The sequence below is a fragment of the Aliivibrio thorii genome (assembly GCF_057368585.1).
In genome coordinates this window covers 807,400-865,070 of record NZ_CM170655.1, presented here as the reverse complement: position 1 = coordinate 865,070, position 57,671 = coordinate 807,400, and the positions used below count along the sequence as shown (strand labels likewise).

Annotated in this window: 44 protein-coding genes (2 of these 44 only partly in view); 22 read left to right on the top strand and 22 right to left on the bottom strand. The window is 37.8% G+C overall.

Annotated features, from left to right (window positions below):
* Positions 1–1,889: the 5' portion of a bifunctional proline dehydrogenase/L-glutamate gamma-semialdehyde dehydrogenase PutA gene (gene putA / locus AC2IP4_RS17925; RefSeq protein ID WP_486310793.1), read on the bottom strand. The gene continues 1,270 nt to the left of window position 1, outside the view; 1,889 of the gene's 3,159 nt are visible here — the first part of the coding sequence; its start codon is at positions 1,887–1,889; its stop codon lies beyond the left edge, outside the window.
* Between the two features lie 145 nt (positions 1,890–2,034).
* Positions 2,035–2,814, bottom strand: a complete 780-nt coding sequence (locus AC2IP4_RS17920; protein ID WP_105055748.1) for a helix-turn-helix transcriptional regulator — start codon at positions 2,812–2,814, stop codon at positions 2,035–2,037.
* A gap of 516 nt (positions 2,815–3,330) precedes the next feature.
* On the opposite strand from AC2IP4_RS17920, the gene AC2IP4_RS17915 reads away from it, so the two are divergent.
* From AC2IP4_RS17915 to AC2IP4_RS17900, 4 genes are all read left to right on the top strand, one after another.
* Positions 3,331–5,205 (top strand): SUMF1/EgtB/PvdO family nonheme iron enzyme, encoded by a 1,875-nt coding sequence (locus AC2IP4_RS17915; RefSeq protein WP_486307367.1) that lies wholly within the window; start codon positions 3,331–3,333, stop codon positions 5,203–5,205.
* Between the two features lie 159 nt (positions 5,206–5,364).
* Entirely contained in the window at positions 5,365–5,907 is a 543-nt protein-coding gene (locus AC2IP4_RS17910) for a chorismate mutase (RefSeq protein ID WP_486307366.1), read from the top strand.
* Positions 5,908–6,368: 461 nt separating this feature from the next.
* Complete coding sequence (locus AC2IP4_RS17905) at positions 6,369–7,157, top strand: ABC transporter permease (protein ID WP_486307365.1); 789 nt, start codon at positions 6,369–6,371, stop codon at positions 7,155–7,157.
* A 25-nt stretch (positions 7,158–7,182) separates the two neighbouring features.
* Complete coding sequence (locus tag AC2IP4_RS17900; RefSeq protein WP_486307364.1) at positions 7,183–8,235, top strand: aldo/keto reductase; 1,053 nt, start codon at positions 7,183–7,185, stop codon at positions 8,233–8,235.
* Between the two features lie 70 nt (positions 8,236–8,305).
* Here AC2IP4_RS17900 and AC2IP4_RS17895 read toward each other — a convergent pair whose 3' ends face one another.
* Positions 8,306–11,353 carry a DUF748 domain-containing protein gene (locus AC2IP4_RS17895; protein WP_375319835.1) on the bottom strand — a complete coding sequence of 1,016 codons (3,048 nt, stop codon included), beginning with the start codon at positions 11,351–11,353 and terminating at the stop codon, positions 8,306–8,308.
* Positions 11,354–11,640: 287 nt separating this feature from the next.
* Here AC2IP4_RS17895 and AC2IP4_RS17890 point away from each other — a divergent pair, with 287 nt between their 5' ends.
* The gene (locus AC2IP4_RS17890) at positions 11,641–12,546 is read left to right on the top strand and encodes a M15 family metallopeptidase (protein WP_486310791.1); all 906 of its coding nucleotides are present in this window, start codon (positions 11,641–11,643) and stop codon (positions 12,544–12,546) included.
* Between the two features lie 89 nt (positions 12,547–12,635).
* Here the strand turns inward: AC2IP4_RS17890 and speB are convergent, their stop codons facing one another.
* On the bottom strand, positions 12,636–13,562 hold the full coding sequence (gene speB / locus AC2IP4_RS17885; RefSeq protein WP_486307362.1) for an agmatinase: 927 nt from the start codon (positions 13,560–13,562) through the stop codon (positions 12,636–12,638).
* Positions 13,562–15,454 (bottom strand): arginine decarboxylase, encoded by a 1,893-nt coding sequence (speA, locus tag AC2IP4_RS17880; protein ID WP_375320835.1) that lies wholly within the window; start codon positions 15,452–15,454, stop codon positions 13,562–13,564. Before speA ends, speB begins: the two co-directional genes overlap by 1 nt.
* Positions 15,455–15,796: 342 nt before the next feature.
* Here speA and AC2IP4_RS17875 point away from each other — a divergent pair, with 342 nt between their 5' ends.
* Positions 15,797–17,056 carry a hydroxymethylglutaryl-CoA reductase gene (locus AC2IP4_RS17875; RefSeq protein WP_375319838.1) on the top strand — a complete coding sequence of 420 codons (1,260 nt, stop codon included), beginning with the start codon at positions 15,797–15,799 and terminating at the stop codon, positions 17,054–17,056.
* Positions 17,057–17,116: 60 nt separating this feature from the next.
* Here the strand turns inward: AC2IP4_RS17875 and AC2IP4_RS17870 are convergent, their stop codons facing one another.
* Positions 17,117–17,644: a lipocalin family protein gene (locus AC2IP4_RS17870; protein ID WP_375319839.1), complete on the bottom strand. Its 528-nt coding sequence runs from the start codon at positions 17,642–17,644 to the stop codon at positions 17,117–17,119.
* Positions 17,645–17,787: 143 nt separating this feature from the next.
* Here AC2IP4_RS17870 and AC2IP4_RS17865 point away from each other — a divergent pair, with 143 nt between their 5' ends.
* The 3 genes from AC2IP4_RS17865 to AC2IP4_RS17855 all read left to right on the top strand — a co-directional run bounded on the left by AC2IP4_RS17865 (position 17,788) and on the right by AC2IP4_RS17855 (position 19,684).
* Positions 17,788–17,937 carry a hypothetical protein gene (locus AC2IP4_RS17865; RefSeq protein WP_375319840.1) on the top strand — a complete coding sequence of 50 codons (150 nt, stop codon included), beginning with the start codon at positions 17,788–17,790 and terminating at the stop codon, positions 17,935–17,937.
* Between the two features lie 245 nt (positions 17,938–18,182).
* Entirely contained in the window at positions 18,183–19,337 is a 1,155-nt protein-coding gene (locus AC2IP4_RS17860) for an OmpP1/FadL family transporter (RefSeq protein ID WP_375319841.1), read from the top strand.
* Between the two features lie 62 nt (positions 19,338–19,399).
* Positions 19,400–19,684 carry an IS30 family transposase gene (locus tag AC2IP4_RS17855; RefSeq protein ID WP_486307825.1) on the top strand — a complete coding sequence of 95 codons (285 nt, stop codon included), beginning with the start codon at positions 19,400–19,402 and terminating at the stop codon, positions 19,682–19,684.
* A 406-nt stretch (positions 19,685–20,090) separates the two neighbouring features.
* On the opposite strand, the gene AC2IP4_RS17850 is transcribed toward AC2IP4_RS17855, so the two are convergent.
* Positions 20,091–21,233, bottom strand: a complete 1,143-nt coding sequence (locus AC2IP4_RS17850) for an ABC transporter substrate-binding protein (protein ID WP_486310790.1) — start codon at positions 21,231–21,233, stop codon at positions 20,091–20,093.
* A 130-nt stretch (positions 21,234–21,363) separates the two neighbouring features.
* On the opposite strand from AC2IP4_RS17850, the gene AC2IP4_RS17845 reads away from it, so the two are divergent.
* The 3 genes from AC2IP4_RS17845 to AC2IP4_RS17835 all read left to right on the top strand — a co-directional run bounded on the left by AC2IP4_RS17845 (position 21,364) and on the right by AC2IP4_RS17835 (position 25,411).
* Entirely contained in the window at positions 21,364–22,269 is a 906-nt protein-coding gene (locus tag AC2IP4_RS17845) for a LysR family transcriptional regulator (protein WP_486310789.1), read from the top strand.
* Between the two features lie 115 nt (positions 22,270–22,384).
* Entirely contained in the window at positions 22,385–23,824 is a 1,440-nt protein-coding gene (locus tag AC2IP4_RS17840; RefSeq protein WP_486310788.1) for a DUF1254 domain-containing protein, read from the top strand.
* 48 nt (positions 23,825–23,872) lie between these two features.
* Complete coding sequence (locus AC2IP4_RS17835; protein WP_486310787.1) at positions 23,873–25,411, top strand: sulfatase-like hydrolase/transferase; 1,539 nt, start codon at positions 23,873–23,875, stop codon at positions 25,409–25,411.
* A gap of 85 nt (positions 25,412–25,496) precedes the next feature.
* On the opposite strand, the gene AC2IP4_RS17830 is transcribed toward AC2IP4_RS17835, so the two are convergent.
* Genes AC2IP4_RS17830 through AC2IP4_RS17815 form a run of 4 tightly spaced genes read right to left on the bottom strand, consistent with a single transcriptional unit; the run spans position 25,497 to position 30,000 of the window.
* Entirely contained in the window at positions 25,497–26,123 is a 627-nt protein-coding gene (locus AC2IP4_RS17830) for a bifunctional 4-hydroxy-2-oxoglutarate aldolase/2-dehydro-3-deoxy-phosphogluconate aldolase (protein WP_130045219.1), read from the bottom strand.
* Between the two features lie 25 nt (positions 26,124–26,148).
* Positions 26,149–27,084 (bottom strand): sugar kinase, encoded by a 936-nt coding sequence (locus AC2IP4_RS17825; RefSeq protein ID WP_486310786.1) that lies wholly within the window; start codon positions 27,082–27,084, stop codon positions 26,149–26,151.
* A 9-nt stretch (positions 27,085–27,093) separates the two neighbouring features.
* Positions 27,094–28,521 carry a glucuronate isomerase gene (uxaC, locus tag AC2IP4_RS17820; protein WP_486310785.1) on the bottom strand — a complete coding sequence of 476 codons (1,428 nt, stop codon included), beginning with the start codon at positions 28,519–28,521 and terminating at the stop codon, positions 27,094–27,096.
* Positions 28,522–28,530: 9 nt separating this feature from the next.
* Positions 28,531–30,000 carry a mannitol dehydrogenase family protein gene (locus AC2IP4_RS17815; RefSeq protein ID WP_486307354.1) on the bottom strand — a complete coding sequence of 490 codons (1,470 nt, stop codon included), beginning with the start codon at positions 29,998–30,000 and terminating at the stop codon, positions 28,531–28,533.
* A 256-nt stretch (positions 30,001–30,256) separates the two neighbouring features.
* Here AC2IP4_RS17815 and uxuA point away from each other — a divergent pair, with 256 nt between their 5' ends.
* The 5 genes from uxuA (at position 30,257) to AC2IP4_RS17790 (ending at position 37,459) form a co-directional block, all read left to right on the top strand.
* A complete protein-coding gene (gene uxuA / locus AC2IP4_RS17810; protein WP_375319848.1) occupies positions 30,257–31,441 on the top strand; it encodes a mannonate dehydratase in 1,185 nt (394 codons plus the stop codon).
* 55 nt (positions 31,442–31,496) lie between these two features.
* The gene (locus AC2IP4_RS17805; protein ID WP_375319849.1) at positions 31,497–32,921 is read left to right on the top strand and encodes a glycoside-pentoside-hexuronide (GPH):cation symporter; all 1,425 of its coding nucleotides are present in this window, start codon (positions 31,497–31,499) and stop codon (positions 32,919–32,921) included.
* Between the two features lie 75 nt (positions 32,922–32,996).
* Positions 32,997–34,445: an OprD family porin gene (locus AC2IP4_RS17800; protein ID WP_375319850.1), complete on the top strand. Its 1,449-nt coding sequence runs from the start codon at positions 32,997–32,999 to the stop codon at positions 34,443–34,445.
* Between the two features lie 246 nt (positions 34,446–34,691).
* Positions 34,692–36,536, top strand: coding sequence for a beta-glucuronidase (gene uidA / locus AC2IP4_RS17795; protein ID WP_486310784.1), 1,845 nt, complete (start codon positions 34,692–34,694; stop codon positions 36,534–36,536).
* 155 nt (positions 36,537–36,691) lie between these two features.
* On the top strand, positions 36,692–37,459 hold the full coding sequence (locus AC2IP4_RS17790; protein ID WP_375319852.1) for an FCD domain-containing protein: 768 nt from the start codon (positions 36,692–36,694) through the stop codon (positions 37,457–37,459).
* Between the two features lie 93 nt (positions 37,460–37,552).
* On the opposite strand, the gene AC2IP4_RS17785 is transcribed toward AC2IP4_RS17790, so the two are convergent.
* From AC2IP4_RS17785 to AC2IP4_RS17765, 5 genes are all read right to left on the bottom strand, one after another.
* Entirely contained in the window at positions 37,553–38,974 is a 1,422-nt protein-coding gene (locus AC2IP4_RS17785; RefSeq protein WP_486310783.1) for a sensor histidine kinase, read from the bottom strand.
* Positions 38,962–39,648, bottom strand: a complete 687-nt coding sequence (locus AC2IP4_RS17780) for a response regulator transcription factor (RefSeq protein WP_375319854.1) — start codon at positions 39,646–39,648, stop codon at positions 38,962–38,964. Before AC2IP4_RS17780 ends, AC2IP4_RS17785 begins: the two co-directional genes overlap by 13 nt.
* A 101-nt stretch (positions 39,649–39,749) precedes the next feature.
* Positions 39,750–41,378, bottom strand: coding sequence for a phosphoethanolamine transferase (locus tag AC2IP4_RS17775; protein ID WP_375319855.1), 1,629 nt, complete (start codon positions 41,376–41,378; stop codon positions 39,750–39,752).
* Positions 41,379–41,496: 118 nt separating this feature from the next.
* A complete protein-coding gene (locus tag AC2IP4_RS17770) occupies positions 41,497–42,732 on the bottom strand; it encodes an OmpP1/FadL family transporter (RefSeq protein WP_486307351.1) in 1,236 nt (411 codons plus the stop codon).
* A gap of 74 nt (positions 42,733–42,806) precedes the next feature.
* Entirely contained in the window at positions 42,807–44,201 is a 1,395-nt protein-coding gene (locus AC2IP4_RS17765; protein ID WP_486310782.1) for a DUF1254 domain-containing protein, read from the bottom strand.
* A 165-nt stretch (positions 44,202–44,366) separates the two neighbouring features.
* Between AC2IP4_RS17765 and AC2IP4_RS17760 the strand changes: the two genes are divergently transcribed.
* Both AC2IP4_RS17760 and AC2IP4_RS17755 read left to right on the top strand, forming a co-directional pair.
* Positions 44,367–45,533 carry an anaerobic sulfatase maturase gene (locus tag AC2IP4_RS17760; RefSeq protein WP_375319857.1) on the top strand — a complete coding sequence of 389 codons (1,167 nt, stop codon included), beginning with the start codon at positions 44,367–44,369 and terminating at the stop codon, positions 45,531–45,533.
* A gap of 89 nt (positions 45,534–45,622) precedes the next feature.
* Positions 45,623–46,567 (top strand): endonuclease/exonuclease/phosphatase family protein, encoded by a 945-nt coding sequence (locus AC2IP4_RS17755; protein ID WP_375319858.1) that lies wholly within the window; start codon positions 45,623–45,625, stop codon positions 46,565–46,567.
* Positions 46,568–46,577: 10 nt separating this feature from the next.
* Here AC2IP4_RS17755 and AC2IP4_RS17750 read toward each other — a convergent pair whose 3' ends face one another.
* Positions 46,578–47,438, bottom strand: a complete 861-nt coding sequence (locus tag AC2IP4_RS17750; protein WP_486310781.1) for a 5'-methylthioadenosine/S-adenosylhomocysteine nucleosidase — start codon at positions 47,436–47,438, stop codon at positions 46,578–46,580.
* A 217-nt stretch (positions 47,439–47,655) separates the two neighbouring features.
* Here AC2IP4_RS17750 and AC2IP4_RS17745 point away from each other — a divergent pair, with 217 nt between their 5' ends.
* Together AC2IP4_RS17745 and AC2IP4_RS17740 are read left to right on the top strand one after the other, a co-directional pair.
* Positions 47,656–48,597, top strand: coding sequence for a YeiH family protein (locus AC2IP4_RS17745; protein ID WP_375319860.1), 942 nt, complete (start codon positions 47,656–47,658; stop codon positions 48,595–48,597).
* 117 nt (positions 48,598–48,714) lie between these two features.
* On the top strand, positions 48,715–49,353 hold the full coding sequence (locus AC2IP4_RS17740) for a hypothetical protein (RefSeq protein ID WP_375319861.1): 639 nt from the start codon (positions 48,715–48,717) through the stop codon (positions 49,351–49,353).
* A gap of 34 nt (positions 49,354–49,387) precedes the next feature.
* On the opposite strand, the gene AC2IP4_RS17735 is transcribed toward AC2IP4_RS17740, so the two are convergent.
* Together AC2IP4_RS17735 and AC2IP4_RS17730 are read right to left on the bottom strand one after the other, a co-directional pair.
* Positions 49,388–49,537, bottom strand: coding sequence for a hypothetical protein (locus tag AC2IP4_RS17735; protein ID WP_181044638.1), 150 nt, complete (start codon positions 49,535–49,537; stop codon positions 49,388–49,390).
* Between the two features lie 160 nt (positions 49,538–49,697).
* The gene (locus AC2IP4_RS17730; protein WP_486307349.1) at positions 49,698–50,369 is read right to left on the bottom strand and encodes a tRNA (adenine(22)-N(1))-methyltransferase; all 672 of its coding nucleotides are present in this window, start codon (positions 50,367–50,369) and stop codon (positions 49,698–49,700) included.
* Between the two features lie 101 nt (positions 50,370–50,470).
* Here AC2IP4_RS17730 and yidA point away from each other — a divergent pair, with 101 nt between their 5' ends.
* Positions 50,471–51,280: a sugar-phosphatase gene (gene yidA, locus AC2IP4_RS17725; RefSeq protein ID WP_375320836.1), complete on the top strand. Its 810-nt coding sequence runs from the start codon at positions 50,471–50,473 to the stop codon at positions 51,278–51,280.
* 97 nt (positions 51,281–51,377) lie between these two features.
* Here yidA and AC2IP4_RS17720 read toward each other — a convergent pair whose 3' ends face one another.
* The 3 genes from AC2IP4_RS17720 to AC2IP4_RS17710 all read right to left on the bottom strand — a co-directional run.
* Positions 51,378–52,676: an MFS transporter gene (locus AC2IP4_RS17720; protein WP_375319864.1), complete on the bottom strand. Its 1,299-nt coding sequence runs from the start codon at positions 52,674–52,676 to the stop codon at positions 51,378–51,380.
* A gap of 38 nt (positions 52,677–52,714) precedes the next feature.
* On the bottom strand, positions 52,715–53,452 hold the full coding sequence (locus AC2IP4_RS17715) for a glycerophosphodiester phosphodiesterase family protein (RefSeq protein WP_486307348.1): 738 nt from the start codon (positions 53,450–53,452) through the stop codon (positions 52,715–52,717).
* A 249-nt stretch (positions 53,453–53,701) separates the two neighbouring features.
* Positions 53,702–57,671, bottom strand: the 3' portion of a protein-coding gene (locus AC2IP4_RS17710) for an ATP-binding protein (protein ID WP_486310780.1). 479 nt of this gene lie beyond the right edge of the window; 3,970 of the gene's 4,449 nt are visible here — the last part of the coding sequence; its start codon lies beyond the right edge, outside the window; it ends in the stop codon at positions 53,702–53,704.

The following is a 57,671-nucleotide window of genomic DNA, read 5'->3' as shown; positions in this document are numbered from 1 at the left end:
TAGTCCGCTCGCTCTGTTACTGGTGTTTGTTGCCAAATAGGAAAGTAGTCATGCGCAATGTCTAACGCATTAGAGACTTGCTCTTGTGAACTCCAAACTAATGATCCGACATCATTTCCACGATCATACGGAGACGTAATAACATGAAGTCGAGAATCATCCACCTTGATCATGCTTTCATAATCTCGAGCATTATTAACAATAGACCCACCCTGCCAATATGTACCCATTTTCGCTTCTACTGCGGCTTCAAATGGATGAGCTTCACTCTCTACATCAAAATTAATACTGTATGAATTTTTACGATCAGAGAAAATATGTGGCGGTAATGGAATTAATTGATTATCTAACGATGGACAAGCTAAAAGTGTATCTACAGGATGCTCTGTCAAACTTTCAATTGGGCAGTTTGCATCCACTAAGCGATGAACAAACGAACTGTTCGCTCCATTTTCAAGTAATCGACGAACTAAGTACGGCAATAAATCTTTATGGCTCCCCACTGGTGCATAAATTCGAACACTACGATTAAACATATCCATTGCGTGATCATATAACGCATCCCCCATACCATGTAGACGTTGGAATTCGAACTCATCATGCGTTGCCATAGATGCGATTGCAGCTATGGTATGCGCATTATGGCTGGCAAACTGAGGAAAAATATTTCCTTTAACGTGAGCGCTTAATAGATAACGAGCACAAGCAAGATAAGAAACATCCGTCGCCTCTTTTCTTGTGAATACAGGATAACGAGCAAAACCAAATTGCTGAGATATTTTCAGCTCTGTATCCCAATACGCTCCTTTTACTAAACGAAGTGGAATTGTATCACCTTGTTCTTTTGCTAAAGCTGTTAGCCAAACGAGTACTGGTAGTGCACGTTTTGAATACGCTTGAACCACAATACCAAATTTACTCCAACCTTTAACAATATCGCTGCGGTACAATTTTTCAAATAATTCTAACGACAATTCTAAGCGGTCAGCTTCTTCTGCATCAATCGTGATACCCACATCTAATTCACGAGCTCGTTCAAGAAGCTGTAAGACTGAATCACACATTTCGCTCATCACACGGGCTTTATTCGCCATCTCATAGCGAGGATGCAATGCTGATAATTTAATCGATACCGTTGGATCTGGAGAATCTACGATACGAGTAGCACGACCCACACTTTCAATTGCCATAATGTAATCTTTAAAATACTTATGCGCATCTGATTGCGTTAAGGCCGCTTCACCTAACATATCAAATGAATAAGTATAGCCCTTCTCGCGCATTGGCTTACCTTTCTTTTGCGCTTCTTCAATCGTTCTGCCTAATACAAATTGATGACCCATAATCTTCATTGCTTGGTTCATCGCTTGGCGGATCACGGGTTCTGAAAACTTGTTAACTAAGCGACTAATGGCATTAGAAGGAGAGCCATCAGATTTAACATCCATACTCACCACTTTACCAGTCAGTAATAGACCCCAAGTCGACGCATTAACAAACGTAGAATCTGAGTTTTTAAGATGGGACTTCCAATCAGCAATACTCAACTTATCACGAATAAGCGCATCTGCCGTTGCCGTATCAGGGATCCTCATTAGGGCTTCGGCAAGGCACATTAATAAGATACCTTCTTTAGTATCTAAGCTATATTCCAATAATAGAGCATCTATCATCTGTACTGCTTGTTTATCGTTACGCACTCTTTGAATAAGTTCAGCGGCTTGTTCTCGCATCACCTTAGCTTCATGTTCACTAGGTTGAGCTAATGGGACCAGCTCTTTTAACCATTTGGCTTCATCTACCATATAAAGAGGAGAAATGGTTGACCACAACGCAGCTAATGGTTGATCAACAATGGACGACAACAATACATCTTTCGCTTGAAACATACCTGTTCCTCTTATTAATCGGATCGTTATTAAGGCTAATTGCGAAAGAGTCTATTTTCTATTTGAATAAAATACTTGTCAAAACCTATTATTAAATTGCTAAATCGTCCATACGGTTACAAAATGAGAACAAAATCAGTATTTTTCAGTTACGAATAAAGTGGGCGTAACGATATTTACTTGGTGAACAACCTTTATGCTTTACAAAGGCATGACTAAAAGCGCTTTGATTAGAGAAGCCTGTTTGCTGTGCAATATCACCAATACTTAAATTACTTTTTATAAGTAATAGCTTGGCATAATCAATACGCTTTTCAATAATGTACTGATGAGGGCTTTGTCCAAATTCTTGCTTAAAAATGGCATAAAATTGACTCTCACCGAGAAAAACAGTGCTTGCCAACTGAGCAACTGTGATCTTAGTTCCGATATGCTGCGTTATAAAATTGTCGATCACATCTGCATTTAGGCGATTTTGTTTTCGTTTAGCATTTTCATCAATTAAATGACGGTGTAATAAGGCAATAATGGTGTCGCTACACGCCCTACTCAAAAGATGATCATCAAGATTAGCTTGTATTTCACAAACTAGTAGCTGGATTAAGTTTTGAATTTGCGCATCAAGTTGATAATAACCAGAATTAACAAATAAGGAATTAACGCGGGAAGCAAGCTCTTCATCTTGAAAATATTGAGGAAAATTAAGTACTAAGATTTCTGATTGATACAAACTTGAAAAAGAATGGTGCTGATGAGAAGGAATAACACCAACTCTACCGGAGGAAATTACGCTGCTTTCGCCATTAATCTCAAATTCAGATTGTCCCTTTAATCCAATTACTAATTGATGATGCTCGTGTGCATGTAACTCTCTTTCTTCCGGCAGCATGATAATTTGTGCTGGTGAAATCCAATCCAAAACCATGAGAAATCCATTTATATACTGTTTATTTTCGTATTAAGAGTGTAACGAAGATCATAATAACAATCTATTCTGAATTCACTATCGAAAGCATGATCAGGTTTATCTATAATACAGCTTATGTAAACTCAATTAATCACTTTAATAAAAAATGACATTAAAAATATAAAAATCATTACTTTTCATGCAATTAACGACCAACCTCACCTTTAAGAAAATGATATCCCATTTTTAACCTTGATCATGCTTCTAATATTCCAAAACGATGATCAAGAAAAATCTCACCTATCTCTTTTTATGATACGAACATCTGGTATAAAAATTGCTTTAATAATTAGTGTTAAAATTATGAATAACTGATACTCATCTGCTTAGATTTTTATTATTAATGGTCTAAGCAGATCAGTATCGATATACGATTAACCGTCATGGATGTGCTCTGAGCTAAGTAACCATATGCTCAGCCTGTTAGCTATGCAGATACCGTTAATTCACTAATTTCCGAATGAAAATTTATTTATGTCTAATATTAAAAGCAGAAAAATTATGAACCGTAAAGGACTACCCGCTCTAGCACTACTGTTATCGCCGGCACTTTTTACCTCTGTTGCGCTTGCTAATACTGACACTCAATCTACTGCTCCTGCGGTTGATTCTGTTGCTTCAATTGATGCCAAGCTAACAAATAAACGCAGTGAAGTTAAGCAACTAGAAAACACAGTAGCCAACAACCAGAATCAATTGCGTGATTTACGTAACCAAAGCGACGCTTTAGATAAAAAAGCAGATCAATTAGATGCTAAACGTAAACTTGCTCAACGTAACTTGGATGAGCAATACAACCGCATGATTGATGATCCTGATCTTGATATCACACCTTTTCAAAAACAGTATCAAGACTCTTGGAAAGAAGTAAAAGAAAACCAAGTTGCTAAACTAGCGATTCAACAAGATATTCAAGAACAAAGTCGCGTACTTAAAGAAAGCAGCACAAAAAAACAACGCTCTCTAGATGAACTGGAAATTCTAGGTGAATCTCGTCAAGAAGCTCGTGTTCTTCGCCTACAAGAAGAATTAGCAGCACAAGATACTCTGGATGTTGTTCACACTATTACTTGTAAGATGTCCATGACATTAAACGCTTGTGCAAGCCAAGGCAAAACGCTAAGCATGCAAAAAGCGGTTAATAACTTCCAACAACAGTTGATCAACGGTTTCACTGAAATGGATACTGTAAAACAACATGTTGATAATGTGTCATTAAATATTCACGTATTAGATAGCGCTATCATTGACAGCGGCTTTAATGGCAGCAACCGCTACACCACTAAACTTCAGGCGTCTCTACGTGCTCGACCAAATTCAACGGCAGCATGTCAACTGCTTGGTTTAGAAAATCGCTATTGTATCGAGCAAGGCACAACTCAAGCCTCTAATGATAAAATCAAAAAAGAGAAAAAATGGGTTGCTATCACTATTCGCTCCAATCGTCATGGCGACAATGTAACGGTTAACGGCGTTAACTACGGCAGCACACCTGTTGATGTAATGCTTCCTGCTGGTCAGCACCAAGTAACTGTTGAAAAATCAGGATTCGAACCATATAGCCGCCAAATGACTTTATCTAAAGACATGACCGTTTGGGCTGAACTTAAAACTCAAGAGAACCGCCCAAAGCCTGGAAAGAAATTTGCAGATCTTCTAACTAATAGTCAACAAGCACCACAAATGGTTGTTATTGGTTCTGGTAATTATCATATCGGTGAAAATGCCAAGCAAGACATTAACATTTCAAAAGCATACTCAATTGCAGCGACTCCTGTTACCGTAAATCAATTTAATGCATTTGTTGCGAGCACTGGCTACATCACTGAAGCCGAGAAAGGCGCAGGCTGTAATGCTATCAATGACGGTGAAACGAAACGTCATCAAAACCAAAACTGGCGTAAACCGGGCTTTGAGCAATCAAAAAATGCACCTGCGGTATGTATATCTAAAGTAGATGCAGAAACTTATGCGCATTGGTTAACAAAGCAAACTGGTTTTACTTATGCATTACCCTCTGAAGCACAATGGGAGGTAGCTGCTCGCGCAGGTAGTAAAGATGCTTACTGGTGGGGCTCAGACATTGGCTCTGGTAACGCAAATACTGGCTGGGGCGGTTCTTCTTGGGCAAACAAATCTACCTCTCCTGTAGCTAGTTTTGGTGCTAACCCTTATGGTATTTATGATACAGCGGGAAACGTTTGGGAATGGACAAGCACAAAATCTGGCGTTGTTCGCGGTGGAGCATGGAACTTTGCACCAACCAAAGCAAAAGTGTATGAATCACTGGAACTATCACCATCAACAAGTGCTAACTACACAGGTTTCCGTGTAGTTCGTTCTTTGTAGATAACTTAAAATAAGAATATAAAGCTGCTGATTAACAGTAATGCCACTCGCTTAAGGGCGAGTGGCATTACATAATGAACACCGTTTTTTTAACCTCCATACTTTAAATTTTTATTCCGTCATTGCAAAATGAGCATTTATTTTATCTTGGAGATTTAAATGAAAAAAATAATTTTGAGCTTTTTACTGATCGCTTTTGTTTTACCTTCCCACGCTGATGAATTATCTAAGGATATTTTTAATAAAATCAATGAGCGTATGAGTTTTATGTCTGACGTGGCTATATACAAAGCTAACCACCATCTTCCCATTGAAGATCTGGAAAGGGAGGAGTTAGTGTTAAAAAAATCAGCATCTACAAGTCAGAAGTTTGGCCTGGAAGTTAAAAGCTCTCAAATGTTTCTAAGCTCCCTGATTTCATCAGCAAAAGCAATTCAATATCGAGTTAGAGCGGACTTACTAAGCGGATCTAACAATCAAAAGACGCTCATTGCTAGAGACCTAAAGGCGGTAGTTCGTCCTGAGTTATTAAGACTTGGATATGAAATTAATGAAAGTATTTATGAATATTTAAGTTCTGGTCAAACTTTTTCTGATAGCCAATACGAATATTTTCAACAGTCAGTAACAAACCCACACCTAAAAGAAAGTGATAAACTGATGATCTTTGAAGCATTAAAACAGGTTAAGTTAAAGGTCTAGGGAATTTAACGTAACTACACTTTATGCGAAGTTGTACGCGTCTAGTCGCCAGCAAAGAGGTTCCATTAATTCTTTTTTCGGTTCTATACAGTTTTTTCTTTTTGGTACTGTAGTTTAAGTTTGTATATTTTATTATATTATTACGGAGTAATCTATATTTTTAAGTGACACTTTCGTTGCCACTAAAGGATAAATACGCCATAATTGTGACACTTTCATCCGGAAAAGTGACAATTTTAAAAAATCATCAACTCAGCGTCCATGGAAAACATTGCTGAGGTAATACTAAAATAAGCCTTCAATAAAGAGAAAGCCGATAATTAGAATAAAGCATGATATAGGACATTTTAGTAAAGCGGCTTTTTGTTTTAATAATAGGACACTACAAATTTAATAATTCTATTTAGAATCCTCTCTATTCTTGCGATAATCAATTTATCAATCATCCACTAAGATCACTAATGCAAGAATCTTTAGATATCAGTTGGACATTAATGGGGCTCTTCAGTCTTACGTTACTTATCCCATTTACGATTAATCGCCTCTACCAGCTAGATCTTGCTAAAGAGGTGGCAGTAAGTGTGATCCGGATGATCGTACAATTGGCATTTATTGGTTTATACCTAGAATTTGTATTTCAATTAAACAGCCCATTATTAAACACACTATGGATTGTATTAATGATAACTATTGGCTCTAGCTCTATTATCGCAAAATCCAAACTACCAAAGAAACGATTATTTATTCCCGTTGCAACTGGCTTATTGGTCGGGTTATTGCCCTTGGTTATATTATTAAGTGCGGTGATCATTCAACCAACACCACTATACAGCGCTCAATATGTAATTCCTTTAGCTGGAATGCTGTTGGGCAATAGCTTAAACGGTAATATCGTCGCACTACAAAATCTATTTACTGCATTTAAAGAGCGTGAAAGTGAATATCACGCTGCAATTGCTCTTGGTGCCTCACCTCACTATGCCACCATTCCTTTTGTCCGTGCTGCAATGCAAAAAGCTTTTGCCCCTATCATGGCATCAATGGCCACCACTGGATTAGTTACCCTTCCTGGCATGATGACTGGTCAGATTTTAGGTGGCGTTAATCCTATGGTCGCCATCAAATATCAGTTACTTATTTTGATCGCTATTTTTGTTATGCTAACGATATCAGTCACCATAACGTTACAACTGACCCTCAAACAAAATATCTCAAAAGAAGGGAAGGTATTGGTACGTTTTATTAATTAAAGCTCAATGAAGGAACTCTCTTAAAATGGAATATTCAACTCTCGGTAGTAGTAACCTTTCTGTTTCTCGTATTTGCTTAGGTAGCATGACTTGGGGTCAACAAAACTCCCAGGAAGATGCTAATCAACAAATTGACTACGCACTTAATCAAGGCATCAATTTTATCGATACTGCTGAGATGTATGCAGTTCCCCCTTCCCCTGATACCTATGGAAAAACAGAAACTATTATTGGTAACTGGCTTGCCAAAAATCCTGAACGCCGTAAAGATATTATTCTGGCTTCAAAAATTGCAGGTCCCGGCTTACCTTGGGTTCGTAATGCAGGTCCAATTACTGGTGAAGCGGTTATTACTGCGGTTGATGCGTCACTTGCACGTTTACAAACGGATTATATTGATCTTTACCAGTTGCATTGGCCGAACCGTACTTCTCCACATTTTGGTAAGCACTTCCCGAATCAATTCAAATTCAGTGATTTTGATGCGAAGAAAGAAGAAGCCGATATGCTTGAGATATTACAAGCGTTAAACGAATGCATTAAGGCTGGAAAAATTCATCATATTGGATTGTCTGATGATACACCTTGGGGCATTAACACTTATCTTAAACTGAGTGCTAAATACGATTTGCCAAAAATAGTATCAATTCAAAATGAATTTAGTTTATTACACGCGAAAGATTGGCCATATTTAATTGAGAATTGTATTCATGAAAATGTGGCTTATTTACCGTGGTCACCGTTAGCGGGCGGTATGTTAAGTGGGAAATACTTAGATGGTAAAATGCCTGAAGGAAGTCGCTGGACCTATTCACAACGTAATGGGATCTTTCGTGACACTCCTGCAGCAAACGAAGCAATCAAAGCCTATATGAACGTGGCAGAAAAACACGGTTACACACCTTGCCAACTCGCTTTAGCTTGGTGCGATCAAGTAGATGGCGTTACATCAACCATTATTGGCGCTACTTCTCTAGACCAATTAAAAGAAGATATTGAAGCGTTTTCTAAACCGTTGAGTGAAGAAGTATTAGCTGATGTTAATACGGTCTTTAGAAAATATCCTATGCCATTTTAAATTTAATTAAGGCTCTACATTCACAATAAAAAATGGCGCACAAATTAATCTGTATGCCATTTTTTTCTCATTATTTTGCTTCTAAGGACAATAATACGCTACTCGTGTCTTGCTCAATATCAAACCGACTGTCCAATAAGAACACTCGTGATGCATCGACTTTTACCACGTCAACTAAATAAGCCTTTACAGCTTGAGCTCGTTGCTGAGCTAATTGCCCTAAATCACCTTTCTTCACTTCTTGCTTATTGAGCACCAAATTATATAAGGCAATATGCCAACGTTTCGCTAACTCCTCATCAGTTAACTCTACGCCTTTTTCATCTTGCTCATTTTCGATTTTATCTTCTACTGTACTCGCTTTTTCACCAAATTCAGTTTGATAAAGTTCTTGCAATGAATCAGATAATTGTCCGGAAATTGGCATAGTACTCGCATTTAAATTCACTGGTAATTCAGCGACTGTTATGTGTGCTGAATCAGCTAAAAGTTGATTAAATTGCACAAGAGCTAATGCCTTACTGTCTTCAGGAGCATTAACAGCACCATCGACCGTTAGCTTTAATTTAGGACGAGTTTCTAGCGCAGATCCAAGCGTTTTTAACTTTTCTTGCTCTTCAGCCGTTAATGTATTGGCACCAAAATCAAAAGCGATAATATTCAATTCCTCATCTGAGCCAGCAAGACCAGCAATAAAAGAAAATGGCGCAGTCACGGCTTTAGTTATGATATTAGAAATCGTACTCCAAATAACGGCACCAAGGCTAAATTCAGGATCGTTTACATCCCCAGACACTTCAACACCTAAGTCAATTACCCCGTTATTATCTTGCAATAAGGCAATAGCCAACTCTAACGGCAGTGACGTTGCTAAATCACTGTCACTGGCTTTACCTAGCTGTAGTTGGTCGATAATAACGTGATTTTCACCCTTTAATTGGTTGTTTTCTAATTTATAGTTAAGCGCTAACGTTAATTGGCCTTTATCAATGTAATGACCTGCATACGTGCCTGAATAAGGGTTTACCGTAGTTAGCTCAACACTTTTAAAGATTACATCGAGATCTAAATAAGGCTCTTTAAGTAATGGGTTGATTTCACCCTTCACTTTTACTGGGGCATACTTTTCAATATTGCCGCTGATATCAACCGTTGCTTTTGTACCCGGAATACTAGACACATGACCAATACTGCCTTTTAGCTGTTCAATTCCTGATGAAAAGTTAGGAGTTAATGAGTTATCTGCAAAGAACGCCGAACCATTATTAAACGCAATTTTTCTTACTCTCAGATCAAACGGTTTTTCATTCTTTTTCTTCGATGACGTTTTAATTTTTTTTGATTTTGGTTGAGGAACGATTAAATCGCCAATATTAGTACTACGATCTTCATTTATCACAACTCGAGCATAAGGTTGACCTAGACTCAAAGTATCTATCGCTAACTTCGATTTTTGCAAATCAAAAGTAAATGTGTTTACAGCCAACGAGCGCCACTTAACAAATGGCTTTCTTAGCTTGTTATCTCTAATTGAAAGATGATTGACTTGCAGACCACCACTAACTTCAACGCTACCTTCTGCGTTAGCATTCAATTTTGCTTGAGTATTCACTTCGCCTTTAGTTAAGGTCGCATTAACCGCTGTTGCCAAGTAGGGCTGAAACTGAGCTAACTTCAATGATTTCACATCAATATCAGCTAATACGACTTGTTGTTTGGCATCTGCTTGGCCTTTAACGCTGATATCACCTTTGCCATTAACCGACGTAAAAAAATCAAAATCAATCGGTTTAGATAGATCACTTACAATCTGACTTGTGGTTAAATTAATTGGAGAAATCTGCCATTGGTTGGCTTTTTTGGTAACAACTTTCTCTTCAACGTTTAATTGGTAGCCTTTAATTTCTACGCCATCAAGAGTCACTAACCATGAAGGTGCATCAACAGTTGGTTTTGGATTTTTTTCTACAGGTTCCGCTTTATTTTCTTTTGGTGCTTCAGTAATAAATTTAGGAGTGAATAATCTAACAAGATCTGCCCCTTTATCATCAACCTTTGCTGATACATTTAAACCATGAGAAGTAACAGAAGCAATACTAACGGTTTGCTTCTCTACATTCGTCGCAATTCCATTGATTGAAAAATCAGGCAAAGAGACAATCGATTTACCCTCAGCATTAAAATTCAAGTCATTAACAGAGAACATCCCCTTATCAGTAGTAATACTCATCGAATCATCACGCTCGGTATCACCGATGGTTTGAGCCAAATGATAGTTCGATGAAAAATTCACATTACCCGAGGTTAACTTAGCAATAATGTCTTTTTCAATGAATCCCCATAAACGTGGTAACTGAATATGCTGAACATCAATATCACCAACGACTGCTAATGGTTTTAATTGCACTTGGCCTGTCAATTCAACGGTACCAGAATCTACATCGGTAATGTGTAAGCGGTAATTGTTCTTTTTCTCTGCATCCGTAAGTAAACCTTGAGTCGAAAACTCACCAAGCGTGATATTTATATTTGGGTAAGAAAGCTGTGTGCCTGTTAAGCCATCCAATAAATGAACTTCACCTTGAGTTAATACGGTGTGTTTAATTAATACAGGGAATAACGGAGCCTTTCTATCAATGACTTCAGTCGTTTTTGGTTCTGGCTCTTCTGTCGTCATCGTATTACGAGCAACTGCATCAATAATGTCACTGAAATTAAATAACAATTCATTTGTATTATTCAAGCGCTCAAGATTAACGTAAGGTTTATCAAGAGAAATATATTCAACCGAAATAGCGGCATTAAAAATCGATTGCCAAAAGTTAACTTGAACACTGGCATGTTCAAATTGAGCAAAAGGCTTAGTATCTTCTAAAATAGCGAATTGGTGAACATCAAGCTGAAGTGTAAAAGGGTTGATAGTAATATCAGTTAACGTAACAGGACGTTCAATCAAGGCTGATAATTGCTCGGGAATTTGTTGCTTCACAATGTAAGGAACAAGTAGCCCTAATAAAGCAGCGTAAAAAAGGTATGCACTTAACGTGTAAGTACTCCAGCGAACGTATCTAGGAAAAGCACGAAACTTTACAACGGCGGCTTTAAATTTGTTCGACATTATGACTCTCTGGCTAATTTTGAAGAATGGTCATCAATACCATGACTACAATAGTTGTTACTTTTTGTCTGTCGACATTAAGTAATGCGCAAAATTTTATCCCTCCCGCATTGGTATGTCTACCACTCTTACCTTATCAGCTCGCAAAACTTTAATATATCTGGTTTGGAATAAAGATCACGACAATTCATGAGTAAATAATACTTGCATTCTTGTTTCTAGGAACAATTTAGAAGCATGGCATTATCTTTCGATAATCAAAAATACACTCATAGCTAGGACGGTTTATGAATAAAATTCATCTTATTGGTTCATTAATTCTAGGGCTTTGCTCTGCATCTGCGATAGCGGAAGTTTCAAACGTTACACCATCACAATGCCAAGTAATGACAAATAAGAATGTCATGACACCAAAAGCACCAATACAATGTAATCGTCTAAAGAATGTCACATTTAAGCATTATGACTTTAAAGGAAAAACAGCAACAGGTCAGATCGTTGTTTTAGATGCCGTGGCTCCATATGTTGATCACATTTTTACTGAGTTATACCAACAACGCTTTCCTATCGCTCAAGCAAAACCAATCGAAAACTATTCTGGTGACGATATCAAATCGATGGATGCTAATAACACTTCTGCATTCAACTATCGCCCTATTACTGGTAAATCTTCTCTTTCATTACACGCTTATGGTGTAGCCATCGATATCAACCCATTACAAAACCCATTTGTTGAATTTACGCCTTGGGGAACCGCAACATTTAAACCATTAAAAGGTCATGAATATTCAAACCGAATGCTACAACGCTTAGGTAAAGAAGATAGAAAAGGATTTGCAGAAGAAGTCATAAATACCTTTGCTAAAAATGGATTCATTTATTGGGGTGGGTACTGGGATACACCAATTGATTTCCAACACTTTCAAACCAGTCGATATATGGCATATTTAATGACTGCAATGCCAACCAAAGATGCATCAATATTCTTTAAAAACTATGTTAGTTGGGTTCAGTCATGTCAGCAGAATTACGGTACTGAACGTATGAATGAATTCAAAGATTACAGTTCATATTTACAAACGGAATTAAAAACAACAACCTCTTTAAATCGACTGTATAAAGCGAATCCTAGCGCAGTTATGCAAGCAATAAACAAGAAAGTGCAAGTTTCACAATCTCGTTGTTTTAAATAACCTCAACCAGAAACTAGATACCTCAAAACCAGAAACCCGCTGAGCTTTCATTCAACGGGTTTATATTATTTACTTAACTCTAAGAACGCTTATTTGTTTAAACGATTCGCAGTCCAAACATAAAGCAATTCTAAAGCAATTGTCGCACCTGCTAGTGCAGTGATATCACTTTGGTCATACGCAGGTGATACTTCGACCACATCCATACCAACCATATTGATACCTTGTAAACCACGGATGATTTTTAAGATCTTATCGGAGTTTAAACCACCACAAACAGGTGTACCTGTACCTGGCGCAAACGCAGGATCAAGACAATCAATATCAAACGTTAGGTATACTGGTTTATCACCAACAATGCCTTTTACTTGCTCGATAATGGCATTAACACTCATGTCATTCGCTTGCATTGCGTTAATAACATTAAAGCTGTGATCTTTTTGGTCATACTCAGTACGAATACCAATCTGAACAGAATGCTCTGGTGAAATTAGACCTTCATTTGGTGCATGATAGAACATAGTACCGTGATCGTAACGGCTACCATGACTATAGGTATCCGTATGAGCATCAAAATGAATCAATGCCATTTCACCGTATTTTTTAGCATAAGAGCGAAGTAATGGAAGCGTGATAAAGTGATCGCCACCTAAGCCTAATAACGTCTTACCGCTATCTAAAATCGCATCAGCAGCCGCTTCTAAGCGCACAGTAAAATCTTCTGCATCACCCGTATCAAATACTAAATCGCCAGAATCGATAACTTTAGTATGATCAAATACGTTAAAATTCCATGGGAATTTTTTGCCTTCCCACGCAAGATTCACAGACGCACGACGAATCGCATCAGGGCCTAAACGAGCCCCCGGACGACCTGAAGTAGCCATATCTAACGGTGCACCTAAAACAACAATGTCTGCATCATTATCGATTGGGTTTTGTACCAATGGACGACGCATAAATGTCATTGCATTTGAGTACAATGAGTAATCTTTTTTAGTGAATAAATCGTTCATTAAAAATCTTCCAAATAAGTGTAACCCATCAAGCCTTGCTCTAACTCTTCAAGCACACTTTGTTGTTCTTCTGCTGACACTTTAGCCATGACCATGTCTTTGTAGTTTTGGCGGATCAAATCTACATCAATATGCACGTAACGCATCATATCTTCAACGGTATCGCCTTCATTGATGTAGTCAATATTTGCAGCACCATGTTCATCAACATTAACCACCACACTGTGGGTATCACCAAATAGATTATGCATATCACCCAAGATCTCTTGGTATGCGCCAACTAGGAAGAAGCCCATTAAATAAGGTTCATCTGGGTTCCACGCTGGTACTGGTAACGTAGTTTCAATGCCTTGACCATCAACGTATTGATCAATCGTGCCGTCGGAATCACACGTAATATCCAGTACTACCGCTCGGTGTTCATCCGCATTGGCTAATCCACTTAATGGCAATACAGGGAAAACTTGATCAATACCCCATGCATCAGGCAATGACTGGAATAGTGAGAAGTTAACAAAGAACTTGTCAGCTAAACGCTCACTCAACTCATCTAAAATTGGGCGGTGGTAACGGTTCTTCGTACACATTTTCACACTAAGTTCATAGTTAATGCGTAATGACATTTGCTCAGCCCATGCACGATGCTGAAGATTAATCATCCCCGTTGCAAACTGATTATGCGCTTCTGAAATATCACTCTGTGTATCGTTATAAATTTCAATTAACGCGCGGTCATCACTACCATTCTCTAGTTGCTCTAGATTACGCCACATATTGTGTAACAATAGAGGGGCATCACCATGAGGCGCTTCTATTGCTTCTGGTGTATAACTTTCTGTACCTATAACGTTAGTAATTAAGACTGCGTGATGCGCCGTCAATGAACGACCCGATTCAGAAATAATCACTGGCATTGGTTGTGAATACAACTGACAGATATCACCAATGGTCATTACAATATTACGTGCGTATTCAGCCAAACCGTAGTTCATTGAGTTAGACGATTGACTACGCGTACCATCGTAATCGACAGCTAAGCCGCCGCCCACATCTAAGTATTTTAGTTTTGCGCCAATATCACGTAATTCACAATAAAAACGAGCCGCTTCACTTACACCATTACGCACATCACGAATGTTTGCCATTTGTGAACCAAGGTGGAAATGCACAAGCTCTAGAATATCCAATTGGTCTTCTGCTTTTAAACGTTCAATTACTGTTAGTACTTGAGAAGCAGATAAGCCAAATTTAGATTTTTCGCCACCACTTGCTTGCCATTTACCCGCCCCTTGCGATGCAAGACGAATACGTAGGCCTAACCTTGGTGTTACTCCTAATGCTTTTGCTTCAGATAACACCAAATCTAATTCTGATAATTTTTCTAATACAATGAAAACACTGTGACCCAGCTTCTCACCGATAAGCGCAAGACGTACGTATTCACGGTCTTTATAACCGTTACATACAATCACAGAGCTTGCTTTTTGAGCAAGTGCTAAAACAGCCAATAGCTCTGGTTTACTGCCCGCTTCTAAGCCAAGTTGTTTCTGTTCTAATTGCGCTTGGCTTGCCAAGATCTCATCAACCACTTCTTTTTGTTGGTTTACCTTAATTGGGTACACTAACAAATAGTGGTTTTCATACTGATATTCGTCAATCGCTTGGTTAAATGCATTACAAATACTATGCACACGCTGATGTACGATTTGAGGAAAACGAACCAACGCAGGCAATCCAATATTTCGCTGCTCTAATTGATTTACAATATGACTTAATGGGACTTGATGATCGGAATCACTACGTGGTGATACATACACTTCACCATTATCATCAATACCGTAAAAACCTTGGCTCCAATGCTTTACATTATACTCAGCACGGATGCGTTCCAAATTAACCGAATGTTCCAAATCTAGAGACCTCACACAATAGGGCCATCAACAGAAAATACCTCGTTGGAATATCGAGGCATAACCCAACAAACATCGCAATCTAGCGAAGTGTTGACGGCATTAACTAACATAATTAAAAGGTAGTCCAATAATGAATATTTATCGTGATAATCAAAAAAACTTGTCGATAAATGTGATCTTTATTATGCGATTTTATCACTTCATTTTACTCTAATCAGCGTAACAAATAGAAGCAAACTGTAACCGTTTATATCTGCCTCTTGTTTCTCTCTGATTACCCAGTAAAATCCCTCTCAACATTTGCTCTAATTAATATGTTTTATGCCAAAATTGAATCTGCACCGCCGTGACTATGTATCTATCTTAGGAGGCGATATCTCCGCAGATAGATTAGAGCAATCGCTCAATCCTCATTTTGAAAAACCAACCAATAAAATCACTCCTAGCCCTTATCTAACAGAAAAAAATCTAACTCACCGTTGGGATAAGCTAGCAAAGCCTGAGCTACAATCAGAATTACTCGATCCGCACACTCAAGCCCAAAGCCATGTGTACGAAAAGAATATCGAACATTTTATTGGCACGGTGAAATTACCAGTAGGTCTTGCTGGCCCATTACGTGTGAATGGATTATTTGCCAATGATGATTACTTGGTACCTCTTGCCACTACAGAAGCCGCTTTAGTTGCCTCTTATAACCGTGGCGCACAATTATTAACAGCTAGTGGTGGCGCAAGTGCCATGCTATTAAACGAAGGGGTTACTCGTACTCCTGCTTTTGCATTTTTTGGTTTAGCTGAAGCTGGACAGTTTGTGGCATGGGCCGTTACCCAATACGACACCTTCAAACAACTAGCTGAAGCCACTACATCTCACGGTAAACTCAGCGACATTAATATAAGTATTGAAGGCAATCATGTTTATCTGGTCTTTGAGTTTTTAACTGGTGATGCTTCTGGACAGAACATGGTCACCATCGCTACCAATGCCGTGTTTAGTTACATCATGGAGAACTCTCCAATCACTCCAGAAAATGCCTATTTAGATGGCAATTTATCAGGGGACAAAAAAGCGAGCAGCCAAACTCTACGCAGTGTTCGCGGAAAAAAAGTCACTGCCGAAGCGCATATTCCCGCAGAGTTAGTGAAAAAATACTTACACACTACTCCTGAAAAAATGATGCAATTTACTCAAATGAGTACGGTTGGTGCAACGCTCAGCGGAACTATCGGTATTAATGCGCATTATGCCAATGCCCTTGCGGCACTTTATATTACGTGTGGTCAAGATGCTGCGTGCGTGGCGGAATCTGCTATTGGTATGACACGAATTGAAGTGGATAAAAATGGCGATTTATACGCTAGCGTAACCTTGCCAAACTTAATGCTGGGTACGGTTGGAGGGGGAACTAGGCTGCCAAGCCAAAAAGCCTGTTTAGAATTGATGGGACTGTACGGTGCTGGTAAATCTCAAGCTCTGGCTGAAGTATGCGCTGCACTCTGTTTAGCAGGAGAGCTATCTATAGTAGGGGCATTTTGTGCGGGGCACTTCTCTCGTGCGCATCATAAGTTAGCGCGCTAGTTAATAGACAAGGATACCTCTTAGATCCCAAGAATATCCATTAACTAACGCGACAATTAATTATTGCTCAACAAAGATAAGTTCATTTGTTTTAAAACCGAGTGATTGAGCCGTTGATACAAAACGCTCAATCACTTCTTGGTCAACTTCTTTTGTTCGAGACAGTAGCCATAAGTAATCAAGATCAGGGCCTGATACAAACGCATATTGGTAATTTTCTTTATCTAATTCAAACACCACATATGAACCGTAGAAAGGGCCAAAGAACGAGACTTTAAAATAACCTTGATCTTCTGCATCAATGAACTTAGCTTTCCCTTCTGCTTCATTCCATTCTTGATCTTCTTTTGAATAGCCTCGGTTAATGACCTTAACGCTTCCATCTTCATTAATGCTGTACTCGGCGCTGACTTTACTCAACCCTTCTTCAAAAGAATGATTTAACCGTGCCACTTCATACCATTTGCCTAAATAGCGATTTAATTCAAACCCTGATACTGGTTCAACACCCTTTGGCATCCCTAAGCAGCCGCTTAGCATTAATAATACTGTTCCTATGAAACCTATTTTTGTTATACGTTTTATCATCGTTAGTCCCCTTAACTTTATATTTTTAGTATTACGGCAGATTAGCGTAAAAAGATCAATTAGTTAATCAGTACATACATAAAAAACCAATGCTTCGTTGCCAGCACGTCAACCCTATTCTAAAAACCATAGCAAACTCAGATATGTTATTCATTGCATCACAAGGCTTAATGGACAATTTAGATCCAGAAAAATACGCGATAATCAAAGTAGAAGGTGATTTAAAACGACATGAAATAAAAATAGCATTAGCCTATAACAGCAAATACATGAATTCAGCCAAATTTAATTGATTCGAAAAACTAATCGACAATATCTTACCACCTAAGATGACGAGACATTAATTATATACATTAAGAGTAATACATATATTACATACCACTTCTAAATGAACCATTATAACCATTTGGAATATTTATTATTCCTAAAGATTATGTGTTTTTCTTTATCATTAAAAAAGATAAATATGGAAAGGTTCCATATTTATTTAAGGATGGGGTCTTCTCATACTATTTTCAATCGATATAAGAGCACTTTCATGAAATCTATTTTTAACTACTCTTTAACTACCTCTGCTATCCTTCTTAGTTTTAATGCCTTTTCTAGCGGACTATTTCTTCAAGAAGCCGTTGTGGCCAATGCAGGTACAACTGGCGCTGGTGATGGTGTTTACACTGAATCAGCAGCGGCAATGTGGGTAAACCCTGCAACGATGTCTTACATGGGGGAGAACAAAACAACAATCAATACCATGGCTTTTGATTTAGAAATGAAATTCAATGATCAAAATGGCTCAGCGGATGGAAAAGCACATTCTATTTTACCTTCTGCTGGTGCGTTTCATGTTCAGCAAATTACGGACAAATTACATGTTGGTTTAGCTCTTGGGGCAATTGGAGGCTCAAGCCTTGATTATGGCAGTGAGTGGGCAGGAAGCCACTTATTAGAGGACATCAGCTTAACCGCCATGCAAATTAATCCTGCACTAAGCTACAAAGTTAACGACCAATTATCACTTGGAGCTGGTTTACAATTAAGTTGGGCTTCTTTCGAACAATCGATGGGCGGTGGAATCACTGCAGAACAAGACTCTGATTGGGCATATGGCTATAATCTTGGCGCTATGTACCAAGCATCAGAAAAACTGTCTGTTGGTCTTAGTTACCGCTCAAATCTAAAACATGAATTTAAAAATGACTTGGCTAGAATAGATCAACAGCTGTCTAGTGAAATGATTATGCCTGACATTATTGATATAAGCTCAAGCTATGCATTAAATAAAGATCTAAACCTACTTACGAGCATACAATTCCATCGTTGGAGTCACTGGGATTCTACCGTTTTAAGTGTAAATTCAAATTTACCAAGTGTGGAAATCCAACGAGATTGGGATGATGTATGGAAATTTGCAATAGGTACAGATTATCGCTTAAATTCTGATTGGCGCTTAAAAGCTGGTTTCTCGTATGAAACGTCACCGCAAGATGATCCTTCTCTCCAATGGGTTGATTTACCCGTTGGTGAGCAATACCGATATTCAGTGGGGGCATCTACCTCATGGGATGACATCACGATGGACATGTTTTACGAATACGCAGACCTTGGGTCTGTAGATATGAACCGCCCTAACGTCAAAGTAAATGGTACTTTCGACGGCCGCATTCACTTTGTCGGTGTAAACTTTACCTTCTAAGGCAACCCTTTTAATTTAAGCAGTACAATACTAGTACTGCTCATTACCTTTCATGCCTTAACATTCCACGCATCATCACGGCAGATAACGGGAGAGAGTTTGCAGGTCATGAAACCATCGCAAAGGCGTTGGAAGCAGATGTGTACTTTGCCCACCCTTATAGTTCTTGGGAGCGTGGAGCCAATGAAAATGCTAACGGGCTTTTAAGGCAATATGTAAAGAAAGGAACCGACTTAACAACGGTCACAGATAGTGATATTGAATTCGCTGTATCACGAATAAATTATCGACCGAAAAAGTGTTTAGACTTCAAGCAACCAGCAATTGTCTTTAAAGAAATGAACTAATCCTCTACCTAGCTTAAGGGTAATACTTTGTTTTTTTTACACACATGGCATTTTAGAATTTAATATAAATTAAAATGCCTAGGGTGAAATTATTCTATTGAAGTTCATATGAAAGTTAAATGACATTATTGATATAATTAACTGTTAAATATGAAGCTTTTAGTTAACATCAAATAGCCGCACAGCATAAATATAAATTAGAAATATCAAAATTATTCTAAATTAGAGTTAGTTTATGTATCTTTAATTATTAAAAAATAGAAAATCAATGCGCTAGATCACAATTTAAAGCTAGATTGGTCTTTTTTTTGAGAATGATGTGATGGGTGTATTTAGTAATAGGAAAAGAACAAACAATACTGATATTGCATCGATTATATTGTTTGTTCTTGATTAATGCTTTACATTACTTTCCGTAACGGACTAACCATTCTTTTTCTAATGCTAACTGCCAGCTTGGGTGTGGTTCCGCTAATGATTTAAATAGCTTTGTATTCTTTGCTGAACCCCTTAAATACTGTGTAGATAGTACCGATGGGTCACCCCAAACACTTAAATCCCCTTTACGAGATTGTGCTTCAGGACTCAGTAAAAAGTTAATGGCAACTTGTGCGCCCTCTTTAGCTGATGCATTCCAAGGAATTGCGAGAAAGTGGATATTTGATAACGCGCCCGCTTCCATTGCGTATGTTTGAGTTGTATCTGCTAACTTACCACTTGCTTGTGCAGAGAACACTTCATTTGGGTTAAATGTAACTGCCAAGTCAATTTGACCATCATCTAATAACTGTAGCGATTGTGCTGTACCCGATGGAAACTGCTTACCTTTACGCCATGCATTTTGGTGTAGTTCATCCAAATAAAACCATAATGGCTGCGTTACTTCAGCAAAATTAGCGTTCTCTACCGGTTGCATTAGCTGAGGGTTGTTATTAGTTAACTCAATTAATAATGCTTTTAAAAAACTCGTACCGTGGAATTCAGGAGGCTTAGGGTAAGTAATTCGATTTGGAAATGCTTTGCTATAGCTTAATAATTCAGCAAAAGATTGTGGCGGATTATTTAATGTCTGCTTGTCGTGAATAAATACAAGCTGGCCAACACCCCATGGGGCTTCTAGACCCAACGTTGGCTCAGAAAAATCACTGTCTACAGGAAGCGTTTTATTTACATATTCCCAGCTTGGTAAATCTTCAACAAACGGACCAAACAGCAGTTGATTGTTCTTCATGGACTTAAAGTTTTCACCATTAATCCAAACCATGTCAACACTGCCACCGTCGTTTTTCCCTGCGGTTTTTTCAGCTAATAAACGTGACGTACTTTCTGCAATATCACCCACTTTTACGTGTTTTAGTGTCACACCATAATTTCGCTGTAGCTCTTTATCTGCCCAACGAAGGTAATTATTAATTTCTTGGCTTCCCCCCCACGCGTGAAAGTAAACGGTTTGCCCTTTGGCTTTTTGTTCTATCTCTTTCCATGTATCTGCAGCATGAACGCTAAAAGAAAGTATTAGGCTATTGAGCAATAACAACCACTTTTTCATCTGTATTTCCTTTATCCATTAAAGAGTATTTTTATTATGTTCGTCCCGATTATAGTGTATAAATTATGATTATTCAGAGCTTTGTGGTTATATTTAATAATCAAAAATATCAATATAAAGATGAGCATAAATGCATAATAAAGATCTTAATTTACTCAGATTACTTATCATTCTCAATGAAGAAAGGCAAACCGTGTTAGCGGCAAAAAGAATGAATTTGAGTCAACCAACCATCAGTATTATGCTCAAAAAACTGCGTGACCAATTTGATGATCCTTTATTTATCCGTGACAAAAACAACTTAGTTCCTACTATCAAATGCTTAGATATTTTGTCTACATTACCTGACTTGCTTACTCAGCTTGATAAGCTATACAGTGATAATACTGAGTGGGATATCTCTCAACTTAATGGGGAATTGCATTTATTGATATCTCCTCCATTAATATCAACACTTGGTGCTCAATTAATAAAAAAACTGACATTGTTAGCGCCAGATCTCACGGTTCAATGTTCTCATTGGGACATAAATACACCACAAAAATTAGAGATGAATCCTCATCAAAACTTTGGTATTACCTATTTACCAATGGAAACCAATAAAACACTGATGGAGCAAGAAGTCGGAGCCGATGAGTTTGCATTCGTTGTAGATGATAAACACTCACTCAATGAAATTACGATTGAAAACATCCTTCCTCATCCTATCGCTATATGTTTGATCCCAGGAGTCACTGGCCCATCTAAAGCCGAACAACTGATCCGAAATTTTAAGTTAAAGAAAAATATTAACTTAAGAACCAGTGATATTTCCTTAATGACTACATTAATAATTAAAAGTGGTTATATAGGAATAATGCCTCGCTCTCTGCAAGGTTCGATAGGTGATAAATTCCGATTCCTATCTATTCCAGAAAACATTGTACCTAAAGGATATCAACGTAAAATTGCCTTTTTTAGCCATCAAACTAACCGAAAACAACCCCTAACTGAATGGCTTTTAACTGAAACAAAACGCTTTTTCTCTCAACATTAATTATTCATTTTTTCAATCTAAAGATACTCTCTATTAAAAATACTAATAGGGAGTATAGGCACAATTTTTAATCGAAAAGCATAAGATAACTCAATCAATTTGAGAGGAGTTACTTATGTTTAAAAAACAAATCACTACGGCTATTGTAGCTAGCGTCTTAATCAGTTCTTTAAGTATAAATGCTCAGGAACTCAACACTTCTTCGCTGACTCCCTCGGCACAAATTCAACAAAACCAAGCCTCAACTTGGCTAGACCAAGAAACGTATTTATTAGCAACGAATGCTTATCTATGGGGCTCGACATTAGTTCGTATGGAACAAGTTGCACGTCAATATACGGATATGTCCCAGCCACAAAATGATACGAGCTATCGTGCACCTTTAAATCATTTTGGTCACGCACGTCGACTACCAACGGATCAAGATACGGATATGCCAACGGCTAACCGCGATACTTTATATTCAAGTGCGATTGTTGATGTATCTAAAGAACCAATAATTTTATCTACCCCAGAAGTCGATAATCGTTATTTTGTCATTGATATGTTCGATATGTGGCATAACCTATTTAAATACGTTGGAACTCGCGCAACGGGCGACAATGCACAAAAAATTATGATTGTTCCTCCTCATTGGCAAGGTGAAGTGCCAAAAGGCATGGCCATTGTCGAAACACCAACAACAAAAGTGTGGCTATGGGGTCGAACTCAAGTCTTTGGTGAGAAAGATTACCCTGCTGTTCATGCCCTACAAGACCAATATACATTAACGCCATTAAGTCGATACTTATCCCACAATCCTGATGATTTCATTTCACAAGTACTGCCGCCACGAGCAGGTAAAGCTGACGATCCACTTCGATTCTATGAAGAGCTTGGCGCCTATCTAAAAGTAAATCAGACCTCTGAACGTCAACAAGCGTTACTGGGTCAATTTAATAAAATAGGCCTGAGTAAAAATGGATTTGACCGTTCAAAATTAACACCATCAATGAAAATTCAACTTGAAAAAGCGGTAAAAGATGGTCAACAAATTGTAGCGAATCAAACCTCTAACCCTGTCACGATGAAAATGAAAGATGGCTGGTATTATTCTTTTGTTTTAGACCAATTTGGCGATGATAACGCGCTACGCTCTTTAGTCTCTCATCCTTATTTAGGTGGGCAAGGAGCAAAAGAAGCCATGTACCCAATTACCTATACCGATTCACAAGGTCAATTACTCTCTGGCGACACTCATTACAGTATGCATTTTACTCAAGAGCCTCCTGTTGGTTCATTTTGGTCGGTGACTGTTTACGATGCAAAAACAAAAATGCTCATTGCTAATGATATTCACCGTTTTAATGTTAACGACCAAACTCCTATCAAGAAAAATAAAGATGGATCGTTTGACTTAATACTGTCTCACGATAAGCCAAGTAATAGCACACAACTTGCCAATTGGTTACCAACGTCAGAAGGGAATTTCTATGCCATTACTCGTTTATATGTTCCCTCTCAAGAGATCTTAGATATGAAATGGACTGTGCCACCCATTAATCCAATCAAATAAACATTAACTCAAGATAAATAACTCTATTTTTATTTATAGGTATTTGAAATGAAAACAAAAACCATCGCAAAAACAGCCATTGCACTAGCGGTCACCTCCTTTGGTGCACACGCAGCACAAACACAACCGAATATCCTAACAATCATGATAGATGATGTTAGCCCAATGGATATTTCCGCTTATCATCGCGGCCTAGGAGCGATTGAAACACCTAACATCGACCGTATAGCAAAACGCGGCATGATGGTAAGTGATTACTACGCCCAAGGAAGCTCTACTGCAGGACGAAGTGCGTTTATCACAGGGCAATACCCGTTTAGAACAGGCTTAACGACGGTTGGTCAACCTGGGTCAAACATCGGCTTACAGAAAGAAGACCCAACCCTTGCTGACATGCTAAAAGCAAAAGGCTATGACACCATTCATGTGGGGAAAAGTCATTTAGGAGATCGCAATAAATTCTTGCCTACCGTACATGGTTTTGATGAGTTTTATGGTTTTTTATATCACCTAAACGTAATGGAAATGCCAGAGCAGCCTAACTTCCCGAAAGACCCTGATTTTGTTGGTCGCCCTCGAAATATGCTTCATAGTTTCGCAACAGAGGACTACGATAAAACAGTACAACCTCGTTGGGGTGAAATTGGTAAACAAAGAATAGAAGACAAAGGGCCATTAGGTTCAGAAAGAATGAAAACCATTGATGATGAATACGTTGAATTCACCACACAATGGCTTGATAAACACGAAGCAAATACGCCAGATAAGCCTTTCTTTATGTGGTTTAACCCATCACGCATGCACCAGCAAATACATGTTAAAGATGAGTATTTAGGCGCAAGTGGTCACACTGAATATTTCGATGCACTAAAAGAGCTTGATGACCAAATTGGCGTTATCTTAGACAAGTTAGATGCACTTGGCGAAACAGATAACACCATCATTATGTTTACCGCAGATAACGGTATTAATCTTGATCATTGGCCAATGGCGGGCACTGCTTCGTTCCGTGGACAAAAAGGAACAACGTGGGACGGCGCATTCCGAGTTCCTATGTTAATCAGCTGGCCGGGGCATATTCCAGAAGGTGAATACACAAGCGGCTTTATGACTTCAGAAGATTGGGTTCCAACTTTAATGGCTGCAGCTACGGGTGATACCACCATTAAACAAGATCTTCTTAAAGGCAAAAAAATTGGAGATACCAAATACAAGGTTCATCTAGATGGTTATAACCAAATGGACATGCTCACCAAGAAAGGACCAAGTAAACGTAATGAGTTCTTTTATTACAACGAGCAAGACTTAAATGCTGTACGTGTGGGTGATTGGAAAGTGCATTTAAAAACCAAAACAGAATGGACAGAACCAGCAAAAGCATGGCCATTAGGCATAATCTTAGATATCAAAGCCGATCCATGGGAGCGTAGTGTGGATACTAATGGTTGGTTCTTATGGATGAAAGAACGCTCTTGGATTGTACCTACATTACAAAAATCGATTGTAGAATATAAGCAATCTTTAAAAGCCTTCCCACCACGCCAAAAAGCAGGTGGTATAGGAATGTCAGATACGTCAGTAAAATAATAACGGATTGATATACATAATATTAAAACCAAAGAGGAGCATTTCGCTCCTCTTTTTTATATTATCAATCAGTTAACTAAGCTAGTTATTTCACTAAATCTGCCGCTTCTCTTGCTAGTCTGCCAATCTCTTCCCAACGACCTTCATTGATCATCTTCTTATCAACCATCCACGTACCGCCACACGCATAAACACCATCAATGGCTAAATAGTCTTTTACGTTATTCACATTAATCCCACCCGTTGGCATTAATTGAATTTGACCATAAGGGCCTAACAGCGATTTAAGCATATTAATCCCACCTGACGCTTCTGCTGGGAAAAATTTTAGCGTCGTTAATCCTGCTTCTAATGCTGCTTCAACCGTACTTGGGTTATTTACACCAGGAATGATCTCAATACCAATTTCTTGGCAGGCTTTTACGGTATTGATATTAAAACCAGGAGAGACAACAAACGTTGCACCGGCTTCTTTTGCTGCAATCGCTTGCTCTCTATTTAGTACCGTACCTGCACCAATAAGCATATCTGGTTGCGCTTGACGTAATAGACGAATAGCTTCAACAGCCGCATCTGAACGAAATGTAATTTCAGCCGCTGGCAAACCATTTTCTGCCAATGTTTTTCCTAGTGGAATAATGTCTTCTGCGTTATCTAGCGCAATAACAGGAATAATTTTAACTTGTGCAAGTTGTTGTGAAATATGGCTCATGTAATATCCTATTTATGAATTTCAATTAAATCGTAAAATTAATGTGCTGCATGGATTGTTGCGAAATTATCGCGCCTTTGTGCTGAATAACCACACTGGCCAGTTGGTGACCTTGCTGTGATGATTCTTTCGCTGATTTACCAGCAAGTACGCCAGCCATAAAGCCTGCATTAAACGCATCGCCTGCTGACGTCGTATCTATCACTTTATCAACCGGACACGCGGGAACCGTCACCTCAGGTTGACCTTGAACTGAATAAAGATTGCCATTAGCTCCCATCTTTACGACCGCTTGTTTTACACCAGAATTGTGTAATCGTTTTAGCGTCGCTTGTTCATTACTGTCGCCCCATAAATGCTGTTCATCATCATTAGTAACTAACGCCAATTCTGTAATTTCAAACATCGCGTTGTAAACTAAACGAGCAGATTCATGGTTTTCCCACAAGGCAGGGCGATAGTTGGTATCAAAAGCAATCTTAACCCCTTGCTGTTGTAGTACCTGTAAACGACTAATCAAAGCAAGACGATCAACGTGTGGCAAAATAGCCAAACTAATACCACTCAAATAAATCCAGTCGACCCCTTCAAGATCTTGAGATACTTGTTTAAAGCTCGGATGCTGTACTAAATAACGTGCAGCTGAATTATTACGCCAATACAAGAAAGTACGCTCACCTTGTTCATCAAGTTGAATTAAATACAATCCCGGTTGACGTTTTTCATCGTTCATCACCCATTGCGTATGTATTCCTTCCTCTTTCCAGCGAGATACGATCCCTTCAGACAAAGCATCACACCCCATCGCGGTAACGTAATTCACTTCAACTTGATCTTTCATACAACGCGAAAGATATAATGCTGAATTAAGACTATCGCCGCCAAAACTTTGTTGCATGGTTGAAAAAGGCTGACCATTTAATTCGATCATGCATTCGCCGATAATTGCTATTTTTTTCATCGTATTCACCTATGAAGCCGTTTTGTCTTTCAGATTAAAATACGCATTAGCATTGGTGTAACAAACTCGAGTGATCAGCTCACCTAGCATTTGCATATCATCAGGAACTTCACCATTTTCAGCCCAAGTACCTACAATATTACACAAAATACGACGGAAATATTCATGGCGCGTATAAGATAAAAAGCTACGAGAATCCGTTAGCATGCCAACAAAATGACTTAATAAACCCAATTGCGACAATTGCTCTATTTGACGAATCATGCCGTCTTTTTGATCGTTAAACCACCATCCAGAACCAAACTGAATTTTCCCTGCGATTCCACCACCTTGGAAGTTCCCCATCATGGTTGCAAGTACTTCGTTATCTCTTGGATTTAAGCAGTATAAAATGGTTTTTGGTAGTTCATTGCTGATGTCCATTGAATCTAACAATCTAGATAAAGGGAGAGCAACAAGCTGGTCACCAATAGAGTCAAACCCTGCATCTGCGCCTAATAACCTAAACATACGAGTACTGTTATTACGCTGAGCGCCGATATGCAGTTGCATTACCCAACCAAGACGAGCGTATTGCTTGCCAAGCCACACTTGAACGGCTGTTGAAAATTGAGCTATCTCTAACTCTGTTAATGTTTCGCCTTTTAAGCGACGTGACAATAACGAGTCTAAAGTATGTGATGCTGGAATATCTGCGTATCTAACCACTTCAATACCATGATCGGCACTACGACAGCCATGCAAATCAAAGTGCTCTAATCGCTTTAATAACGCGGTTTGTAAATCTGAAAAATGATTAATCTCAACATCAGCGACTTGAGACAACTGTTGGATATAATCAACAAAGCCTTCTAATTCAATTTTGAACGCTTTATCTGGTCGCCAACTTGGTAAAACTTGAACATCAAAGCTCGTATCTTGTGCAATAGCTTGGTGGTGCTCAAGCGTATCAAGCGGATCATCTGTTGTGCCTACCATGCTAACGTTCATTTGCTTCATGATGCCGCGAGCTGAGAATGACGGAGTAGATAATAACTCATTCGCTTGCTGCCAAATTGTTTCAGCCGTGGTCGGATTTAATACTGTATTTACGATCCCAAATGGACGACGAAGTTCTAAGTGAGTCCAATGATACAGTGGGTTTCCTAGCGTTTGTGGCACCGTTTGTGACCACGCCATAAACTTATCAAAATCAGAACTGTCTTTACCTGTAATCAGTGATTCTGAAATACCAGCAGCGCGCATTCCACGCCATTTATAATGATCACCTTCAAGCCAAATCTGGGAAAGGTTCTCAAACTGTCGATCTTGAGCTATCGCTTGAGGATCTAAATGGCAATGATAATCGACAATTGGCAACGCTTTAGCAAAATGATGATATAAATCTTTTGCTGTTTGATTACTCAGTAAAAAGTCTTCACATAAAAAAGGTTTCATTCACCGCTCCTATTTAGCACGAGCGTAAGCCGCTACCGTTGCTTTTGCGCCATTCTCTAACAACTTCTGATAAGCAGACTGAACTAAAGAAACAAAACTTGAGTCCTCAGCTAAATGGCCAAAAATAGAACTCATTTGTAATAATGGCAATACGACCTCAACCGAATGACCATAATCACGATATATAGCACGAAGGTTATCAAGCATAGGATCTCTTACATCAATCACTTGCTGGTTTTCATCTTGCTCACCCACATAACGTATCCAACCAGCCACTCCTAAAGTTAATAGGCTATAGTCAGTGCCTTTTTCAATATGATGATGAATCGATTCAACCATACGTTGAGGTAGTTTTTGACTGCCATCCATCGCTATTTGCCACGTTTGGTGTTTCAGGGCTGGATTCGTAAAACGATTAATCAATAATGTCGCATAATCGTTTAAATCTACCTCTTTTGATAATGACAATGTAGGCGCTTGTTCTGTCATCATTAATTGGTATGCAGCAACACGATAGTCATCATTTGTCATCGTATCGGATATATGAGCATACCCACCTAAATAACCTAAATACGCTAAGAACGAGTGGGAACCATTTAACATTCTCAGCTTCATCTCTTCATAAGGAACCACATCGTCAACAAACTCTGCACCAGCGACATTCCATTCAGGACGGCCATTGACAAAATTATCTTCAATTACCCATTGTCTAAACTCTTCACAAGCAATACCACACGGATCTTCAATGGTTAGTTCAGAAGTTAATTGCGCTAACGTTTCATCCGTAATTGCTGGAACAATACGATCAACCATGGTGCAAGGGAAAGTAACATTTGCTTCTATCCACTCAGCCAAATTTTGGTCAACCAACTTTGCAAAGCCAATCACAGCCGCCTTTGCAACCTTGCCATTATTTTGCACATTATCACATGACATAACGGTAAATGGCGTAATTCCCGCCTCTTTACGTAAGCGTAATGCCTCTACAATATAACCAATTGCCGATTGTGGTTTGCGAGGAGATTGAACATCATGCTGAATTAATCCGTTCTCACTATCGAGCTGACCTGTGTTTGGATCACAGCAATACCCTTTTTCGGTAATGGTCATAGAAACAATAGCAACTTGCTCTTCTGCCATTTTCGCAAGTACTGCATCACTGCTTTCTAATTGTGGATGAATTGATTCAATAACCGATCCAATAAGTTTAACGGTATTTTTATTTTCACCCTTTTCCATTACCGTATATAAATGATTTTGCTCACGTAATGAATGAATAAGATCCTCACCACCAAATAAGTTAATCTCACAGATCCCCCAGTTACTGCCTGTTTTTTCAAGCATCTCATTGGTAATTAATGCTTGGTGAGCGCGGTGAAATGCGCCAAACCCTAAATGTACAATACGTGGTAACAAAGCATCACGATTAAACGTTGGTTGAATAACGGAAGCAGGAAGGGTAATGGTCGATATATTCATAAAAACTCCGGTGAATGTGCTTGGCCAACGCCAGTTTGGTCTACAGAACCATAATATCCTCGTAATTTAGTTGAAAAAATAACCCTAGTCTTTGTGGTACATCACAAAAAACACATTGGTATACCAAAATTAAATATTATTGCGAATTAGGTCAACCAATTGATCATTTTTAATTGCTCGGTTAAAAATCCTTCCCTATTATCCACTGCAACAAAACAACGCTCCCACAACACCAATTATAAAAATCGAGGTAATCATGGAACAAACGTGGAGATGGTATGGGGACTCAGACCCAGTAGCCTTATCTGATATAAAACAAGCTGGCGCAACAGGTATTGTTACCGCTCTTCATCATATTCTAAACGGTCAGGTATGGTCAGTTTCTGAAATATTGAAACGCAAAGAAACCATTGAAAAAATGGGAATGACTTGGTCTGTTGTTGAAAGTATTCCTGTTCATGAAGAAATCAAAACACGCTCTGGAAACTACGTGCAATGGATTGAAAATTATAAGCAAAGCATCATTAACCTTGCTGAATGCGGTATTGATACAGTGTGCTACAACTTCATGCCAATACTTGATTGGACACGAACGGATCTTGAATTTGAAATGGCAGATGGTTCTAAAGCTCTGCGTTTTGATCAAATCGCTTTCGCCGCTTTTGAATTATTTATCTTAAAGCGTCCTAACGCAGACAAAGATTATACGGCTGAAGAAAAACAACAAGCGACAGAATACTTTAACGCTATGTCTGACGCAGATATTAAAAAGCTAACAGGTAATATTATTGCTGGTTTACCAGGGGCTGAAGAGGGTTACACCTTAGAAGAATTCCAGGCTCAATTAGATCGTTATCAAGATATCACTAAAGATATTTTACGTGAAAATATGGCTGCTTTCCTACGTGAATTAGTCCCTGTTTGTGAGCAATATGGTTTGAAACTGGCAGTTCACCCAGACGATCCACCGCGTCCAATTTTAGGCTTACCTCGCATTGTATCTACCATTGAAGATATCGATTGGTTGACCAATGAAGTACCAAGCATGATGAATGGCATCACTATGTGTACAGGTTCTTACGGAGTCCGTGGAGATAACGACTTAGTCAATATGATCAACAAACACGGTGATCGTATTTATTTCACACACCTACGCTCGACTCAACGTGAAGAAAACCAAATGAGTTTTCATGAAGCTGCTCACCTAGAAGGTGATGTCGACATGTATGAAGTGGTTAAAGCATTAATTACTGAAGAAGAAAAACGCTTAGCAAAAGGAGATACACGCTCAATTCCAATGAGACCCGATCATGGACACCAAATGATTGATGATCTGAAGAAAAAAACCAATCCGGGCTATTCCTGTATCGGCCGATTAAAAGGACTCGCAGAAGTCCGCGGCCTTGAGCTGGGATTAAAACGAGCTCTGTTTAATAAATAGAAACATTGGTACCTAAATGGATTAGGTACCACCTCTACCCTACGAGAATAAATTGATGAAAACACTAACCTTTCGTAACAAAATAGGATATGCCATAGGAGATATGGCTAATATGGCAAGTTTCGGTATGTCTGCAACTTTCCTTCTAGTGTACTACGTGGATATATTAGGTATTACCGCTGCCGCAGCGGGTACTTTATTTCTGATCGCCAGAATATGGGATGGTATCAATGACCCTATGATGGGGGCCTTTGCTGATAAATTATTTTCTAAGCATCAAGGCAAAGGCGATAAATTTAAGCCTTTTATCTTACGTGGTTGTTGGATACTCGGTGTGGCCTCAATATTGATGTTTTGGTCTCCAGAAGGCTTATCTGATGGGCAAACGTTAGCATGGGCATACCTTACTTATATTACTTGGGGTATGGCATATACTTTTGTAAATATTCCTTTTGGTTCCGTCGCTTCAGTGATGACTCAAGACCCTGAGGAGCGAGCTTCTTTATCTGCATTTCGTTCGTTAGGTGGCGTTGTTGGCAGCGCATTATGTAAATTTGTTGTTCCTGTTATTCTTGCTATGTATGCAGACAATTTGGAAACGGGTTACTTAATTGCGATGGTTTCACTATCTGGTTTTGCCATCTTTGGCCATTTATTTGCGTACTCTAGCATAAAAGAGAATGTCAAAAGCACCGTTTCAAACCAATCAGTTTCAGCATGGCAAGCACTTAAAGCAATACCTAAAAACAAACCATTAATGTGTGTATCATTCGCTTCATTCTTAATGTTACTGGCGATGTTTACATTAGGTTCTGTTCTCATGTTTTATATCAAAGAAAATCTTGATAATGCTTTATGGGTAATGAGTATTACTGGAGTTATCGACTTAGTTATTATTGTTCTAATGGCATTAGTTTTACCAAAAATGGTGGCCAAGCTAGGCACCAAAGATCTCATGATGAAAAGTGCCCTTATTGTCATCATGACATCCGGCATCGCTTTTTTCTTATCATCAAATGCTTATATCTTCTTAGTTTTCTATTCACTAATGATGTTTGGAATCATGATCCCTATCGCTGCGGTTTGGGGCCAGGTATCTGATTGTATCGATTACAACGAATACTTAACGGGTAACCGTCAAGAAGGCATCATTTACGCATCATATTCTTTAATGAGAAAAGTGGGTGGTGCAGGTGCTGGGTTTATCGCCGCATTAGGTGTCAGCATTATTGGTTATGACCCATCATTACCATCACAATCAGAACTAACCCAACAAGGTCTTCAATTCCTTATTTTTGGCTTCCCATCAATTGCGTTCATCGGTGTCTATCTACTCTATAAAAAATTATGGATTCTTGATCCTGAAACCTATCAAAAAGTAATCCAAGCAAATAAAAAAGCGACCGACAAAAATCAATCAACGGCTGATATTAGTAATGATAAACAAAGTCCAATTACAGATAACGCAGTTAATGCGTAGTAATGTAAAAGCTTGATAGCTATTGCAGTAGCTATCAAGCAGGACCCAAAAATAACGGATACTCAAGGATCGAAAATGAATATAAAATCAATTGCTAATAATTTCAATACGTTGAACTTTAAAAGATCAATATTATCACTCGCTATCGCTATTACTTGTCAGTCTGGTGTCGTATTTGCTGAAGAAACCGTCACTATTGGCGCAAAAGAAGTTAGCAAAGAAAAAATTCAACAATTAAAAGAAGCCCCTGCTATTGCTGGTGTTGAAAATGCACTCAATGATACTAACCCTTACCTTAATCAAAATACGATGGGTCATAAACTAGTCTTAAAACTAAAAAATGAATATCGTAATGCTGAACGACCAAGTGCTTCTGGCAGTTACGGCCCTGAAGTCGATGCATGGGTTCAATATGCAGAACTCAACTACCGCTCACATAACTTACTGAGCTGGTTAGATGTAGAAGCTGCCATTTATACCACTCAAAAACTGCATGCTGATCCATCTAAAAGCACTCGATTTTACCTTGATGGACATGATGACTTCACGCTTGTTAGCGGCTCAATCAATATTAAACCCATTGATGGCGTTGAGTTAAAAGTAGGACGTTACGGTACTGACTATGCATCTGGCAATATTGATTACTATGTACCATTAATTGAACGCACTTCTGTTCGTCCTACTCCTTCAATTTCTGAAGGGGCTTTATTAAAAGTTGATCTAGAAAAATTCCATTTATATGGTGCTTATGCTACTCGCTATGCAGGGGGTTATTATACTGAGTGGCAAGATCATGGGACGGTGCAAGGTAGAGATTCAGAAGGAAATCCAATCATTGATAAAATCCCTAAGTTCAATATAGCCGGTGTTTGGGATAATAAAGCTGCAACTGGAACAGAACTGTCTGTTGGTGTCAGTTATCAAAATGATCACAGCACCCAATACATGTTTAATGCCCAGCAAGTCTATATTGATAATACAAACGCATTCTGGAAAGCTGAGTTACGTGGCTTGTACGCTCAATTAGAAGGGTATACCAAAGATCTTAATGCTTCATTGATGGGGGACGGTTATGACGATACCGCATTATTATCTGGTCAGTTAACTTACAATAAAGACAGATTAACATTAATTGGTTCAGCTGGAAAAGTAGGAACTAAACTCAACTCAATCACCGCCGTTGATACTGACCTTGGTTTTTCATTTGACCAAAGTATTGATCGTAACCACCACGATATGTTTGCATGGCAAATGGGGACTTTCTATCAAATGACTCCGACATTACAAACTGGCATAGCCATTGTAAAAACGGATGGATATGAAGACCAAACAAAAGCCGTAGAAATAGATGGTATTGGTGCAAACTTACTAATCACTCATAAACCTCAGGGGGCATTTGAAGGATTAAGAACAACGCTAATCTTAAATAAAGCAAAAGAGTATAGAACGGGCTCGGCTTTAGGTGATGAGTTGGATTACTACGATATTAAACTGACCTTCCACTATGACATTAATATACTTTAGCTATTGATTTTATTAATAATATAAGAAGCATGCTGTATGTTTTATAGTGTGCTTTTTCTTTCTCTTCCCTATTTTAAATACTCCCTAACTCGCTTTTTTCAATTAAAAATAAACAAAGAATCAAAATAGTGATCTAGACATCATTATTATTGGTCAACCTAAATTATCATAATTGGCATACCAATAGATAAACTGGTTAACAAGCCAACATTTATTACAAAATAATATCTCATGGAGAGAAGCAAAATGTCTGTATTCCTGTACCCACAAGACACATCCACACGCCGCATTACTGATATTTCTGGCATCTGGAAATTTAAAGTTGATAGCAAAAATGAAGGCCGCACATCCAATTGGAAAGATGGTCTAACAGACACTATCGAAATGGCAGTGCCATCAAGCTACAATGACATTTTTACCGATAAAATGATCCGTGACCATTGTGGTGATGTTTGGTACGAAACTGACGTAATCATCCCTTCAGAATGGCAAGAAAAAGACATATTTGTCCGTTTTGGCTCTGCAACTCACAGTGCCGTTGTTTGGGTTAATGGCGTTGAAGTAACAAGCCACCAAGGCGGTTACATGCCTTTCTCTGGTTTACTAAACGATGTGGCTAAATTTGATCAAAAAAACAAAATAGTCGTTGTCGTTAATAATGAATTATCACTGTCTACAATTCCGACAGGCCATATTGCAGAATACGAAGATGGCGTTCGTGAGGTTAAACCTTATTTTGACTTCTTTAACTACGCTGGCCTACACCGCACAGTAAAACTACTGGCGTTACCAAAACACCGCGTGAACGACATTACCGTAATAACTAACTATACCGGCACTCAAGGTCAAGTTCATTTTGATATCGAAGCGGAAACTAATGGCGGTGAGTTAATTGTTAAGCTGTTTGATAAAGAAGATAATTTAGTTGCTGAGGCAGTTGGCCATAAAGGTCAGTTAATTGTTGAAAATGTTCAATTATGGCAGCCAGGAAAAGGCTATTTATATACATTAGAAACCAGTATTGTTCTTGATGGTAAAATCATTGACCAATACCCTCTAGAGGTTGGTATACGTACTGTTGAAGTAAAAGGCACTCAATTCCTAATTAACAATGAACCATTTTACTTCAAAGGCTTTGGTAAGCACGAAGACTCTGAGTTCCGCGGCCGTGGTTATGACCCTGTAGTTAACCTACGTGATATGGAGTTGCTTGATTGGATCAACGCAAACTCAATTCGTACTTCCCACTACCCTTATGCTGAAGAATTTATGCAACTGGCTAACCGTCGCGGTCTTGTTGTTATCAACGAAACGCCAGCAGTGGGTCAATGGGATATGATGCGTAGCGGTTCATTAGGCGGTGGTATTGCTGATGCAGGTTCTGGTAATTCGACCAAAAAAGCAGTAAGTTTCTTTGAAGAAGAAGCAGTAAAAGGTCAAGGCAAAGAAAATCAAAAACACGCAATTCATGAGTTAATCCTCCGTGATAAAAACCACCCGTGCGTTGTTATGTGGTCATTATCAAATGAACCAGATACATCACAAGAAGCGTCTAACGAATATTTTAAAGATATTTTTGAATACGCAAGAACTCAAGATCCACAAAATCGCCCGTTAACGTTCATTAACTTTATGATGGCACCTTACGGCAAATGTAATGCACATCAATATGCTGATGTGATCTGTCTTAACCGTTACTATGGTTGGTACATCATGGGTGGGTTGGAAATGCGTGATGCTGGTAAAGCATTTGCTAAAGAATTAGCAGGCTGGGCAACTGAAGGTAAGCCAATCATTATCACTGAATATGGTGCAGATACAATGCCGGGACTTCACAAGTTGCCAAGCGTGCAGTGGTCTGAAGAATACCAAGTTGAGTATTTAGATCAACAACATCATGCCTTTGATACTTGTGATGCCTTAGTTGGTGAACAAATGTGGAACTTTGCTGATTTCCAAACATGGGAAGGTATTATCCGCGTAGATGGCAACAAAAAAGGTGCATTTACTCGAAACCGCCAACCTAAAATGTCTGCGCACCATCTACGTAAACGTTGGAGTGAAATCCCTGACTTTAATCATAAAAAATAACTCATGATTACGTCATAAAACAAAGAGAGGTTAGCGCCTCTCTTTTCTATTTTGTGACCCACTAGACCAATTTAAAATTGGTTTACAAATAAATATAATGCACGTTTATTCTTTGTTACAATTGAAAAGTAGTAAGTCATCAAAATAAGGTACTTATGGAAAATATAACCAGACGATATGTTTCAATTGGAAGGGATCTGATTGAGCAGTTAAAAACAAGTAAATATCAAGTAGGCGATAGGCTACCAACAGAGCGAGATATTGCAGAACAATTTGGCGTCAGCCGAACTACGATTCGAGACGCGATTATCATGCTAGAGCTTCAAGGCTTAGTTGAAGTTCGTAAAGGCTCTGGCGTATATGTGATATCACTGCCTGATGACGAGAATGAACAGCATTTATCAGCAAGTTTGAATAATTCAAATTATGACAGTAATGATATTGGCACCTTTGAAATGCTTCAAGCTCGCCAGTTGCTCGAAAGTAATATTGCCGAGTTCGCAGCGACTAATGTTACTGGTGTTCAAATTAACCGTATGAAGCAAATACTTGATGCTGAACGCATTGCGGTTGAATCAGGCAATCAAGAATACAATCACGATAAAGACTTTCATATTTTAATTGCAGAAGCAACCCAGAATAACTACCTCATTGAGGTAGCGCAAACAGCATGGGATCGCAGAACCAGCAGTAAAATGTGGGCTCAACTTCATACTCATATTGATGATACTGAATATCGAACTCAATTTTTAGAAGATCACGCGAAGCTCCTCTCTGCTTTGCAAAAGAAAAACCCAGCACAAGCAAAAGAAGCTATGTGGCAACATATGGAAAATGTAAAAGAAGCCCTTCTATCGCTATCAGATACCGACTCTGATGATTTTGATGGCTACTTATTTGATTCTTATCGAGTTGACGCTTAACTATTACATAATGATTAATTTATCTATCTAAACCCAGCTTATTCGCTGGGTTTTTATTAAATAAAGATAGGTTCGCAATAATACTAGCTAACATTACCCCTGCGGTATCACAACCGTAAATGTAACCTCTCTACTCTCTTGATAATCAACCGATAAATCATAACCATTTAATTGAGCGATATTCTTTACAATAGCTAAGCCCAACCCATGCCTATCTGTGTGTGTTCTTGATTTATCTACCTGATATAACGGTTTAAATATGTTATTGAGATCATCTTGAGTTAATGGATTAGAAGATATGTTTTTTATTTTAATCACAATGCTTCCATCCCCCTCTTTTTCAATGCTCGCAGACACAATTGACTCTTCTACACTATAAAAAAGAGCGTTATCCAATAAATTTTTAACTACGGTTTCTAAGCTAAAATGATCAACATAAATCATTGGAGAGGCTAATGATGAAGAGAAAGCAACTCTCTCTCCCATTGTTGGATGCTTAAACTGCAATTCTGCACAAATCTCCTCAGTCAAGAGTAGAACATCCACCTCTTTCTTCTCAATCCCATAATTTCCTGATGCACTTTGACTCAATGCCATTAATTGATTGACGATGGTTTTCATATTATTCGAAATCGATAGCACATCTTCTTTGTAAGTAGCTGAAATACGAACATCATCAGGAAAACGAATATTCATTTCACTCAAGCTAATAAGCTCTGCAATCGGTGTTTTCAACTCATGAGCAATATCAGAAGAAAGGCGTTTTTCATTCGCTACATTTTGAATATTCAACTCAATATATCGATTGAGCTCTTTTCTAATTGGTGAAATCTCTTTGCTTTCTTTTGGATTAGATTGAATACCTTGTGCATTTTCATCAAGCTCTGAAATTTCTTTATTGAGTAAATACAATGAATCTAATTCTCTATCCACCACTTTTATCACAACCATTCGAATACCAAAGATAGCGGTAATAAAAACAAAGATAAGAGACAGATCTGCCATCAATAGAATGTTACTCACTCGTTGATTAGAAATCGCCAATGTTAGGTACATGGTTTCAATATAAGTAACGTCTGTAGGATCAACATCAGATGATAATTGTGGTTGGAAACGAGAAGAAATAGCTTTACCCATGCTGCCATCAGGAAGTTTTATATCAAAGATACGACTCTCATGAGTAGGGACATCTTGATAATCAAGGTCAATATCATCAAAGTAGCTAAGAGATTGCGACTTTGCAAAAGTGCTCTCACCTAACCAAATCTGAAAATATTGAGCCTCTTCTTTGCGTTCAAATTGCGGCATAAAGCCTTTGTGGTATTCAAACTCAATACCATCACTTTCCACCTCAACCAAAGACTTAAAGTAGTTTGATTTTTCCACTAATGCATCATCAAACTGTTGATCAACCCAAGCATCGATAATAAAATCCAAAGATAAAAAGACCACCAATAAAATGATGCCGATGATCACGGTTAACGCATTAACCAACCGATCTTTTATTGAGTACATGAGCGTTTTTCCACGTAGTAACCAAAGCCACGTTTATTTTTTATTGGCAGTTCGCCACCAACGGTTTTCGCTTTTTTTCGGATGGAAGATAAGTGTGATTCTATGGTGTTTTTCGAGACTGAATCAAATGAACCAATAACATAATCACTGATATTTTCTGTCGTCATTACCTGATTGCGAGAACGAAACATACACTCGACAATCTTGTACTCATTTTTTGTTAGTTCAATCAATTGGCCTGAGAATTCGAGTTCTTTCTTTGCTAAATCAAGCGTAAACCCTTCAACTTCTACGTGATCGTCATTATGCTTTACTCCACCTCGACGAGCTACGGTTAAGATACGAGCATGCAGTTCATCAAACGAAAATGGTTTAACTAAATAATCATCAGCGCCAGAGAGTAATCCTTCAACGCGATCTTCTGGCTGCGATTTTGCCGATAAGATAATCACTTTTACCTCATTACCCATTTTACGAATGCTTTTTAATAGCGTGATACCATCAACATTAGGAAGCATTAAATCCAGAATAATAAAGTCATACTCATTGGTAATTGCCATCGAGAGCCCCTTTGAACCGTCTCCAGTTTCATCAATAGTAAAACCAAGGTTACTCAGACCCACCACTAAGCTACGACGTAAGTGTTCAGAGTCTTCTATTAGTAATATTTTCATTATTCAGTACCACTTTATTATTTTATATAATGATAGTAGCAAAAATGGGCTAACCATTCTCATGATTAACCCATTTCTTAATATGATGAACTAAAAAGTAACTAGTTCGCCATAATGTCTAAACTATTGTCTTTCGCGCTAGTCTTCACGCCATATAAGCCAAGTAACGTATGGAACAAATTATCATGAGAAAAACCACCCGCTGCCGCTTTACTGATAACACTGGCTTTATTTATGCCTTTTTGGTTCGCATAATCATCGCTCATCCAAATATAGAAAGGCACATGAGTTTGTTCTTTTGGCGCGATCATGTAAGGCGCTCCATGAAGGTATAACCCATTTTCACCTAACGATTCTCCGTGATCTGAAATGTATAGCATCACGACATTGTATTTATCTAAATACGTTTTTAATTTTTCAATCGCCTGCGCTATTACGTAATCGGTATAAACTAAGGTGTTATCGTACACATTGGAGATCTCTTCATCACTGCAATTTTCAATATCACTACGATTACATGCAGGGGTAAATACTGCCATATTCTCAGGGTAGCGCTTCCAATACGTAGGTCCGTGACTGCCAATCATATGTAGTGCGTACAGTTGGTCACCTGTGGTATTTTGAATTCGCTTATCTAAACCTTGCAATAACACTTCATCATAACAACTTGAGCCATTACAAAATTCATTTGAAGAGGTATCGCTAATCATCTCTTTTTCAATGTTCTTAGCAACCGCTTTGTCACCACCATCATTATCTATCCACACCGATTTAACACCCGCATGAGTCAACACGTCTAATACGTCATCTTGGTTATTGGCACGGTCTCTATTGTAATTAGTACGCACCATATTAGAGAACATACATGGCAAAGAATGGGCTGTTGCTGTTCCGCACGACGACACATTTTGAAAAGCAATTAAACCAAGATCTTTGGTGTATGGATTGGTTTCTCTTGCATATCCATTATAAGCACTGTTTTGCGCACGAGCAGTTTCACCTACTAATACTATCATTAGTGTCGGTTTACCGTTCTTCGCCGGAATTACCTCTGCATCTTCACCGATTGTGATGTAGTCCAAAGGTGCGGTTATATATTCATTATTAATGTACTTAACCGTATTAAAAGCGTCAGCAGGGTTAATCATTTTATTTAAGTACGAGTTATTGCGACCAATCGAGGCATAATCTTTAAAATAGAAAACAGAGATCAACAACAACCCCACAATCGCAACACTCATTAATGCTGCACGATGAAATAGCTCTTTGCCCCATGAAGCATTGCGGATCACTTTTACTTTTAATAGAAACAATGATGGAAGCACACCAAAGACAATAAAGTAACCGATAGAAGCCGAGCTTAAATAAGAGGAAGCTTCACCAACGTTGGTTTCAAAGATATTCTCGATCATCGCATAATCAAACATGGTGTTGTATTGCAATGCGGCATAAAACGCCATCGAAGAGGTGAGAGTCAAAATAATCACAACACCTTTAAACAAGTAAGGCACAGCAATCATTGAAAAAATAATAATAAAAGTACAGGTAAGAATCGCTGGTGTTAGAAACAGAAAAAGACCATTACCTTGGGAGAGTTGGTAAATTTTTTCATTAATCGGATAGTTAAATACCACGGCAAAATACAGTGACACCAAAATAATCAGTGACACCATGCTCATGGTTATTTTTTGGCTTTTAAGTTTTGAAATCAGATTGGACAACACAAGCATACCTTCAGGCTCTTAGAGAATGAGACGAGTGTTACATATCAAACTTAAGATTCACTGAAGATAAACTTATGGTTTACTGTTTTTTATTAGCTAAACAAATGAATACTAATAAAAGTGATTATTTAAACGCCATATTCATGGTGATGCCGATGAATTGATTTGAATTATCAAACTGACCATTCATACCGCTGTTATTAATCTCTGGTTCTCCATAATCAACGTAGCTGTAATAGGTATTAAAGGATATATCCTTACTCCATAGATAAGTCGCACCGATACTGTATCTATGCTGTATATCTACCGGTAAATCAGCACCTTGATCTTCAGGGTTATCCAATGGCGAACTCGCATAACCAATCCCTGATTCTACACGTAGTTTCGATGTTAGTTGATAACTAGCACCAATTGCTCCCGTCCATACATCATCAAAGTTTCGTTCTATTTGTGAAATGCGATTACCATCATTAATGGAAATTGTCGTGGAATCATTATCACTCCATTGCTCAAAGCCTAAGCTCCACACTAAGCTCAATGGATTAGTCAGTTGATGTAAACCTGATACTTCAATTTGACGAGGGTTAAGGACATTTAAACCCGCTTCGCCTGACATAGCTGATATGTTTTTATCTACTGAGTCGGGGATTGGCCCAGGGATAGGAACTGATACCGTCATCGCATTAGTACTAAATGATCCAGTGAGATCGTGATTCATACGAGAACGATAGGCAACACCCAGACGGTTGTTCTCATCGACTTGATACATAAACCCTAAGTTATAACCTAGTGTCCAACTATCAGTCTCTATATTACCTTGTTCATATAACAAGTTTTCTTCAAAAGTAGCATAGTCAATTTGTAAGCCACCACCAATCGATAGCTTGCTATTTATTTGATAAGAAACGCTAGGATTAAACTGAATGACCGATAATTTTAGATCATTCAAATTTAGAGATCCGGCATAAGAGGTTCCATAATCTAATGCGCTTCCTCCTTGCGCTGACACGCTCATTCCCAAATGAACATCATCGTTCAACTGATGAACATAATAAAGCGATCCGTAAGGCTGTATTCCTCCCGCATTATCACTACTTTTACTTGGATCGATATCATCATGATAATAAATACCCAAATCCATCACCGCAGCATTAACACTTAATGCATCACCATCAATATAACTCATACCTGCGTGGTTTGAATAAGCAACAGAAGCATTCTCAACCAACACTGCACTACCTGCTCCTGCCGTGCTTACTGTCATTTTACTCATTTCTTGCACTAAGGTTCCAGCCGTATTCGCCTGAAAAACAGCCAATAAATCAGAACCGAATAAAGTTAAAGAATAATACGTCTTCACAATTACCTCTTGTACCTAACAAACAAAAAAAGAGCACCTTAATCACAGATACTCTCTATTTAATAACGGGGGATTTATTGTCTAATCACTTGAGGAAGTTCATAAGTATTATCTAACACAGCTTGAGTTGGCTCATATAAGCGCATGTGTAGATAAAAATCATCTTTTGGCGCAGGTAACCAGTTACAGCTTGAATCCACAGGTTTACTGTTTTGAATACAGACGGTTAATGTGCCATCTTTATTATAAATAAGTTCTTCTTTACGATTGGTTGAGATAGAGTAGCGATCGATGCTGTTCGGTACCATAAATAGGTTTTTCGCATCATACATAGTTAAAGACCAAAAAGCTTTTGCCGGTGCATCGGCTGGCATCACCATACGATATTTATACTGACCAGACAGCTGTTGATCTTTTGAGTCTGTATAACGGTTTGGATATAGCGCTCGCTCTTTAGTATTTAAGCCTGCCGCTCGAAAGTTAATGCTCGCACGGCTTAAGAAATCATTTCCATATTTCCCCCCTTCATACATCATTGCCCAACCGTTATTTTTTGTTCCTAAATCACGACTGGCGTATTGAATGATTTGTGGCGCCGCATTTAATGCTCGCATTAATCCTTTTTTCTGATCTTCAGTTAGATCATCCGAATTAAATGGTTTATCTCCCCCAATACCAATGTATTTAAATTGATCCACAATTGGCGCGTCTGCTGCAATTGGGTTATTGCGCAATTCCTCATCAATTAAACTAAACCATGCCAAACCTTTGGGACGAGGCATTGGTGATATGCCTGTTTTTGCATGAGTTAACTTAACCGGTTTATGCTCTTGTCCCAGTTCAGATAAAGGATAATTAATAAATCCATCGTGAACATTAAGTGCTGCCGACAAGTCTTTATTTCCTGAAACCCCAGTTCGCTGAATGTACCAAACTAAAGGCGTTCTCGATTCAATAATGCCATCAATACCATCAGGAATTCCCCCTTCGATTCCTTTCCATCCTTTATTTACCAATAAGAATTTTCCGCCATCTTGCCCGACATTATCTTTTATTAAATTACCCACAGCTTCAGAATAATCATCTAATAATTGCACAATAAAATAGCGATCATTGGTTGGGGGGATCTCTATAACCAAAGGTCCTGTGTCATTCAAGTTAATATGAGATTGAGAGTACAAGGTATCATTGTTAACGGTTGGAACTACTCTATCTTCAGGCCCTGCGAGAGCCAGTGTCTTCCCCATCATGTTCAATGGTGCTGCTCCATTGTCCATTGGTGCATCTACATTCGTCGACGCGGCTCTAACTTGTGCTACCGTTAGTGGTCCAGCACCATAAATAAAGGCTTGCAGCCCTAAGGTATAAGCTAATTCTTCTTGAGGATTAATTGGCGTTAATTGTGCGAATACAGCTGTACTGCTTAATAAACTGCTCGTAATTATCGTTGCTATGAGTGCCTTTTTCATAGTAGAACCTCTATTTATAAATATAACTCCAGACTAGCGACTCTAAATAAAGAAGAACAATTGAAAGAATGAATAGCCTTTATTAAAAAATACAATTCGACTACATCTATATAATTGATTAAATTAATAGATATAAGTTATGACTCATCAGAAAGGTATCTAATCATGTCTGCATCGACTATTGAAGCAACCACTCCCTACAGTTTGTTTATTAAAGCTGAAAGTGCAAAATGTAATCTAGATTGCCACTACTGCTATTACTTAAAGAACGAAGATAAAAAAAAGCCGGGAATGGATGAAGATACCTTAAATAAAATGATCTCTAATCACATACAATCTCAGCCTCCACAAACTCCTGTTATCGATTTTATTTGGCATGGTGGAGAGCCAATGATGAGAGGGTTAGATTTTTATCAATCAGCCATTCAACTGCAACAACAGCAAGCTTCGAAAACACCGATTAAAAATACTATTCAAACTAATGGAACGTTAATTAATGATCGCTGGGCTTCTTTCTTTGCTAAGCATCATTTTATGGTAGGGATAAGTATTGATGGGCCACAGCTAATAAATGACATTGCACGTATAGACAAATCAGGGAACTCTTCATTTCAGCGAACCATGCGTGGTATGCAACACTTAAAAGATCACCATGTAGAGTTCAATACTCTAACGGTTATCAATAATAAAAGTTACAAGCATGGCAAAGCTATTTATCGATTTTTAAAAGACAATGGCAGCACATACTTGCAATTTCAGCCCTGTATTGATCATGAAATGGATCGTCGTTTTGATTACGATTGGACACTATCAGGTAAGCAATGGGGACAATTTCTGTGTGATGTATTTGATGAATGGGCAGCCAATGATATTGGTAAAACCTATGTGCAATTTTTTGAAAACTGCTTAATGATTTTAATGGGCCATCAAAGCCAAATCTGCCACCATGCGGATACTTGTGGCCAACAATTAATGATGGAGTCCAACGGTGAAGTCTTTAGCTGTGATCACTACGGTTATGATGATTTTAAAATCGGTAACATTCATCATGACAACGCTTCTTTAGCACAAATGGCAAGCTCTAATGAGCAGATTAAATTTGGACAAGATAAATATGAGTCCCTAAGTCAAAAATGCCAACATTGTGATTTTAAACCGTTGTGTAATGGCGGTTGTCCAAAAAACCGAGTTAGCAAAACCAATAGCGGTGAAGATCATAATGTATTATGTGAAGGCTATGAAATGTTCTTTAAACACGCCCTGCCTGTAATGTTAAAAATGGTTGATGCGATGAAACAAGGCTATTCACCAGTCCATTACCCTATGTTTTAAAAATATCACGCTAATTGATTAAAAAATAACACTTAACTTATTTATCACCCATACTAATAAGTACGACCTCACTTATGGATGGGTGCTGAATGAGAACAAAAAAACAATTTGGAATTTGCTTACTACTGTTGCTACCCACATTAGTGTGGATTGTCACATCGAGTTTTACACATACTTGGTGGATTGAAAATATCACGGGGATTCCTAGCATTATCACTGGAGCTTATTGCTTCTCTTTCGTTGCTCTATTACTTTGTCGTTATTACCTTTATTCATTCTTTTGTTTATTACTTGCCACCTTGTGGTTATATCAAACGCCATCACAGCAATACACAACAGTATCCTGCCCTGACCCTTTAAAAGTCGTTCAATATAACCTGTATTATACGAATCCAGATCTTACGCCTTTTTTACACTATTTAATTAAAACAGATATAGACTTAGTTGTACTTCAAGAAACATCCCCTTGGCATGGGGAAAGGTTTATGGAATTGATTGATGAGTATCCCTATCAATTTGGTGGAGCCCCTAGGTTAGGCTATCCAAGTGGACAAATGATTATAAGCAAGCAGCCCTTGAATTTACGAGCACAGAATACGCCAGCGGGTCATTATATGATTAGTGGTATATGGCAAAGCAGTGAAGAAAGACTTGTTAGTTTATACACAGCACATCCTCCCTCGCCTAGAACAAAACAGTTATGGCACGAAAGAAACGCACTCATCGGAAGTTTAGAGCGATTAGCTGATTACTCCCCTTATGCTGACACACTGATTATTGGGGATTTTAACTTATCAGCCAACACTAAACGTTTTGCCTCGATTTATAAGAATTACCAAACAGCCCCAATACAAAGCTGGCCACGTGAAATAAAAGGAATTGCAATCCCCTCTTTCACACGGATTGCAATTGACCACCTTTGGATAAAAAATACCGAATCACCCTCACTGTTTATTTGTAAACGCGAAGTATTACCTCAATTTTCAGGATCCGATCATAGTGCTGTAGTGACGTATTTATCTAAACGGCAATAAAGCCATTATTTTAAATTGATATATCACTAATATATTGGACTACAACGTCTTTTACATAAGATTGGCAGTATTTCGCTGTGTTCGGATTATAATGACCACCGTTAGTTGCGTTATTCGATAAAATACGAATAGCTAAAAAAGGAACCTTATAAGCCTCACTAATTTGAGCAGCCGATGCACTTTCCATCTCTTCAGTACTTGTCCCAAAGTTTGTATGAAACCAATTAATACGATCTAATTCATTGTTCCAAAAATTTGCAGAACCAATCGTACCCTCTACAACTTTACCTTTGTTATATTTAACCTTATGCGCTGAAGCAATAAGCTCACTGCTCCCTTCGTAATAACGAATTTTATTGGCATCGTCACCACCAGCACTACCACTAGAAGCCATAATATCCATTGGTATCCAAGTAAGTGAATTTGATCCTTTTCCTTCCTGTGATTTAGGGGCTTTTAAGTTTCCAATATTAACAGTGCGCTTACCTAAAACGATATCAGCAACATTTAAGGTTTTATCATGCCCTCCTGATGTTCCCTGATTAATAATCGCGATTGGATTGTAGCGCTCTATAGCAATAGCAGTTGCCGCCGCAGTATTTTCAAGCCCCTTTCCTGTTTGACTAACGATTACAGGGTAACCATTTAGTGTCCCTTTATAAAACACAAACAAACCAGTCTTCTCAATAACAACATTATCTAATAATGCGGCAAAATGTTGAGCTTCAATAGGCATAGGTCCTTGAATAATAATTGGTTGTGACGGTGATTGAGAGTTCCCCTTCACTATTACACTTTTCATTTCAGCCATAGAAAAAAAACTCACTGACAACATAAAAAATAAAAGAAAAATAGTCTTAATAGAACGCATATAAACTCCATTATTGATAAAATAAATTTGCACGCACTATATACTCTTCCCATGTGATAAAGTCAGAGTAAAGCAAACGTTTGCTTTATTTTTCAAATAAACGACACTTCATGATTATATCGTTAAAGTTTTTTTAACTCTATATATTGAATTATTAAACTTACTAAACCAAAGAAAAATGCTATCGTTCTCTTTCCTGTGTCCAAGAATAATAAACATGACTTTTAATAAACAACACTTACAGCATTACTTCCCTTTTTATATTGCTGCCTTATTCACATTAACCCCTTGGGTTAACTCACCTACGGCTTTAGTCATGGGTTTCGCTTTAGCGAGTTTCGGTTTTGTTCCAACCAACTTTTCTCTCGGCAAAGTGACTAAAAAATTACTCGCCTATTCTATTGTGGGGCTAGGTTTTGGGATCCAACTAAACGAAGCCATTGAAGCAACCTCAAATGGTATTGGCATTATTTTATCAACCATTTTTGGTACGTTGGTACTTGGTTGGTTACTAGCAAGACAGATGAAATTGGATAAAGTAACCGGTCATTTAATCGCTTCCGGTACGGCTATTTGTGGTGGAAGTGCTATCGCTGCAGTTGCTCCCGCAATAAATGCTGATGAAGAAGCAACAGGCTTAGCCTTAGCTACCGTATTTGTCTTAAACTCTATTGCACTATTTATCTTCCCTGTCATTGGGCATGCGTTAGAGCTGAGTCAACACGCCTTTGGGACTTGGGCTGCAATTGCGATTCACGATACCTCATCCGTTGTAGGCGCCGCTTCAGCTTATGGTGAAGAAGCGTTAAAAACAGCAACGACACTTAAGCTAGCTCGTGCATTATGGATTGTTCCTGTTGCCTTTATTAGCGCTCTACTCTTCCGTAGTAATAGTAAAAAAGTCACCATTCCTTATTTTATTCTCTTTTACTGCTTAGCGATTTTAATCAACGATAACTTGCCACAATTCCAAATGGTTTATAACAGTATTTTTGATATATCAAAAAAGCTATTAGTCTTGTGTCTCTTTTTTATTGGTTGCGGTATCTCTATTGAAAAAATCAAATCAGCAGGAGCTAAACCTTTAATCTTCGGTGTGCTTCTTTGGGTCGTTATCTCTACTACGTCTTTGCTCTATATCATAAATTATATTCAATAAAAGACTTATAGAATGACTACCTGTAGTTATGGAATCCTATTTCCAATAAATGAGTACATACTATGCTACCTCACTAGCCCATAGTAACAAAATAGTTAATAAGCATTAAAGGTAGCCATGATGTTTCCTTATTCAAAATCCCCTGACATAAAAAAAATCCAAAAAGGATTACTACAGTTTTTTATTCAATGCCTTGTTGTTGCTGTTGCCTACTTAGTCATTCGTACTGATATTATCTTTTTAAAAGATGGACTTAGTGAGAACTCGCTAACCGAGTATTATCAGCAGATTTTACTCCTTATTGTTATTTTTTCTTTTAGTTACATAGCGATAATTAATAAAGAAGTACGTTCTTTTTCAATACTTATCATTGGTTTTTTTAGCTGCATGTGCATAAGAGAGAGTGATGGTGTGTTTGACAAGGTTTACCATGGCTTTTGGCTCGTTCCAGCCCTAATCGTTACTTTTACATGCATTTACTTCGCATTAAAAGATAAGAAAGGTCTTCTATCTACCGCGGCTAAATTTTTCGATAGTCGCTATTTTTACACCTTAAGTTGCGCCTTAGTTATTGTACTGGTGTTTTCTCGATTAGTGGGGATGAATTATTTATGGCAGACATTACTTGATGATAGCTACATACGCACAATAAAAAACCTAGCAGAAGAAGGAACTGAACTACTAGGTTATTCTTTGCTTGCTTATAGCGCGCTAGGTTTTGGTATTGAAGTACATCGCCTTAATAAAAATTCATAATTTCGTCTAGCTAACGACACTTGTCGTTAGCTAATTATTCACTCAGTGCCTCTGCTTTCATCGCAAAATAGCGGATCATTTTAATAAGATCTGACTTACTTATTTCTTGTAACGTTAATGCAACTTCTACGTCTTTTTTTATCGTCTTGAGCAACACTTGTTTTCTCAAACTTTCACTTTGCATACTGAACTCCGAACACTAACATGCTCATTTAACGACTAGAATGTGCTCTAAATATAAAAAGTACTAAATACAATTTATGTAGGACATACCCTAAAAATGAATAATGTAAGTTTATAGCTTTAACGAAATATTCCAATAGCATATTGAAATACTAATCAATTCAATATGCTAAAGCCATCCATAGTTCCCTTAGCTTTAAATACAAATCACTCACCTTACCCGAGTTTTTAGTATTTTCTTCCATTCGTTGGTAATGAGAAATCGTTTTTTGCAAATATTCTTGATGATCTACCTCTGATAAATTCCACATTTCAGAACCGATATTACTCAAAGGAACAATAGCTTGATTACTGACATGAATAATTTCATAAAAGCGTTTATTCTCTTTAACTAACGTTTCTGACACTAAACCAAAGCCCATATCAATTAACTCAGTTCTCACTTTATAATGGTGTAATACAGGGCACAAGATAAATTCTAATTCAATACCTTGATTACGTGTCTGGATGGCACGAACCAATTCAATTAATAAATCCCCTCCTACACCAGCAATAATAATTAGATTCTTTTTATCTGGGACGAGAGGCAGTTGAGCCACGTCCATGCAGTGTACTTGCCACTGAGAGCTGACTTTTAAGGCGTGCTTTTGCAGTTGAGACTCTAATTCAACCATCAACTCATCGACGACATCGACAAAATGGATCAGACTTTTTGGCTGCGAAGCCAATAAAGCAATGCCTAACTGACCATGATCACAACAGCAATCCCAAATATGATCATAGTGATCGGTAACTTTATTTTTTATGGTATCTAACCGAGAACTTAACTTCATTAGCCTGTATCAGTAGTAAAAATCAGCGACAGTATATAGTATTTTTTTCATAAAATTCAGGTAAGCTAGCTAATAGTATTTTTAATCCAATGGTAACTATGATGTATAAATTAATCGCACTGGATATGGATGGCACTCTGCTTAATTCAGATAAACAAATCTCAGTTGAAAACAAAGCAGCGATTGCTGCAGCTCGTGAAAAAGGCGTTGTGGTTGTATTAGCTTCTGGACGCCCCCTAAATGGCATGAAACCACAACTCGAAGAGTTAGGCATGACAACAGAGAACGATTACGTTCTTAGTTACAATGCCTCACTCGTTCAAAAAGTGAAAAGCGAAGAAGTTATCCGTAGCCAAATAATTACCGGTACTGACGCAAAAATTCTTGCTAAATTAGCGAAAAAACTCGGAGTTCACATTCACGCCTTCTCTCAAGAAAAAGGTCTAATCACCCCTGCATCAAGTCATTATACTGAGCATGAATCTACAATCACTGGCATGCCAATCACTGTGATTGATTTTGAAGAGCTATCAGATGATGAACAAATAATGAAAGCGATGATGATTGATGAGCCTAAGCTACTTTCTGCTGCTATCAAACAATTACCTTCCGATTTATATGAGCAATTTACGATAGTACAAAGCGCTCCCTTCTTCTTAGAATTTTTAAATCCAAACAGTAATAAAGGCGTAGGTATAAAAGCATTAGCAGACCACCTTTGTATTACTGCCGATGAAGTTATTTGCATGGGCGATGCAGGCAATGACTGGCATATGATCCAATACGCAGGTCTTGGTGTTGCTATGGAAAATGCCACTGATGATATCAAAGAGATCGCTAACCACATTACCGTAAGTAATAACGAACATGGTGTAGCAAAAGTCATCGAAGAGTTTATATTAAACGTTTAATTATAAACGAACAGACTAATAACAAAATAAACCCCAGTATAAATTACACATACTGGGGTTTTTAATTACTACAAATATCTTGTATTACATCATGAGACTACGCTTCTGATTCAAGCAATTTTTCTTCTTGATCATCACCGTTGTTTTTATTTTTCAGAGAGATAAGGATCAATGAACATATCATACCAAGTACCGCAACAGTTAAACCAATACCAAAGATCATCTGATATGCCTGAATCGCAGGGTAAGTATCAATAATCCAACCGTTTAATGCGTACGCCCAGAACACTGATGCATAAGCAGCAAATGAACCAACACTCATTGCAGAACCACTGTAGTCCTTTGGTACACCCGCTTCAGCGACTGGTGCTAAGATAATTCCTTTAGCTAAGAAGATACTGAATGAGAAACACATTAGTAGCACCATGTTCATCATTAGCATGCCCTCACTTTTAGGTAATGCAATCGTCACACCTAAACAAACAGCGGTTAAACCCAAGGCAAAGAACATCATCTTAATGGAAGATTTAAACACGAAATCAGCAATAGATCCTGCAACTAGACCAGCGACAACACCCATTGCACCTGTATTAATAATACCAAAAATAGCCGCTTGTGCTGTTGATAAACCAAATACAGCTTGCAGGTAAGGTACTGTATAAATTAGCGTAATATAAATCCAATATACCGTTAGAGAAGTAATCGCAGCTAGCCATACTGTTGGCATTTTTAGTACATGAACCAAACCTTTTAGTGCTTCTTTGTTTTTGCTCTCACCTTGCTTAATTTCCATGTGATTATCTGGTACAAATTTCCATACACAAAAGATCATCGGAAGGATAAGTAACGTATAGAAAACAATTGCGCCTTGGAACACAAGGATTGAACCGCCAACCAACGCCATAATACCAACGATAACGGCATTCATACTCATTTCAGCAGCACGACGCACTGACTCTAGTAATCCAAAAGCCATGCCTTTGTTTTTATCGCCAGACATTAAGGTCACACCATTAACAACTGATGGCCAGAAAGCTGCATCTACTAGCCCCCAAATACCGGCAATCACAACCAAAACACTAAATCCAGGTTCTAAGAAAATGATCGTCATCATACTTAAGAAACGTATCGTTAGGCTGGTAATTAAAATGGATTTTACTGAGAAACGGTTATTGACCCAACCTGCTGGTATATAGAAGAACATTGCAGAGCCAATCAGAGTAAACAAAATCCCCATTTGAGTGTTGTCTATTTGTAGAACTTCTAAAAGTAAATTATAAAATGTACCTTTAAATGCCTCAAAAGCAGAATAAATGATTTGTCCAGACATGACGACAGAGAAGAAACCAAACAGCTGGTTTCGACTCGTAAAGCCTATTTTTTCAAACAAGTTCATAGTGGTAATCCTTTCACGTTATTGTTTTAATTATTATATTAAGCTTTATATTTCGACGGGAATTTATGAGCAATATCAGTACAGATACCATCAACCCCCCAATTAAATAACTCGTTTGCACGAGCCAAATCATTTACTGTCCACACATTTACTTTAATGCCTGAAGCTTTAAATTTATTTACCATTTCACGAGTTAGCCCTTTTTCTTCAGGGTGAATATAATCAGCTTGGCACCATTCAATGATGGAATTCCAGTCATCCCATAGGTTATGACTTTCAAACAAACAAGCGACTTTACTTTCAGGGCTTTTACGTTTGAATTCAGACAATACTAAGTGGTTAAAGCTTGAAATAATAAGCTCACGTTCAGGGTTTAACTCTTTAAGTGCCGTGATCAAATTATCGATCAGTAGATGACTCAACTTAGCACTTGCCGAGCACGATTTAATTTCAATATTCAAATTTAATTCTTTTTCGTTCGCTAGTTTGATTAATTGTTGAACAGTTGGTAAACGCTCATCAATATAATCATCACTAAACCAACTTCCAGCATCAATAGAGTTCAAATCGGCGTAACTAATATCACATAAGCGACCGCTTTTATCTGTACAACGATCTAACGTATCGTCATGAGAAATAATCACCGTGCCATCTTGTAGAATATCTACATCACATTCAAACCATTGAACACCATGGTCTTTACATAATGAGAAAGCAGAAAGCGTATTTTCGGGAGCCAGAGAAGACATGCCACGATGAGCTATTAATGTTTTCATTGTTAACCTATTTTACGTGTTAGAAGATGTGGAGGATGATAACGCTTAGATCATTTCATAAATGTGACAAGAATGGATTAAATGAGCATTCGAGCGCTCGAATAAGAACTTATTTCGTTTTTTGCCTATGGGTTAACAATATTAATATCATTAGTATTAATTTACGTCCCATTAACTCGCCTAAAAATCAAGCAAACTATAATTAGCGAGTTTTATTTATATACCAAACACAGCACTTACATTACTTCGTTAAGATAGCATGCGATTAATTATAGTTAAGGCATTATCAAAGTCATACGCTTTCAATGCCTTAATCAGTCGCTGATTATCACAATCGATATCCTCTTGCTCAGTGAAAAACTGCGTTGCTAAATCTAAAGCGGTACTATCATAGTCTTCTATTTTTATTTTTAACTCACGTAATTCTTTTTCACCTATCGTGGAATGCTTTTTTAAATTCTCATCTGTGGTTAACAACGATAATTGCTCAAAGAACAATAGGAACTCAGCTTCACTCTCCGTAAGAAGCTCTGCAATGTCCTCTTTACTATTGTAAGTGGCACTTGATTCAATTTGTTGCAAGTGTGCAGCAAGCTTACGGCCCCCTAAATTCGCAGTTATACTTTTTAATGTGTGTGCAGTACGCTCAAGCAATACCATATCACTTTGTTTCAAGGCATCCTGAAGATCACCTAACATGACTCCTGCCGTTTCCATATAACGTTTAATTAAGCGTTGTAATAAATCAGCGTCATTATTGCTGTATAGCATGGCATCATCTTGAGAGAATGTAGATTTATGATAAGACGGTTCGCGATCTGAAGGCATTGAAACAACAGATATTTCTACTGGATGCTCATCAAAAGCATTAGCGATATGTACAGCTAATTTATCAAAAATAATTGGTTTTTCAATAAAACTAATAAAGCCACATAACATTGCTTTGTATTTTATTTCCGGAAGAACATTCGCAGAAAGAGCAATAATAGGCGTTGTAATATGTCTTCTACGGATCTCTTCTGACGCCTTATATCCATCCATAACAGGCATTTGAAGATCCATTAGGATCAAAGTATAAGTATAATTATCAACATACTCCAATGCCTCTTCACCATGATTTGCAATATCAACACGTAAATTCAACTTTGTTAACATCGCCATCGCAACTTCTTGGTTAAGCTCATTATCTTCCACTAATAAAACTCTTTGTCCTCCAAATACAATAACTGCCTTGTTTCCATCATCATTATTTTTCGATTCTATTTGTTTTAAGCTATTAGGTAGCGTTAAAACAAAATAAAACTCACTGCCTTTACCTAAATCGCTTTCCACCTTAATGTCTCCTCCCATTGAGGTGACCAAATTTTGACTGATATTTAAACCTAGCCCCGTCCCACCAAATCGCCTTGTTGTTGAACTATCTGCTTGAGAAAAAGCAGTAAATAAACCCGCAATTTGTAGAGGAGTCATCCCTATTCCAGAATCAATAATTCGAACTGAAAACGTAGTCTCGCAATCTGTCAGCTTAATTGCTGAAAGGTAAATAATGACTTTGCCTTCTGGGGTAAATTTAACCGCGTTCCCCGCTAAGTTTAAAATGACTTGATATAACCTTAAAGGATCTCCTATTAACGTTATACTCAGAGCTTCGTCTAATATTATCTCAAGTACCAATCCTTTCTCTTGCGCCTTAATAGATAAGATATTATTTACGTCATCTAGCGTATCTGATAATAAAAAAGGGATGGATTCTAATTCTAATTGACCAGCTTCAATTTTTGATAAATCTAGAATATCATTAATAATCAACAGTAAAGATTCAGCCGAACGATGAACTTTCCTAATATAGTTAGCAACAATAGGTTTCTCTACCTCCTGTAAAGCGAGATAAGACATACCTAAAATGGCGTTCATTGGCGTTCGTATTTCATGGCTCATATTCGCGAGAAAATCAGATTTTGCCTTACTGGCATCATCTGCTGTTTTCTTTGCAATTTCGAGTTGAATATTTAACTTTCTTAACTTTCGACTCCAAATAAAAATCGCAATAAGAATAAGGGAAGAAGAAAAACCAATAGTATATACTAATTCATAATCTATTTTTTCAATTAACTTTGGGGCACTCCATTTAAGTAAAATACGTTTTTTTTCTTGTTCCGAAATTGAGCTAACCACATTATTAATAATCGAATACAATTCAGGTTCAGAATCTAACACATGGAATGTAGGACTTATTTTTTGCTCAAGGCGGCCTACAAGATCAATATTTTGATACTCATTAGTTGAAATCAAATAATTCAGAACATGAACCGTATCAATAATACCCATAATTTCTTCATTATTAACAAGTTTAAGCCCCTCTTCTGTATTATCAACTAGAACCCAATTAATATTTTTGTATCTTTTCAATATTTCTGGAGTATTTGCTCCATTACGTAATATTCCTATCGTCCAATTCGTAATATCACTTAACTCCACACTATGAACGTCAAGATTAGAGGCCAAAGCAAGTTTATTTGAAAAAAGAGGCTCTACTGGATGATAAGAGTAACTTAATGTATTGTTTTCTACTGCTGCTGAAACTAACTCAACTTCCTCTTGAGAAATAAGATCTTTTGTTTCAGACCAACTACCCACTACTTTAGGGATAATTTTAAGACCTGTTTTATTTTGAATTAATTGCAAAAAATCATTAATGATACCAATATAATTTTTTTTACTATCAATAAACTCATAAGGCATAGCTGAAGGGTCTATGCCTATAAATACTTGTTTTTTATTTTTGATCCACTTCAACTCCTTCGGAGATAAATCTAATAACTGTCCGTGAAAACCATTATCTTTATATAATTTTGAAATATAAGAAAAAAGCTGAGGAGGTAAGTATTCAAATAATTGCAGGGATGGCATATAAATATACCCTTTTCTTATTTTATTTCCATAATAATAATACTTAACCTTTCCAACTTTTGAGGTCCTTATCTGAGAGCGATAATTAGCCGCCAATTCAACATATGAATAGTTCAACTCCTCTTTATTACCATCATATTGATGATAAAAATTAAATACCTTAATTGGCTCTATGGATGTTTCAGTAAATATTTCTATTTTTTTAAGAGCTTCTCTAATATCAAAGATGGCAACAATACCTTCAAATTTTTCAATATCATCATGAACTAATAAATAAGCCGCAATTTGAGATAAAATATCTGCTTTTTTCAAAGCATTGGTATAGTCTGCATAAACTCGCTCATTAATAAAATCCTCATAATGGTCATCATCCTGACGAAGATGAGAAAGTGCTGCATTAAATCTATCTCTGATTTCTTCGTTATTAAATTCAACATAAATTGGAGATATATATGAAATATTACGATGAACATGTATATCTGATAAGGTCATGCCTAATTGACTTGATATGTACCACTCTAAAACTCGTCGTTCAATAACTAATATATCAATAGTTTTATCTTCTAAATCCAAAAAGGCATCAGAAAGGTTAGAATAAACCTTATTTTCTTTTGATTTTAATGACTTATTTATCTCTAATAAAGCCAAACGACTTGGAGAGCTCCCTTCTTGTAATAAGGAACCTACGATAAGATCTTTTCGATTCTTACTAAGATCTATTTTATTAGATACATAACTAACAGGAATATATTCTAATTCAATTAATGACTCGCTATAAAAGTGGTCAAGTGACTGCTTACTTGTAATTCCCGAAATAAATGCGATATTAGATTGAGTGGTAAGAATATTCTGCCGAACTGAAAGAGGTAAACGTGATACGTCACCAACTTTATAACCCATATCATTTAACAATTGTTGAATCAAACTAAACTCAAGCCCTACAGATGGACTTTCTGCATACATATATGGTGGGCTCCCATACCCAAAAATACCAGACAAAGGCACTCGATGTTTGCTATGACTAAAATACTCTTTAAATATATGATTTTTTTTATCATCTTCTAAGTTAGTAAGCATTTTATTTATAAGAGAGAGCAATATAGGCTTACTCTTAACAACTAGCATAGATGCTTCGGAATTCTGCCATCGGGCTACAACACTATTTACTTTAAATTCATCATTTAGATAATAGCGCTGAGCAATATCCATTCCTGAAATAGGCTCGGTATAGACGGTATCTACTTCCCCTTCCTTTAGGGCTTTCAATGCTTCTAACTGAGTAGGATAGTAATGAAAAAAATGAGTATTT

Coding starts and splice junctions, on each gene's coding strand:
- AC2IP4_RS17920 (WP_105055748.1), bottom strand. CDS start 2,814: ATGGTTTTGGATTGGATTTCACCAGCACAAATTATCATGCTGCCGGAA.
- AC2IP4_RS17915 (WP_486307367.1), top strand. CDS start 3,331: ATGTCTAATATTAAAAGCAGAAAAATTATGAACCGTAAAGGACTACCC.
- AC2IP4_RS17910 (WP_486307366.1), top strand. CDS start 5,365: ATGAAAAAAATAATTTTGAGCTTTTTACTGATCGCTTTTGTTTTACCT.
- AC2IP4_RS17905 (WP_486307365.1), top strand. CDS start 6,369: ATGCAAGAATCTTTAGATATCAGTTGGACATTAATGGGGCTCTTCAGT.
- AC2IP4_RS17900 (WP_486307364.1), top strand. CDS start 7,183: ATGGAATATTCAACTCTCGGTAGTAGTAACCTTTCTGTTTCTCGTATT.
- AC2IP4_RS17895 (WP_375319835.1), bottom strand. CDS start 11,353: ATGTCGAACAAATTTAAAGCCGCCGTTGTAAAGTTTCGTGCTTTTCCT.
- AC2IP4_RS17890 (WP_486310791.1), top strand. CDS start 11,641: ATGAATAAAATTCATCTTATTGGTTCATTAATTCTAGGGCTTTGCTCT.
- speB (WP_486307362.1), bottom strand. CDS start 13,562: ATGAACGATTTATTCACTAAAAAAGATTACTCATTGTACTCAAATGCA.
- AC2IP4_RS17875 (WP_375319838.1), top strand. CDS start 15,797: ATGCCAAAATTGAATCTGCACCGCCGTGACTATGTATCTATCTTAGGA.
- AC2IP4_RS17870 (WP_375319839.1), bottom strand. CDS start 17,644: ATGATAAAACGTATAACAAAAATAGGTTTCATAGGAACAGTATTATTA.
- AC2IP4_RS17865 (WP_375319840.1), top strand. CDS start 17,788: ATGTTATTCATTGCATCACAAGGCTTAATGGACAATTTAGATCCAGAA.
- AC2IP4_RS17860 (WP_375319841.1), top strand. CDS start 18,183: ATGAAATCTATTTTTAACTACTCTTTAACTACCTCTGCTATCCTTCTT.
- AC2IP4_RS17850 (WP_486310790.1), bottom strand. CDS start 21,233: ATGAAAAAGTGGTTGTTATTGCTCAATAGCCTAATACTTTCTTTTAGC.
- AC2IP4_RS17845 (WP_486310789.1), top strand. CDS start 21,364: ATGCATAATAAAGATCTTAATTTACTCAGATTACTTATCATTCTCAAT.
- AC2IP4_RS17840 (WP_486310788.1), top strand. CDS start 22,385: ATGTTTAAAAAACAAATCACTACGGCTATTGTAGCTAGCGTCTTAATC.
- AC2IP4_RS17835 (WP_486310787.1), top strand. CDS start 23,873: ATGAAAACAAAAACCATCGCAAAAACAGCCATTGCACTAGCGGTCACC.
- AC2IP4_RS17830 (WP_130045219.1), bottom strand. CDS start 26,123: ATGAGCCATATTTCACAACAACTTGCACAAGTTAAAATTATTCCTGTT.
- AC2IP4_RS17825 (WP_486310786.1), bottom strand. CDS start 27,084: ATGAAAAAAATAGCAATTATCGGCGAATGCATGATCGAATTAAATGGT.
- uxaC (WP_486310785.1), bottom strand. CDS start 28,521: ATGAAACCTTTTTTATGTGAAGACTTTTTACTGAGTAATCAAACAGCA.
- AC2IP4_RS17815 (WP_486307354.1), bottom strand. CDS start 30,000: ATGAATATATCGACCATTACCCTTCCTGCTTCCGTTATTCAACCAACG.
- uxuA (WP_375319848.1), top strand. CDS start 30,257: ATGGAACAAACGTGGAGATGGTATGGGGACTCAGACCCAGTAGCCTTA.
- AC2IP4_RS17805 (WP_375319849.1), top strand. CDS start 31,497: ATGAAAACACTAACCTTTCGTAACAAAATAGGATATGCCATAGGAGAT.
- AC2IP4_RS17800 (WP_375319850.1), top strand. CDS start 32,997: ATGAATATAAAATCAATTGCTAATAATTTCAATACGTTGAACTTTAAA.
- uidA (WP_486310784.1), top strand. CDS start 34,692: ATGTCTGTATTCCTGTACCCACAAGACACATCCACACGCCGCATTACT.
- AC2IP4_RS17790 (WP_375319852.1), top strand. CDS start 36,692: ATGGAAAATATAACCAGACGATATGTTTCAATTGGAAGGGATCTGATT.
- AC2IP4_RS17785 (WP_486310783.1), bottom strand. CDS start 38,974: ATGTACTCAATAAAAGATCGGTTGGTTAATGCGTTAACCGTGATCATC.
- AC2IP4_RS17780 (WP_375319854.1), bottom strand. CDS start 39,648: ATGAAAATATTACTAATAGAAGACTCTGAACACTTACGTCGTAGCTTA.
- AC2IP4_RS17775 (WP_375319855.1), bottom strand. CDS start 41,378: ATGCTTGTGTTGTCCAATCTGATTTCAAAACTTAAAAGCCAAAAAATA.
- AC2IP4_RS17765 (WP_486310782.1), bottom strand. CDS start 44,201: ATGAAAAAGGCACTCATAGCAACGATAATTACGAGCAGTTTATTAAGC.
- AC2IP4_RS17760 (WP_375319857.1), top strand. CDS start 44,367: ATGTCTGCATCGACTATTGAAGCAACCACTCCCTACAGTTTGTTTATT.
- AC2IP4_RS17755 (WP_375319858.1), top strand. CDS start 45,623: ATGAGAACAAAAAAACAATTTGGAATTTGCTTACTACTGTTGCTACCC.
- AC2IP4_RS17750 (WP_486310781.1), bottom strand. CDS start 47,438: ATGCGTTCTATTAAGACTATTTTTCTTTTATTTTTTATGTTGTCAGTG.
- AC2IP4_RS17745 (WP_375319860.1), top strand. CDS start 47,656: ATGACTTTTAATAAACAACACTTACAGCATTACTTCCCTTTTTATATT.
- AC2IP4_RS17740 (WP_375319861.1), top strand. CDS start 48,715: ATGATGTTTCCTTATTCAAAATCCCCTGACATAAAAAAAATCCAAAAA.
- AC2IP4_RS17735 (WP_181044638.1), bottom strand. CDS start 49,537: ATGCAAAGTGAAAGTTTGAGAAAACAAGTGTTGCTCAAGACGATAAAA.
- AC2IP4_RS17730 (WP_486307349.1), bottom strand. CDS start 50,369: ATGAAGTTAAGTTCTCGGTTAGATACCATAAAAAATAAAGTTACCGAT.
- yidA (WP_375320836.1), top strand. CDS start 50,471: ATGTATAAATTAATCGCACTGGATATGGATGGCACTCTGCTTAATTCA.
- AC2IP4_RS17720 (WP_375319864.1), bottom strand. CDS start 52,676: ATGAACTTGTTTGAAAAAATAGGCTTTACGAGTCGAAACCAGCTGTTT.
- AC2IP4_RS17715 (WP_486307348.1), bottom strand. CDS start 53,452: ATGAAAACATTAATAGCTCATCGTGGCATGTCTTCTCTGGCTCCCGAA.